The organism is Siminovitchia acidinfaciens (assembly GCF_003605385.1).
GTDB lineage: Bacteria > Bacillota > Bacilli > Bacillales > Bacillaceae_C > Siminovitchia > Siminovitchia acidinfaciens.
This window is the reverse complement of the sequence record NZ_QYTV02000003.1, coordinates 461,045-518,715: the sequence shown is the minus strand read 5'-3', so window position 1 is coordinate 518,715 and position 57,671 is coordinate 461,045. Positions and strand designations below refer to the sequence as shown.

57 protein-coding genes (2 of these 57 running past the window's edge) are annotated in these 57,671 nt (G+C 43.0%); all 57 read right to left on the bottom strand.

The features are described from left to right. Positions 1-1,472: the 5' portion of a polyribonucleotide nucleotidyltransferase gene (pnp, locus tag D4T97_RS09820; RefSeq protein WP_126050124.1), read on the bottom strand. The gene continues 658 nt to the left of window position 1, outside the view; only the first 1,472 of its 2,130 coding nucleotides appear in the window; it begins with the start codon at positions 1,470-1,472; its stop codon lies beyond the left edge, outside the window. Positions 1,473-1,730: 258 nt separating this feature from the next. After that, positions 1,731-2,000 carry a 30S ribosomal protein S15 gene (gene rpsO, locus D4T97_RS09815; RefSeq protein WP_126050122.1) on the bottom strand — a complete coding sequence of 90 codons (270 nt, stop codon included), beginning with the start codon at positions 1,998-2,000 and terminating at the stop codon, positions 1,731-1,733. Between the two features lie 493 nt (positions 2,001-2,493). Further along, positions 2,494-3,423, bottom strand: a complete 930-nt coding sequence (gene ribF, locus D4T97_RS09810; protein ID WP_206435554.1) for a riboflavin biosynthesis protein RibF — start codon at positions 3,421-3,423, stop codon at positions 2,494-2,496. A gap of 27 nt (positions 3,424-3,450) precedes the next feature. Continuing rightward, positions 3,451-4,356 (bottom strand): tRNA pseudouridine(55) synthase TruB, encoded by a 906-nt coding sequence (gene truB, locus D4T97_RS09805; RefSeq protein WP_126050118.1) that lies wholly within the window; start codon positions 4,354-4,356, stop codon positions 3,451-3,453. 43 nt (positions 4,357-4,399) lie between these two features. Then, complete coding sequence (gene rbfA, locus D4T97_RS09800; RefSeq protein WP_126050116.1) at positions 4,400-4,741, bottom strand: 30S ribosome-binding factor RbfA; 342 nt, start codon at positions 4,739-4,741, stop codon at positions 4,400-4,402. 15 nt (positions 4,742-4,756) lie between these two features. Next, entirely contained in the window at positions 4,757-5,038 is a 282-nt protein-coding gene (locus tag D4T97_RS09795) for a DUF503 domain-containing protein (protein ID WP_126050114.1), read from the bottom strand. Further along, on the bottom strand, positions 5,035-7,335 hold the full coding sequence (gene infB / locus D4T97_RS09790) for a translation initiation factor IF-2 (protein WP_126050112.1): 2,301 nt from the start codon (positions 7,333-7,335) through the stop codon (positions 5,035-5,037). Before infB ends, D4T97_RS09795 begins: the two co-directional genes overlap by 4 nt. Positions 7,336-7,351: 16 nt before the next feature. Then, a complete protein-coding gene (locus D4T97_RS09785) occupies positions 7,352-7,657 on the bottom strand; it encodes a YlxQ family RNA-binding protein (RefSeq protein ID WP_126050110.1) in 306 nt (101 codons plus the stop codon). Then, positions 7,654-7,929 (bottom strand): RNase P modulator RnpM, encoded by a 276-nt coding sequence (gene rnpM, locus D4T97_RS09780; RefSeq protein ID WP_126050108.1) that lies wholly within the window; start codon positions 7,927-7,929, stop codon positions 7,654-7,656. Before rnpM ends, D4T97_RS09785 begins: the two co-directional genes overlap by 4 nt. A gap of 11 nt (positions 7,930-7,940) precedes the next feature. Next, on the bottom strand, positions 7,941-9,062 hold the full coding sequence (nusA, locus tag D4T97_RS09775) for a transcription termination factor NusA (RefSeq protein ID WP_126050106.1): 1,122 nt from the start codon (positions 9,060-9,062) through the stop codon (positions 7,941-7,943). Positions 9,063-9,099: 37 nt separating this feature from the next. Continuing rightward, positions 9,100-9,567, bottom strand: a complete 468-nt coding sequence (rimP, locus tag D4T97_RS09770; RefSeq protein ID WP_126050104.1) for a ribosome maturation factor RimP — start codon at positions 9,565-9,567, stop codon at positions 9,100-9,102. Positions 9,568-9,959: 392 nt separating this feature from the next. After that, positions 9,960-14,294 carry a PolC-type DNA polymerase III gene (locus tag D4T97_RS09765; RefSeq protein WP_126050102.1) on the bottom strand — a complete coding sequence of 1,445 codons (4,335 nt, stop codon included), beginning with the start codon at positions 14,292-14,294 and terminating at the stop codon, positions 9,960-9,962. 642 nt (positions 14,295-14,936) lie between these two features. Continuing rightward, positions 14,937-16,643, bottom strand: a complete 1,707-nt coding sequence (locus D4T97_RS09760) for a proline--tRNA ligase (RefSeq protein WP_126050101.1) — start codon at positions 16,641-16,643, stop codon at positions 14,937-14,939. A gap of 20 nt (positions 16,644-16,663) precedes the next feature. Then, positions 16,664-17,929: an RIP metalloprotease RseP gene (rseP, locus tag D4T97_RS09755; RefSeq protein ID WP_126050099.1), complete on the bottom strand. Its 1,266-nt coding sequence runs from the start codon at positions 17,927-17,929 to the stop codon at positions 16,664-16,666. Between the two features lie 15 nt (positions 17,930-17,944). After that, complete coding sequence (locus D4T97_RS09750) at positions 17,945-19,090, bottom strand: 1-deoxy-D-xylulose-5-phosphate reductoisomerase (RefSeq protein ID WP_126050097.1); 1,146 nt, start codon at positions 19,088-19,090, stop codon at positions 17,945-17,947. A gap of 24 nt (positions 19,091-19,114) precedes the next feature. Then, positions 19,115-19,900 carry a phosphatidate cytidylyltransferase gene (locus D4T97_RS09745; RefSeq protein WP_126050095.1) on the bottom strand — a complete coding sequence of 262 codons (786 nt, stop codon included), beginning with the start codon at positions 19,898-19,900 and terminating at the stop codon, positions 19,115-19,117. After that, entirely contained in the window at positions 19,900-20,694 is a 795-nt protein-coding gene (locus tag D4T97_RS09740; protein ID WP_126050093.1) for an isoprenyl transferase, read from the bottom strand. Before D4T97_RS09740 ends, D4T97_RS09745 begins: the two co-directional genes overlap by 1 nt. 265 nt (positions 20,695-20,959) lie before the next feature. Further along, positions 20,960-21,517: a ribosome recycling factor gene (gene frr / locus D4T97_RS09735; RefSeq protein ID WP_126050091.1), complete on the bottom strand. Its 558-nt coding sequence runs from the start codon at positions 21,515-21,517 to the stop codon at positions 20,960-20,962. Further along, positions 21,517-22,242 carry a UMP kinase gene (gene pyrH, locus D4T97_RS09730; protein ID WP_126050089.1) on the bottom strand — a complete coding sequence of 242 codons (726 nt, stop codon included), beginning with the start codon at positions 22,240-22,242 and terminating at the stop codon, positions 21,517-21,519. Before pyrH ends, frr begins: the two co-directional genes overlap by 1 nt. A 98-nt stretch (positions 22,243-22,340) precedes the next feature. Next, positions 22,341-23,222, bottom strand: coding sequence for a translation elongation factor Ts (gene tsf, locus D4T97_RS09725; RefSeq protein ID WP_126050087.1), 882 nt, complete (start codon positions 23,220-23,222; stop codon positions 22,341-22,343). 117 nt (positions 23,223-23,339) lie between these two features. Further along, positions 23,340-24,068 carry a 30S ribosomal protein S2 gene (gene rpsB, locus D4T97_RS09720; protein WP_126050085.1) on the bottom strand — a complete coding sequence of 243 codons (729 nt, stop codon included), beginning with the start codon at positions 24,066-24,068 and terminating at the stop codon, positions 23,340-23,342. A gap of 166 nt (positions 24,069-24,234) precedes the next feature. Continuing rightward, positions 24,235-24,729, bottom strand: coding sequence for a hypothetical protein (locus tag D4T97_RS09715; RefSeq protein WP_164525520.1), 495 nt, complete (start codon positions 24,727-24,729; stop codon positions 24,235-24,237). Between the two features lie 4 nt (positions 24,730-24,733). Further along, positions 24,734-25,516 (bottom strand): FliA/WhiG family RNA polymerase sigma factor, encoded by a 783-nt coding sequence (locus D4T97_RS09710; RefSeq protein WP_126050081.1) that lies wholly within the window; start codon positions 25,514-25,516, stop codon positions 24,734-24,736. 61 nt (positions 25,517-25,577) lie between these two features. After that, positions 25,578-26,444 carry a MinD/ParA family protein gene (locus tag D4T97_RS09705; protein WP_126050079.1) on the bottom strand — a complete coding sequence of 289 codons (867 nt, stop codon included), beginning with the start codon at positions 26,442-26,444 and terminating at the stop codon, positions 25,578-25,580. Then, positions 26,441-27,565, bottom strand: a complete 1,125-nt coding sequence (gene flhF, locus D4T97_RS09700; protein WP_126050077.1) for a flagellar biosynthesis protein FlhF — start codon at positions 27,563-27,565, stop codon at positions 26,441-26,443. Before flhF ends, D4T97_RS09705 begins: the two co-directional genes overlap by 4 nt. Then, positions 27,562-29,595: a flagellar biosynthesis protein FlhA gene (gene flhA, locus D4T97_RS09695; protein ID WP_126050282.1), complete on the bottom strand. Its 2,034-nt coding sequence runs from the start codon at positions 29,593-29,595 to the stop codon at positions 27,562-27,564. Before flhA ends, flhF begins: the two co-directional genes overlap by 4 nt. Positions 29,596-29,627: 32 nt before the next feature. Continuing rightward, entirely contained in the window at positions 29,628-30,710 is a 1,083-nt protein-coding gene (gene flhB, locus D4T97_RS09690) for a flagellar biosynthesis protein FlhB (RefSeq protein WP_126050075.1), read from the bottom strand. Further along, positions 30,707-31,486, bottom strand: a complete 780-nt coding sequence (gene fliR / locus D4T97_RS09685) for a flagellar biosynthetic protein FliR (RefSeq protein WP_126050073.1) — start codon at positions 31,484-31,486, stop codon at positions 30,707-30,709. Before fliR ends, flhB begins: the two co-directional genes overlap by 4 nt. A 4-nt stretch (positions 31,487-31,490) precedes the next feature. Next, positions 31,491-31,760, bottom strand: coding sequence for a flagellar biosynthesis protein FliQ (fliQ, locus tag D4T97_RS09680; RefSeq protein ID WP_126050071.1), 270 nt, complete (start codon positions 31,758-31,760; stop codon positions 31,491-31,493). Positions 31,761-31,802: 42 nt separating this feature from the next. Beyond that, positions 31,803-32,465: a flagellar type III secretion system pore protein FliP gene (gene fliP / locus D4T97_RS09675; RefSeq protein WP_126050069.1), complete on the bottom strand. Its 663-nt coding sequence runs from the start codon at positions 32,463-32,465 to the stop codon at positions 31,803-31,805. After that, positions 32,462-33,121: a flagellar biosynthetic protein FliO gene (locus D4T97_RS09670; RefSeq protein WP_126050067.1), complete on the bottom strand. Its 660-nt coding sequence runs from the start codon at positions 33,119-33,121 to the stop codon at positions 32,462-32,464. The genes fliP and D4T97_RS09670 overlap by 4 nt, the downstream gene beginning before the upstream one ends. 104 nt (positions 33,122-33,225) lie before the next feature. Next, entirely contained in the window at positions 33,226-34,362 is a 1,137-nt protein-coding gene (fliY, locus tag D4T97_RS09665) for a flagellar motor switch phosphatase FliY (protein WP_126050065.1), read from the bottom strand. Then, positions 34,352-35,377, bottom strand: a complete 1,026-nt coding sequence (fliM, locus tag D4T97_RS09660) for a flagellar motor switch protein FliM (RefSeq protein ID WP_126050063.1) — start codon at positions 35,375-35,377, stop codon at positions 34,352-34,354. The genes fliY and fliM overlap by 11 nt, the downstream gene beginning before the upstream one ends. Before the next feature lie 33 nt (positions 35,378-35,410). Next, on the bottom strand, positions 35,411-35,836 hold the full coding sequence (gene fliL / locus D4T97_RS09655) for a flagellar basal body-associated protein FliL (protein ID WP_126050061.1): 426 nt from the start codon (positions 35,834-35,836) through the stop codon (positions 35,411-35,413). Further along, complete coding sequence (locus D4T97_RS09650; protein WP_126050059.1) at positions 35,826-36,044, bottom strand: flagellar FlbD family protein; 219 nt, start codon at positions 36,042-36,044, stop codon at positions 35,826-35,828. Before D4T97_RS09650 ends, fliL begins: the two co-directional genes overlap by 11 nt. Before the next feature lie 46 nt (positions 36,045-36,090). Beyond that, complete coding sequence (gene flgG, locus D4T97_RS09645) at positions 36,091-36,948, bottom strand: flagellar basal body rod protein FlgG (protein WP_126050057.1); 858 nt, start codon at positions 36,946-36,948, stop codon at positions 36,091-36,093. A gap of 83 nt (positions 36,949-37,031) precedes the next feature. Next, a complete protein-coding gene (locus D4T97_RS09640) occupies positions 37,032-37,412 on the bottom strand; it encodes a TIGR02530 family flagellar biosynthesis protein (RefSeq protein ID WP_126050055.1) in 381 nt (126 codons plus the stop codon). A 13-nt stretch (positions 37,413-37,425) separates the two neighbouring features. Beyond that, positions 37,426-38,058, bottom strand: a complete 633-nt coding sequence (gene flgD / locus D4T97_RS09635) for a flagellar hook assembly protein FlgD (protein ID WP_126050053.1) — start codon at positions 38,056-38,058, stop codon at positions 37,426-37,428. Between the two features lie 9 nt (positions 38,059-38,067). Next, the gene (locus D4T97_RS09630; protein WP_164525519.1) at positions 38,068-39,324 is read right to left on the bottom strand and encodes a flagellar hook-length control protein FliK; all 1,257 of its coding nucleotides are present in this window, start codon (positions 39,322-39,324) and stop codon (positions 38,068-38,070) included. A gap of 4 nt (positions 39,325-39,328) precedes the next feature. Next, entirely contained in the window at positions 39,329-39,937 is a 609-nt protein-coding gene (locus D4T97_RS09625; protein ID WP_126050049.1) for a MotE family protein, read from the bottom strand. Between the two features lie 6 nt (positions 39,938-39,943). After that, the gene (gene fliJ / locus D4T97_RS09620; RefSeq protein ID WP_126050047.1) at positions 39,944-40,390 is read right to left on the bottom strand and encodes a flagellar export protein FliJ; all 447 of its coding nucleotides are present in this window, start codon (positions 40,388-40,390) and stop codon (positions 39,944-39,946) included. After that, entirely contained in the window at positions 40,387-41,715 is a 1,329-nt protein-coding gene (fliI, locus tag D4T97_RS09615; protein WP_126050045.1) for a flagellar protein export ATPase FliI, read from the bottom strand. Before fliI ends, fliJ begins: the two co-directional genes overlap by 4 nt. Beyond that, positions 41,712-42,476: a flagellar assembly protein FliH gene (fliH, locus tag D4T97_RS09610; protein WP_164525518.1), complete on the bottom strand. Its 765-nt coding sequence runs from the start codon at positions 42,474-42,476 to the stop codon at positions 41,712-41,714. Before fliH ends, fliI begins: the two co-directional genes overlap by 4 nt. Beyond that, the gene (fliG, locus tag D4T97_RS09605; RefSeq protein WP_126050041.1) at positions 42,469-43,476 is read right to left on the bottom strand and encodes a flagellar motor switch protein FliG; all 1,008 of its coding nucleotides are present in this window, start codon (positions 43,474-43,476) and stop codon (positions 42,469-42,471) included. The genes fliH and fliG overlap by 8 nt, the downstream gene beginning before the upstream one ends. Positions 43,477-43,480: 4 nt before the next feature. Next, entirely contained in the window at positions 43,481-45,094 is a 1,614-nt protein-coding gene (gene fliF / locus D4T97_RS09600) for a flagellar basal-body MS-ring/collar protein FliF (RefSeq protein WP_126050039.1), read from the bottom strand. A 24-nt stretch (positions 45,095-45,118) separates the two neighbouring features. Then, positions 45,119-45,430: a flagellar hook-basal body complex protein FliE gene (gene fliE, locus D4T97_RS09595; protein WP_126050037.1), complete on the bottom strand. Its 312-nt coding sequence runs from the start codon at positions 45,428-45,430 to the stop codon at positions 45,119-45,121. 21 nt (positions 45,431-45,451) lie between these two features. Next, positions 45,452-45,904, bottom strand: a complete 453-nt coding sequence (gene flgC, locus D4T97_RS09590) for a flagellar basal body rod protein FlgC (RefSeq protein ID WP_126050280.1) — start codon at positions 45,902-45,904, stop codon at positions 45,452-45,454. An 8-nt stretch (positions 45,905-45,912) separates the two neighbouring features. Next, positions 45,913-46,302 (bottom strand): flagellar basal body rod protein FlgB, encoded by a 390-nt coding sequence (gene flgB, locus D4T97_RS09585; protein WP_126050278.1) that lies wholly within the window; start codon positions 46,300-46,302, stop codon positions 45,913-45,915. A gap of 201 nt (positions 46,303-46,503) precedes the next feature. Continuing rightward, on the bottom strand, positions 46,504-47,283 hold the full coding sequence (codY, locus tag D4T97_RS09580) for a GTP-sensing pleiotropic transcriptional regulator CodY (RefSeq protein ID WP_126050035.1): 780 nt from the start codon (positions 47,281-47,283) through the stop codon (positions 46,504-46,506). 49 nt (positions 47,284-47,332) lie between these two features. Next, the gene (gene hslU / locus D4T97_RS09575) at positions 47,333-48,721 is read right to left on the bottom strand and encodes an HslU--HslV peptidase ATPase subunit (protein ID WP_126050277.1); all 1,389 of its coding nucleotides are present in this window, start codon (positions 48,719-48,721) and stop codon (positions 47,333-47,335) included. A gap of 71 nt (positions 48,722-48,792) precedes the next feature. Continuing rightward, positions 48,793-49,335 carry an ATP-dependent protease subunit HslV gene (hslV, locus tag D4T97_RS09570; RefSeq protein WP_126050033.1) on the bottom strand — a complete coding sequence of 181 codons (543 nt, stop codon included), beginning with the start codon at positions 49,333-49,335 and terminating at the stop codon, positions 48,793-48,795. Positions 49,336-49,355: 20 nt separating this feature from the next. Further along, on the bottom strand, positions 49,356-50,255 hold the full coding sequence (gene xerC, locus D4T97_RS09565) for a tyrosine recombinase XerC (RefSeq protein WP_126050031.1): 900 nt from the start codon (positions 50,253-50,255) through the stop codon (positions 49,356-49,358). Positions 50,256-50,318: 63 nt separating this feature from the next. Continuing rightward, positions 50,319-51,620: an FADH(2)-oxidizing methylenetetrahydrofolate--tRNA-(uracil(54)-C(5))-methyltransferase TrmFO gene (trmFO, locus tag D4T97_RS09560; RefSeq protein ID WP_126050029.1), complete on the bottom strand. Its 1,302-nt coding sequence runs from the start codon at positions 51,618-51,620 to the stop codon at positions 50,319-50,321. A 527-nt stretch (positions 51,621-52,147) separates the two neighbouring features. Further along, positions 52,148-54,223, bottom strand: a complete 2,076-nt coding sequence (topA, locus tag D4T97_RS09555; RefSeq protein WP_126050027.1) for a type I DNA topoisomerase — start codon at positions 54,221-54,223, stop codon at positions 52,148-52,150. A 1,009-nt stretch (positions 54,224-55,232) separates the two neighbouring features. Further along, complete coding sequence (gene dprA, locus D4T97_RS09550) at positions 55,233-55,949, bottom strand: DNA-processing protein DprA (RefSeq protein ID WP_126050025.1); 717 nt, start codon at positions 55,947-55,949, stop codon at positions 55,233-55,235. A 222-nt stretch (positions 55,950-56,171) separates the two neighbouring features. After that, positions 56,172-57,074 carry a succinate--CoA ligase subunit alpha gene (gene sucD, locus D4T97_RS09545; protein ID WP_126050023.1) on the bottom strand — a complete coding sequence of 301 codons (903 nt, stop codon included), beginning with the start codon at positions 57,072-57,074 and terminating at the stop codon, positions 56,172-56,174. 53 nt (positions 57,075-57,127) lie between these two features. After that, positions 57,128-57,671, bottom strand: the 3' end of a protein-coding gene (sucC, locus tag D4T97_RS09540) for an ADP-forming succinate--CoA ligase subunit beta (RefSeq protein WP_126050021.1). The gene runs 617 nt beyond the window's last position; the window shows 544 of its 1,161 coding nt (coding positions 618-1,161); the start codon falls outside the window, past its right edge; it ends in the stop codon at positions 57,128-57,130.

Here is a 57,671-nt window from a genome sequence, read left to right as displayed (position 1 = left end):
CCCAAGTGGTCTTCCATGCCTTGGATATCGGTCAAAATCGTATAATGCTCACCCGATTTTACCAATCCCATGGCAATTCCTGCTACCGGTGCCTTAATTGGTACACCTGCGTCCATCATGGCCAGTGAGCTTGCGCAAATACTCGCCTGTGAACTTGACCCGTTAGATTCCAGCACTTCTGATACGAGACGAATAGTATATGGAAAATCAGCTTCGCTAGGAATGACAGGTTCCAACGCCCGCTCACCAAGTGCGCCGTGTCCTATTTCCCTGCGGCCTGGACCACGGATCGGACCTGTTTCACCTACACTGAAGTGAGGGAAATTATAATGGTGCATGAACCTTTTTGACTCTTCAATTCCAAGTCCATCCAAAATCTGAACATCACCTAGAGCACCGAGGGTACAGATGCTTAGCGCCTGGGTTTGACCTCTGGTAAATAATCCTGAACCATGGGTTCTGGCCAATAAATGTACTTCGGTCTGGATAGGCCTGATTTCTTCCGGTTTCCGCCCATCCGGACGAATCTTTTCAACAGTGATCAAGCGACGGACCTCTTCTTTTACAAGGCTATCCAAAACTTGCTTCACTTGTTTTATCAATTCATCATCGGCGTCTTCACGCTCCGAAAAACTGTCAAGAACTTCCTTCTTGACTTCCTGGATTGCATCTTCCCTTGCGTGTTTTTCCTCAACTTGAATAGCTGCAACAAGGGACTGTTCGCACATTGAACGAACTTCCTGTTCAAGCTCGGAATCAACCTCATACAGTTCAATTTCTCTATTTTCTTTTCCAACTTGTTCAGCAATCTCTTCCTGGAAGGCAATCAGGCGTTTAATTTCATCGTGGCCGAACATGATTGCCTCAAGCATCGTTTCTTCGGGCACTTCTTCTGCGCCGGCCTCAACCATATTGACTGCGTCTTTTGTGCCTGCGACAATTAAATCGATATCGCTTTGCTCCATTTGTTCAACAGTTGGATTAATAATAAGCTTCCCATCCACTCGACCGACAACTACCCCGGCGATAGGACCTTCGAACGGAATGTCAGAAATCGTCAACGCCAGAGACGAGCCGAACATGGCCGCCATCTCTGATGAGCAGTTCTGATCTACACTCATAACTATACTTACAACTTGCACTTCATTACGGAAACCGTCCGCGAAAAGCGGGCGGATTGGGCGGTCAATTAAGCGGCTTGCCAATATTGCTTTCTCACTTGGACGCCCTTCCCGTTTAATGAAGCCCCCAGGTATTTTACCCACTGCATATAACCTTTCTTCATAATTGACAGTCAGTGGAAAAAAATCAACGGATTTTGCTTCCTTCGAAGCAGTAGCTGTTGATAAAACAGCTGTATCTCCATAGCGGATAAGTACCGCCCCATTGGCCTGTTTCGCGAGCTGTCCAATTTCAACAGTTAATTCCCGTCCGGCCCATTCTATGGAAAATATTTTCTTCTCATGGTCCATTTTTACAACGCCTCTCTTTCGTAACCTGTATAATTAAAGTACTCAGGCAAAAAATCAAGATGAAACAAGCTTACCTGTCCGCAACTGAACATTAGACATAGATATGAGCTTGTCCTATCCATGTCCAATGTTCAGTTCGAATATGCATGGCTTTTTAGCCAGAATTCATATGAACTTGACGTACAGGCTGCCTGACTTATTTCATCCTAACAAAAAAGCGGGAGTTTATCCCGCTTTTAGTTACATCCCTATCACATCTTATCGACGAAGGCCAAGGCTGTCGATCAATGCGCGATAACGTTTTACATCTTTGCCGCGCAAGTAAGTAAGCAAGTTTCTGCGGCGTCCGACCATTTTCATAAGTCCGCGTCTGGAATGATGATCCTTTTTGTGAACGCGAAGATGGCTGTTCAAATTGTTGATTTCTTCAGTTAATACAGCAATTTGAACTTCAGGTGACCCTGTATCGCTCTCATGAATCTTGTACTGGTTGATGATCTCGTTTTTACGTTCTTGTGAAATGGACATTTGTCCAACACCTCCTGTTTTTTCATCCCCTGTTACCGAGCAGGCGTCGGTGAGTCGCACTGCCAAGCAAAGGTTCTTGATACTGTTATAGAATACAACTTTACCCTGGAAAAATCAAGTTATTTTGCATCCTCTTTAAGAAAAGCGCTAGGCGAAAAGCCTGAGGCGAATTTTGATGAGGGAGTTCCTCAGCCACCAAAGTAAAGCAGCTAAAATTGATCACCTTGTAAGAAACATCCCGAATTAGCTTCATGCAGCTTTGTATTATGATGTTCCCTAGCTTCCTCTAATACACTGCGCAAAAGCACAATCATACTTAAAAAGCCGACGTTTTTCCTTCATGTAAAGTAACACTTCCAAAGCTTTACTGGTCCTGTCACTTCCCTTGCACTTCCTGTGCGTCGGCGGGACTAGGACGTCCAGGCCTTCCCTTCGGAGCTAGACATAACGCCTATTTTTCCAAAAGAAAACTTAGTCTGATTTTATACCTTCTTTACTCCTCAAAAAATCTCTCAGCAGTTTGCTTATCTTTTAAAATTTGTTCTTTCAGTTGATCCAGACCATCAAACTTTTGCTCGTCTCTGATTCTTAACCTCCATTCAATTGTCACTTCTTCGCCGTAGATAGAGCGGTCAAAATGAAGCAAATGAATTTCAATTGAAAGCTCAATTTGTCCTGGAGCATGAAATGTCGGTTTATGTCCGATATTGCAAACGCCATTCTCCCATTGGCCGTTCACCTGCATTCGAACAGCATAAACCCCTTCTTTAGGTACTATATAATCATCATTCAAACGAATATTGGCAGTTGGAAAGCCAAGCAGCCTCCCCCGCTTCTCACCATGGATCACTGTTCCTTTTGTCGTATAATATCTTCCCATTAACTTGTGGACATCTTCTGTCCTGCCTGCCCGTAAAAGTTTCCTGATTAATGTGGAACTGACTTTTTCTTGATTTTTTTCAAGTTTTGGAACAGTTATCACCTGCAGCTTCCCTTGCCCATCGGTTGAAAGTGTATCCATCGTACCTTTTCCGTATTTTCCATAGGTAAAATCAAACCCTGCCGTTACATATTTCACATTCAAATCAATGAGATATTTTTGAACAAATTCAGAAGGCTCTAGGCCGGCAAAAGCAGATGTAAATCTGACAATCAAAAGATAATCTATTCCCAATCCTTCAATATAGTCTATTTTATCCTCTAATGGTGTAATATACTCAACGGATCCGCCTTTTTGGGAAAGTACAACGGAAGGATGGGGATCAAATGTCATAACCGCACTTTTGACTCCGTGTCTTTCGGCAGTTTTCTTAGCTGTCCTAATGACGTTTTTATGTCCTTCATGTACGCCGTCAAAAAAACCCAAGGCAACGGCCAGGGGTGGAAAATCATTTTTCTGGAGAGTATGCGGGTGCTGAATCATTATTACTTTCAATACACGTCACCTGTTTCATTCGTTTCTTAATACCTTCACGGGTTTGATCAACCAGTCTTTTTCCGGATGTGACTGATAGATAGCCATAGCCCTTCCTTTATATAAGAGTACAGTCTCTTCGTCTGCCCATTGTTCGGGCTTTTCCAAAACGGCGCCATTTTGCACTTTTACCGCTAATTTATCACTGATTTCCATGGAGGGCAAATGTGATATTCCCTTTTCCAGGGGATAAATTGCATCGGAGACTTTTCCTTGGTCAAGGAGGGTGTGCAGTTGATCAAAAGTGACACAATTTTCTTCCTGAAAAGAAGCTGAGGATGTCCTGATTAGGTCAGACATATGCGCTGGATAGCCGAATCTTTCTCCTATCATGACAGCAAGTGTCCTGATATATGTACCTTTGCTGCATTTTACCGAGAAACGGAAAGAAAGTAGATTATCTTGCAATGAAACTGTTTCCTCAATCAATTGCAATTGATATATTCGCACAGTCCGGACCGGACGCTCGACCGTAATGCCTGCACGTGCATATTCATAAAGACGTTTTCCTTTCACTTTAACCGCAGAATACATGGGAGGGGTCTGTTCGATTTCACCGGTCAAAGATTTTAGCACCTTCTTGATATCTTCAACGGATATATTCTGCATAACAGGTTTTTCTTCAACTATTTCACCTGATGCATCTTCTGTTGTCGTCGAAAACCCCATTGTGATTTCGCCCTCATACTCCTTACCTGCATCCGTAATATACTCGGCTATTTTAGTGGCCTTCCCTAGACAGATCGGCAAAACACCTGTCACATCTGGATCAAGTGTACCAGTATGTCCCACCTTTTTCATTCCCAGGAGTTTCCTCACCTTAAATACGCAATCATGTGATGTCAGCCCTTTGGGCTTCCATAACGGCAATATCCCTTCCATCAGGGCTCCTCCTCTTAAAAAAAGGATAGACGAATTGTCTATCCTAGTCCTCATTAATATCTTTTAAAAGCTTTTCAATCTTGTTTCCATACTCAATTGACTCATCAAACTCAAAGCTGATTTCAGGTGTTTTTCTCAGACGGATCCTATGACCGATCTCAGACCGGATGAATCCTGTTGCTTTAGTCAAGCCTTTCAATGTATCTTCCTTTTCTTGATCACTGCCAAGAACTGAAATATATACTGTGGCCTGCTGAAGATCTCCTGTCACTTCTACATCGGTTACAGTGACAAATCCGACTCTTGGGTCCTTGATCTTCCGGGTGATGATCTCACCCAGTTCTTTTTTCATTTGCTCTCCGACACGGTTGGCTCGTAAACTCATTTATGACACCTCACATTACAGCCACTCATAATGGGTTACCCCGATTCTTTCCCACTCAGGAAAGGAATCGAGGAATTCAATTGACTGCTCAAGTTCACGCTCGGCTCTACGCCGGGCCGAAGCAACAGTTACGATGGCTATCCTAGCCCGCTGCCACATATCCTGATGATCGACTTCGGCAATAGAGACGTTATATTTCTGCTTTGTTCTTGTCAAGATGCGCTTTACAACCGAGCGTTTATCTTTTAAAGATTGTGCGTTATAAATCCGAAATTCACATTCAGCGAATCCGATCAAGCACGCTCAACCTCTTCCATTAAAAATGCTTCGATGACGTCGCCTTCTTTTACGTCATTGAAATTTCTTATTGTGATACCACATTCGTATCCCTGGTTTACTACTTTCACATCATCTTTGAAACGTTTTAAATCATCGATTTCCCCTTCATAGATGACAATTCCGTCTCTTATCAGGCGAACGCCACTATCACGGGTAATTTTTCCATCGGTTACATAGGAACCTGCAATCGTTCCTATTCTGGATACTTTAAATGTTTGCCTTACTTCTGCCTGGCCAATGACTTTTTCTTCATATTCAGGGTCAAGCATCCCTTTCATAGCCGCTTCAATCTCTTCAATCGCCTTATAAATGATCCGGTGCAGGCGGATATCGACGCCCTCCGAGTCCGCCGCACGCTTTGCATTCACATCCGGGCGGACATTAAATCCTATGACAACGGCATTGGAAGCTGCCGCCAACGTGATATCCGATTCATTAATGGCTCCAACACCGGAATGGATAATCTTAATGTTAACGCCGTCCACTTCAATCTTTCTCAAGGACGCCGCCAATGCTTCAGCTGAACCTTGAACGTCCGCTTTGATGATTACGTTGAGCTCTTTCATTTCGCCTTGTTTCATCTGTTCAAACAATGTATCAAGGCTTACACGGGAACTCTCGCCTCGTAAAACCTGCAAAGCCTGTTGTGCACGGGCTTCACCAACCTGGCGGGCAGTCTTTTCATCGGAGAAAACAACAAAACGATCTCCTGCCTGCGGCACATCACTTAATCCGGTAATTTCAACCGGAGTGGAAGGAGCCGCTTCTTTGACACGACGTCCGATATCATTCACCATGGCACGAACCCGGCCAAATGTGTTCCCGGCAACAATCGGATCCCCAACCTTCAATGTACCATCTTGTACAAGTAATGTGGCGACTGATCCGCGGCCTTTATCAAGCTGTGCTTCGATGACAGTTCCAAGAGCAGGCCTTTTGGGATTTGCTTTAAGTTCTTCAACTTCACTTACAAGGAGGACCATTTCAAGCAAGCTGTCAATGCCTTCTCCTTGAAGAGCGGAAATCGGAACAAAAATTGTGTCTCCGCCCCAATCTTCAGGTACGAGTCCGTGTTCAGTCAATTCCTGCATCACCCGGTCAGGGTTTGCAGTCGGCTTGTCAATTTTGTTAACTGCAACGATGATCGGCACTTCTGCAGCTTTAGCATGGTTGATTGCTTCGACGGTTTGAGGCATGACGCCATCATCCGCTGCTACAACTAAAATTGTGATGTCCGTAACTTTCGCTCCTCTTGCACGCATTGTCGTAAATGCAGCGTGTCCCGGAGTATCCAAGAAAGTGATCTTTTTATCGTTTGCTTCAATTTGATAGGCACCGATATGTTGAGTGATTCCACCGGCTTCACCGGCTGTCACTTTAGTGTTTCTCAACGAATCAAGGAGTGTCGTTTTACCATGGTCAACGTGGCCCATAATGGTAACCACAGCAGGTCTTTCCGTCAATTCTTGATCATTGTCTTCTTCCTCAAAGTAGATTTCAAGGTCCGTCTTATCAATTTGAATCTCTTCTTCAACCTCGACGCCATATTCGGCACAAATCAGTTCGATTGCGTCTTTATCCAGCTCCTGGTTGATTGTCGCGATGACTCCTAGCATAAAGAGCTTTTTAATAATTTCGGATGGCTCTCTATGAATTTTCTTAGCAAGCTCAGCTACTGTCAAAGATTCAATAAATGTAATTTTTTCCGGAAGTTCTTTTTGCTTAGGCGGTGCAGGCTGATGATGTTGCTGCTTTTGGCGCTGGCGGTTTTGGTTCTGCCTGCGGTTGCGGTTAGGCCCTTTATTACCTCCGCGCTGATTGCCCTTTGCACCCGGTTTATTATTTCCAGCAGTATTATTAGCATGGCCCGGCTTATTGTTTCGGCCGCTTCTTTGACCTTGGTTGCCGCTTTGACTTCCTTGCTGCGGCCTGTTTTGCTGTTCCGTTCCACCTCTGCGCTGTTCAGGACGCTGCTCCCCACTTTGTCCTGATTTTCCTTGAGGGCGAACCTGCTGTTGGCCTTGCCTCTGCTGCCCTTGCCCCTGTTGGCTCTGCCTTTGTTGCCCTCTTCTTTGAGAATTTCCTTTATCACCGCTGTTCCTGCTGAAAACAGAATCCAACTTTCCAATCGCCTGTCCGTCAATTGCTGACATATGATTAGTCACTTCTATATTCATGCTTTTCAGCTTTTCTATTACTTCCTTACTTGAAGTATTATGTTTTTTTGCATATTCATATACTCGCATTTTACTCATATGTTCACCCCCGAGTTTATTCATCAAACAATGTTGCCAACTTTTTCGCAAATCCGGCCTCCACTACAGCAACAACTACTCTTGCATCTTTGCCGATTGCTTGGCCGAGCAATTCCCTCGTTTCTGAAAAAACTACAGGAACATCGTAATATCGGCATTTATCCAGTACTTTTTTGGATGTGTTTTTGGAAGCATCTTTCGCAAGTACGACCAATTTTGCCGTGCCTCTTCTAACTTCCTTAATGACCAATTCTTCACCGGAAACCACTTTCCGTGCACGATTGGCCAGGCCGAGCAATGACATCCATTTTTCACTTTTCATTTGTCGACTCCGTCTACAAGTGAAAGAAGTTCGTCATATATTTCATCTTTTATTTCTGCTTGCAGATGGCCGGCAAGCACTCTTTTACTCTTCGCTGCTAATATGATCTCTTTATCTTTGGAAAGGTAAGCACCGCGTCCGGACTTTTTGCCAGTCAAATCTACGGAAACTTCTCCTTCCTTGGAACGGACGATACGGATCATTTCTTTCTTCGGCTTCATTTCGCCGGTAGCAACACACTTTCTCATCGGCATTTTTCTTTGTTTTGCCATCTTCCTCACCCCTATTCGATTTCTTCGTCCACTAAATCGAATGATTCATCCAATTCGGTATCTTCCAGATCAAAGAAATCTCTCGGATAAATCCCAGCTTCCCGGGCATCCGTTTCACTCTTGATATCTATTTTCCAGCCTGTCAATTTCGCAGCAAGACGTGCATTTTGACCTCGTTTTCCAATAGCCAATGACAGCTGATAGTCCGGAACAACCACTGTTGTGGCTTTATCATCTTCATTAACGATAACATCTAGAACCTTGGACGGACTTAAAGCATTCGCAACAAACTCAACCGGATCCGATGACCATTCAACAATATCAATCTTTTCACCTTTCAACTCATCCACGATGGCCTGAACTCTTGCACCCTTTTGTCCTACGCATGCCCCAACTGGATCAATGTCATCGTGTTCCGTCGCTACTGAGATTTTTGAACGATCGCCCGCTTCCCGCGCAACTGATTTAATTTCGACAGTTCCATCATATATTTCCGGCACTTCGATTTCAAACAGGCGTTTCAGGAGTCCCGGGTGAGTTCTAGAAACGAAAATTTGCGGACCTTTTGTGGTCTTTTCAACTTTTGTCAAGTAAACTTTAATCCGGTCATGCGGTTTATATGTCTCATTTGACATTTGCTCGCTTTGCGGTAGAAGTGCTTCGATTTTCCCCAAACTTACATAGATGAAACGGGGATCCTGGCGCTGGACAATACCAGTCATGATGTCATCTTCCCGATCCACAAATTCCGAATATATAATACCCCGTTCCGCTTCCCTTACACGTTGTGTGACGACTTGCTTTGCTGTCTGAGCCGCGATTCTTCCGAATTCTTTAGGGGTCACTTCAAGTTCCACCATGTCGCCGGTCTCATAGGATGGATTGATATTTCTGGCTTCTTCCATGGAAATCTCAAGCCTGGAATCAAACACCTCATCAACCACTTCTTTTCTGGCAAAAACCCGCATTGTACCGGTTTCCAAATTCATATCGACACGCACATTTTGCGCCTGGTTAAAGTTCCTTTTATACGCGGAAACCAATGCCGCTTCGATGGCCTCAATCAGGACTTCCCGGGAAATTCCTTTTTCTTTTTCCAAAATAATTAGAGCATCCATTAGTTCTGAGCTCATGAACATATTCTCCCCTTTTCTAAGTTCATTTCTGTTATTAAAAAACGACGGCTAAACGGGCTTTTGCCACTTTTTCGAATGGAATTTCAAATGTTTTCGTCCGGGTTTTTATCTTAACGTCGATTTTTAACGTCTCGCCATTGAATTCGGTCAACTTACCTTCAAACTCTTTTTCGCCATCAATCGGTTCGTAGGTTTTTACATTGACCTGTTTTCCAATAGCTTTTCTTATATCATCCGCTTTCTTCAAAGGCCGTTCGGCACCTGGAGAAGAAACCTCCAAAAAGTAGTTGTGCGGAATCGGGTCCAACTCATCAAGTTTCTCGCCAAGCTGTTCACTGACAATCCCGCATTCCTCAATGTCTACACCATTCTCCTTGTCAATGAAAAGGCGAAGAAACCAATTTTTTCCTTCCTTCACGTATTCGATATCAACAAGTTCCAACTGCATCTCTTCCAGGATCGGTGCCGCCAGTTCTTCCACTTTGTCTGTTACTTTACTCATAAAAACCTCCAAAAAGAGTTTCTATATTATTAAAAGTTCGGTCCAGCTTCAGCGCCCAGCGACTAGCAAACTTCACACTCCTACACTACGATAAGTCAACATCGGCTCCGACGGACTGGACGTCCTAGTGCCACCGAAGCCACAGGATGTGGCGTTTTGAGGCGGCCGAGTCGCCGTGTTTCCTTTATCTCATTGCGGAGTGCTCCAGTTTGTACGTCGCTAACCGGGTGCTTGCGCTTTTCTAAGTATATGTTTATCCGCAACAATACGAAAGAGTGGGGGGCACCCACTCTTTTTGCGCAGAGTTATTCATAGTATTTCCAATAAAAATATACCATAACCATGTATCGTTTGCAAATAATACACCAAAGATGGAGGCTGGTGTCAAGAAATTAGAAAAGGGATAGCTGATTTTGATCCGGTAGAGATTCAAGACAACCTTGCTGATCCAAATACTCTATTACTGTCTTGGAAACTTTTCCACGTTTTTGAAGGTCTTCCTTTGAAAGGAATTCACCTTCTTCACGCGCTTTTACGATGTTAATGGCTGCATTTGTTCCCAGTCCCGGAATTGCATTAAATGGCGGAATAAGCGTGTCCCCATCGATAATGAACTCAGACGCACTTGATCGATAAAGATCAACCCTCTGGAACTTGAATTTGCGTTCGCACATTTCAAGGGCAATCTCCAATACAGTCAGTAGATTCTTTTCTTTCGTAGTAGCGTCAAGACCCTTTGCATTGATTTCTTCTATTTTTGAACGGATTGCCTGCGAGCCGCGGCTCATCGCTTCTAGATCGAAATCTTCAGCTCTTACAGTGAAGTAAGCCGCATAATAGAGGAGCGGGTGGTGAACTTTAAAATAGGCGATTCTCACCGCCATCAATACGTAGGCAGTCGCATGCGCCTTCGGGAACATGTATTTGATCTTTTTACATGAATCAATATACCACTCTGGAACGTTGTTTTTCCGCATTTCCTCTTCCCACTCAGGTATGAGCCCTCTCCCTTTACGTACCGATTCCATAATTTTAAAGGACAGAGATGGTTCTATTCCCTGATAAATAAGGTACACCATGATGTCATCCCGGCATCCGATCACATCGGAGAGTGTACATGTACCAGAACGAATAAGCTCCTGCGCATTTCCAAGCCATACGTCTGTACCATGGGAAAGGCCTGAAATCTGGACTAGTTCCGAAAAGGTGGTCGGCATGGTGTCTTCGAGCATTTGCCTTACAAAGCGGGTTCCAAATTCGGGAATACCCAAAGTTCCGGTTTTACACATGATCTGCTCTGCAGTCACTCCGAGAGACTCAGTACCGCTGAAAATCTTCATCACTTCCGGATCATCAATGGGAATCGTCTTGGGATCTATTCCGCTAAGCTCTTGAAGCATACGTATAACCGTCGGATCATCATGTCCCAGAATATCCAGTTTCAATAGATTGGCGTCAATCGAATGGAAATCAAAATGGGTCGTTCTCCATTCTGAGCCTGTATCATCGGCTGGGAACTGGATTGGACAGAAATCGAATATTTCCTTATCAGACGGAACAACGATGATGCCTCCTGGATGCTGCCCAGTAGTTCTTTTTACTCCGGTGCACCCCTGGACAAGTCTATCGATTTCTGCATTTCGCAGCATTAAGTTATTATCCTGTTCAAATCCCTTTACATATCCATAGGCCGTTTTTTCCGCCACCGTTCCAATCGTACCTGCCCGATAAACGTAGTCTTCTCCAAACAGTTCCTTTGTATAGTTATGGGCATGCGGCTGATAGTCCCCCGAGAAGTTCAAATCAATATCCGGAACTTTATCTCCCTTGAATCCGAGGAACGTTTCAAACGGGATATCGTGGCCGTCTTTTTTAAATTCTGCTCCACATTTTTCGCAATTCTTATCCGGAAGGTCGAATCCAGAACCGACCGAACCGTCATCAAAGAACTCGGAATGCTTACACTCCGGGCAAACATAGTGAGGTGGCAGTGGGTTTACCTCGGTAATCTCAGTCATCGTTGCCACAAGAGAAGAGCCGACAGACCCCCTTGAGCCCACAAGATAACCGTCAATCAATGATTTTTTTACAAGTTTATGAGAAATCAAGTAGATAACAGCAAAGCCGTGGCCAATGATGCTTGCCAATTCCTTCTCAAGGCGGGCTTTCACAATTTCAGGTAGCTCGTCCCCATAGATTGACTTGGCCATTTCATAACTCATGGACCTGACTTCCTCTTCCGCACCCTCAATTTTCGGTGTATACAGGTCATCTTTGATTGGCTTGACTTCTCCAATTTTGTCTGCAATCAGATTGGTATTTGTTACAACAACTTCGTAGGCTTTTTCCTTGCCGAGGAAGGAAAATTCAGTGAGCATTTCGTCTGTCGTACGGAAATGCACTTCAGGCAGGTTATACCGGTTCATCGGATTTGCCCCGCCTTGGGACCTGATTAAAATTTCCCGGTAGACTTTGTCCTGCTTATTCATGTAATGGACATTTCCGGTAGCGACGACAGGCATATTTAGAGATTCTCCCAGATTAGCGATGTTTCTGATTATATCCTCAAGGTCTTTCTCATCCCTGACCAATTCCATTTCGATTAGCGGTGCATATACCGGTTTTGGATGTATTTCAAGATAATCGTAAAACCCAGCAGCCTTTTCCGCTTCTGCTCGCCCCTTTTGCATCATCGCTTCAAATACTTCGCCTTTATCGCATCCAGATCCTACAAGAATACCCTCTCTGTACTTTTCCAACAAAGATCGAGGGATTCGGGGTACCCGGTAAAAATAGTGCATATGAGAATATGAAACAAGTTTATAAAGATTTTTCAAACCCGCATCATTTTGGACAAGCAATGTGCAATGGGAAGGCCTGGCCCGTTTATACGAATCTCCCTGACCCATGTTGTCATTCAACTGGTCGTGGTAAAGTATATCCTTCTCGCGGGCATCTGCCAGCATCTTTAAAAATATCTTCCCTGTCGCCTCTGCGTCATATATTGCCCTGTGATGGTGAACGAGTTCGATATCAAACCGTTTGGCCAATGTATTCAAGCGGTGATTTTTAAATTCAGGATACAGGAATCTGCCCAGTTCCAATGTGTCGATGACGGGATTTTCCACTTTCTTTAATCCGGACCTTTGATTCCATGAATTCAAAAATCCGATATCAAACGAAGCATTATGGGCAACTAGGATCCCGTCTTCAATCCATTCGTTGAAATCGTTGAGAACCTCTTCTATTTCAGGTGCATTTTCGACCATGTCATCCGTAATGCCTGTCAAATTAATCGTAGTCGCGGACAATGGATGATGAGGGTTTGCAAAGCGTTCAAAACGGTCGATTTCTTCCCCGTTGCGGATTTTTACTGCAGCTAACTCGATGATTTTATCGTATATTGCTGAAAGGCCCGTCGTCTCTACGTCAAAGACGATATATGTTTCTTCCTCCAGCAGTCTGTGAGCACTGTTATAGGCAATCGGGACACCATCGTCAACAAGATTTGCCTCAAGCCCATAAAGAATTTTAATATCATTTTTCTTTCCTGCGCTGTACGCCTCGGGAAATGATTGAACGACGGCATGATCCGTCAGCGCGATGGCGGTATGACCCCATTTTTTTGCTTGAGAGATAAAACTGCTTATGGATGTGACTGCATCCATCTGGCTCATCGGCGAGTGCAGGTGGAGTTCGACACGCTTCTGGCCTTCGGTGAGATCTTTCCTTTCCTTCGCCTTTACTTCGTTGATATCCTGAGCCATGATGACAAGCTCTCTGGCAAAGGTGTCGTTTTGAACGCTCCCGCGTACTCTTGCCCACATGCCTTTTTTCAACATGTTCATAAGGGCGGCATCCTCATTATCTTTTGAGAACATTTTTACGGAGATTGAATCGGTATAATCCGTCATCTTGAAAGTCAACAGCGTCCTGCCACTCCGTAGCTCCCTAGTTTCAGCTGAAAAAATATACCCTTCAACTGTTATACGGCGTTCTTCATCATTGATATGTTCAAGCCGTCGAATCTCTTCGTCACTTTTTATCGTGTATCCGATTGTCAACGGACCGCTTAATTCAACGCCGCTTCCGCTTTCTCTCTCAGCTTCCATCCGCTTCATTTCCGCCAATGCCTGCCGTGCACGTTCTTCGTCTTCTTTCCGCTTATCTTCCATAAACTTTTCATACTCTTCATCAGATTGTGCGCCGTTACTTACTTCCGCCGCAAACATCATCGTTGGAAAGCCGAATTTTTTATAGATCTCTGAAAGAAGCTGTCCATATTTTTCCTGTAGCGTCCTTGCTTCCATATCGTTTCTGACTTTGACAATGATTTTATTTCCGTGAACTTCTGGCAATTGTCCTTCCAAAAGTTTGAGAAGCATGGGGGACATCCCTTCAATTTCTTTCAGGCAGTCACGCCAATAATCAATGACCAAATCTTTGCTGAAAGTTGAATCATTGAATGTTAATGTGAAACCAACCTGTGCAATCTGCTGAAAGGATTGTTGGAGTTTTTGGGAAAATGCTGTGTATATGCGGCATGGGAGCAGTTTGTCTAATGAAAAATGAAAATGCCATCTTTTATTCGATTTATCTACAACCAGCTTTTCAATTTGCCCGGAGTTCAGATGTTCAATATAATGATCCTCCGTCAAACCAAGCTGCTGGAGAAGCAGCAAAAAACGCTCTTTTTTTTCGGCAGGATTATGCGTCCTGGACGTCATTTGATCCTCTCCTCTTTTCTAAAGCGCAAGCACCTTGATTAGCCCCACAAGCACAAGCTGGTTCCTGACTAGGCAGTTTTTCAGCCACCACAGGGAAGCCATTTTAATTACATCATGTGCAACTCCTCTGAGTATGCTTTGTATAGCTTTGCAACAATAATTCCCCGAAAAAAACTATGACGCAGGAGCACATTTTTCCCCAATCTGCTTCATTGCAGTCTTGTGACCTCGAGGGGCTAGGCGCTGAAGCTGGCCATCATATCCAGCCCTAAACACTTTTTTTATTAGATAAAGGAAGGCACCTTTGACAAGGTACCTTTTTCTTGTGGTTTAAGAAATGATAAAATTCTACAACTGTGGATAATATTTCCTTGTCTAGCTCCGACGCACAGGATACGCTAGTGCCGCCGACGTACAGGAAGTACTAGTGCAAGCGAAGCGACAGGATGTCGCGCCCTTAGCCTGCCGAGTACCATCGGCTCGAAGTCATAAGCCAAGCGCTTCTGAAGGCAAAGTGCGCCTGCGCCAGCGCTCGTCTAATGCTTGTCGCCGATAAGCAGGCACTCTCGCATTTCCTTATCCTTTATCTCATCGGAGGCACTCCAGTTGTACGTCGCTAAACGAGCGCTTCCGCTTTTCTTGTTACAATTCTTTAAAAATATTTGTCAGGACATCAAGCAGCTGTTCTACTTTCACTTCCTGCATTTCACCGGTTTTTCTTATCTTGACTTCCACAATACCTTCAGCCGCTTTTTTACCGACTGTCACTCTGACAGGCATGCCTATGAGGTCGGAATCTTTGAATTTAACGCCCGGCCGTTCATTTCGGTCGTCAAGCAAGACATTAAAACGGTGACCCTTTAATTCATTATATAATCGCTCTGCAAGTTCTTCCTGGGCTGCATCCTTCATGTTTACTGGAATCAGGTGTATATCGTAAGGTGCGATATTCGTTGGCCAGATCAACCCGTTTTCATCATTGAACTGTTCGGCCACAGCAGCCAAGGTCCGTGATACGCCAATGCCATAGCATCCCATGATATAGGGGTGGGATTTTCCATTCTCATCAAGGTATTTCGCCGACATTGCTTCGCTATATGTCGTCCCCAATTTAAAAATATGCCCGACTTCTATACCTCTTGCAAATCGGATGGTTCCTTTACCATCAGGTGAAGGATCTCCTTCTTGGATGAACCTGATGTCCGCATATGTTTCCACCTGGAAGTCCCGGCCTGGTACCACATTGACATAATGGCAATCATCGTCATTTGCGCCGCAAACAGCGTTCATCATCGACTCAACTGCTTTGTCGGCAATTATCTTCAAAGATGACGGCAGATTTACCGGACCAATGGAACCAAATGAACAATTTAGCAGCTCTTTTGTATGGTCTTCATCGGCAAATTCGACGGAGTCTGCATCCAAGGCATTTTTCACCTTTATATCGTTAAGTTCATGATCTCCCCTTACAAGAACCATCACCGGCTCCTCATCAACAATCATAACAAGAGATTTAATGATGTTAGATGCTTGTACATCCAAGAAATCAGATACCTCGGCAATCGTTTTCTGTCCTGGGGTATCTACTTTCGTAAGTTCTTTTTCTAGTTCAGCCGACTTTTCGTAATCACAGTTAACTTCCGCCATCTCTATGTTTGCTGCATAGGAAGAGGAGTCTGAATAAGCAATTGTATCCTCACCGATTTCGGATAAAACCATGAATTCCTGCGTATCTTTTCCCCCAATTGCACCGGAGTCGGCTAATACTGCCCTAAAATCCAAACCGCATCTTGTAAAAATGTTTGTATAAGCCTGATACATCTTCAGATAAACATCGTCAAGACTTTCTTCGGAAGTGTGGAATGAATAGGCATCTTTCATAATGAATTCCCGCCCGCGAAGCAAGCCGAAACGAGGACGTTTCTCATCCCTGAACTTTGTCTGGATTTGATACAAGGTAATCGGAAGCCGTTTATATGAAGGCACCCCATCACTTACGATGCTTGTTATTACTTCTTCATGGGTAGGTCCCAATGCAAAACTGCGATCATGGCGATCGTGCATTCTCATCAACTCATCGCCGTATGTATACCAGCGCCCGGAATCTTGCCATAGTTCGGCTGGCTGGAGTGCAGGCAAGAGCAGCTCAGCTGCTCCAGCCTTTTCCATTTCTTCCCGGACAATCTGTTCAATATTGTCAAGCGCTTTTTTGGCAAGGGGTAAATATGAATACACGCCGCTTGCAATTTGTTTTATGAATCCCGCTCGGAGCAGCAGCTGATGGCTTTTGATTTCAGCATCTGAAGGCAGCTCACGGAGCGTTGGAATTAATGTCATGCTTTGCCTCATCACTTGCACCTCAATTTACATTATTTAATAATAAAAAATCTCTGTATATCGTTCCATGTAACAACTATCATCAGAACCATCAATAGGGCAAAACCGATAAAGTGAACCATACCTTCCTTTTGGCGATCAATGGGCTTGCCACGCAAAGCCTCGACACCAAAAAACAAGAGGCGCCCCCCATCAAGTGCCGGAACCGGAAGCAAGTTCATAATGCCCAGATTGATGCTCAAAAGTCCTGCCCACTTCATCAGCAGAAGAATACCTGACTTCGCCACTGTTTCCGTTGTCTTATAAATTCCAACTGGACCAGCAAGCATATCGATAGAGAACTGACCCGTAACAAGCTTCCCAAGAAGCCTGAAAATCTCTACAGTCCAATGGTACGTTTCGGTAAAACCGTTTACCGCAACGCTCATAAAAGACTTATCAACGGGAGCCTGCACTCCAATAAGTCCAAACTCTTCTCCTTCAACGACTTCCCTTTTAGGGGTTACCGGAATATCAAGAGTTTCGCCATTTCGTTCAACTGTGAAAACAAGCTCTTCCGCCGGATGACTGCGGACAATTTCGGTAATATCCTCGAAGTTTGAGATTTCGGCGCCGTCAACACTTAAAACGACATCGCCTTCTTTAAACCCAGCTTCGGTTGCCGAGCCGTCAGGGAGCAACTTTCCGATAAGCGGCTCATTTACCTGCACACCTTGGATGAACCCTAATATCGTAAATATAACGACAGCTAGCACAAAGTTCATTAATGGTCCGGCAAAAATCGTCATCGCTCTTGCGCTCAGCTTCTTTGAACCGAATTGTCGGTCCCATGGTGCTATTAGGGTTTCAGTCTGATCTTCGACAATCATTGCTTCACGAGACAAGCGGAAAGTTTTTAATATCTCGTCTTCTCCGTCTTCATAACCTTTTATGAAAAGTTTATGCTCAATGTCAGCCGACTCCACTTCAATCGTCCTGGCATTTGAAAAACGATCTCTTCCCCGAATGATGACTTTTTCAACAAGCTCTTCATCATTTAAGATGAGCGCCACCCGATGACCCGGCTTGATTTCCGTCATATCAGGATCTTCGCCCGCCATTCTCACATAACCGCCAAGTGGAAGCAGTCGAATTGTATATAATGTTTCTTTTGTTTTATGGGAAAACACTTTTGGTCCCATTCCAATCGCAAATTCTCTTACTAATATTCCTGCACGCTTTGCAAAAATAAAGTGTCCAAACTCATGGAAAAATACCAAAGCGCCAAAAATAATGATAAAAGCGATGACTGTATTCAAAAAAATAACCACCTTTTAAAGGAGTGTATGAACATACCGTCTTGTTTCAAGGTCAACATCCTGAATGGTTGAAAGATCAGGATTGTCAATAACATCATGGCCTTCTAATGTTCTTTCAATCAACTCTTCAATCCGGATAAATGGTATTTTCCGTTCTAGAAAGGCATTTACAGCGGCTTCATTCGCAGCATTTAATACAGTGGGCATGGTGCCGCCACGCTTTCCCGCTTCATAGGAATAATAGAGACAACGATATCGATCCATGTCCATTTTTTCAAAGTGAAGCCGGCCGACTTCCACGAGATTCAGCCTTTTTGCCGAATCAAGCGGCAAACGCTCCGGATACGTAAGGGCATATTGGATAGGGACTCTCATATCAGGTGTGCCGAGCTGCGCAATCACACTGCTGTCATGAAACTCGACTAGCGAGTGTATGATGCTTTCCCTATGTAAAAGAACGTCGATTTTATCATAGGGCAGATCGAACAGCCAATGGGCTTCTATCACCTCAAGCCCTTTGTTCATCATTGTAGCAGAGTCAATTGTGATTTTGGAGCCCATCGACCAATTCGGATGATTTAAGGCCTGTTCAAGAGTAACGAACTCCAATTCTTTCCGGGTCAGATCCCGAAAGCTGCCTCCTGATGCTGTAATTAGCAGTTTGGAAACTTCCTTCATATCCTCACCTTGAAGACATTGGAATATGGCCGAATGCTCGCTATCGACCGGAAGAATATCAACCTTATTTTCTTTCGCAGCTGCCATGACAAGGTGCCCTGCAGTAACCAAAGTCTCCTTATTGGCGATTGCAATCTTTTTACCTGCTTCAATCGCTTTTAGCGTGGGGTAGAGTCCAACGCTCCCAATAACCGAGTTAAGTACAATGTTTGCCTGTTCATGAACCGCAGCCTCAACCAATCCCTCGTCTCCATGAACAAAAGTAATATCAGACGGAAATTCCGTCCGTAGCGTTTCACAATCCTCTTTTGTCTGTACCGACACCAACTTAGGATGAAATTCTGAAACAATTTTCCTAACGAGAGCGATATTTCTACCGGCTGATATGGCAACCAATTGAAATTGCTCCGGATGCTCCCTTATCAAATCAAGGGTTTGGGTGCCGATTGAACCCGTGGCTCCCAATAAACTAATATATTTCAAACTCTTCACTCCCGATGACAACAATTAAATAATTTGCAGCAGATGGACAAGCGGAAGCACAAACAGCCAGCTGTCACACCTATCCAAAATTCCTCCATGCCCCGGCATAATATTTCCTGAATCTTTTACACCATAATGGCGCTTGAAAGCCGATTGGGCCAAATCGCCAATTTGTCCAAAAACAGAAAGTATGACGGTAACAATAAGTAACTTAATCAAAGGTATTTCTAGATTAGTAAATGTGAAAAAGGCCAGCGCGATTAGTAATGCAATCACAATGCCCCCCACAGAGCCTCCGATTGTTTTGTTGGGGCTGATTTCCGGCCAAAGCTTCCGTTTACCCAAAGACCTGCCGACAAAGTAGGCTCCGGAGTCTGTCCCCCAAACGACAAACAGGACATAAAACAAATAAACGATTCCTGCTTCACGTGTTTCCATCAAAAAGTGGAAACCAATTCCTACATAAAGAACTGAAAGTATAACAAATCCTGCATCATCAAAATCGAATTTATTTTTACTTATAACAGTATATGATAAAAAAAGCAGGACAGCCAAGATTGCAGCTTTTATTTTGATATCCGCTCCATGCCCGGACTCAAATGTTTGTCCAGGTAAAAGAATGATCCATAACAGGACCACTGACAAGACTCCATGCATAGAAAAAAGAGAGAGTTTACGCATTTTCAATAATTCGTATAAGCCAATCGTTGCCATAGCGTAAACCAGAAGCATGAATGGAATACCGCCGATATAAAGAAGCGGTAAAAAAATGGCTATTGCCACTATTGCTGAAATGATTCTTACCTTCATTATTGTATCTCCTCGCCAAGTAATCCGCCGTATCTCCTGGAACGCCTTTGAAACGATTCGATCGCTTCAAGCAAATGCTCCTCCGAGAAATCGGGCCAGAGGACATCCATGAAATAAAGCTCTGTATAGGCCAACTGCCAGAGCATGAAATTACTCAGCCTTAGCTCTCCGCTTGTCCTAATGAGCAAGTCTGGGTCGTTCAGGCTCTTCGTCATCAAGTAACTTGAAAAGCACTCATCATCAATATCCTCTTCATTTATGATGCCCTGCTTTACATCCGAGGATAAATCCTTGATGGCATCGATAATTTCCGAACGGCTTCCATAGTTTAATGCAAAATTCAAGATCAGTCCGTCGTTATCTTTTGTTTCTTCTATAGCATGATCGACAGCCCTTCTTGTACTGGCCGGGAGCCTGTTCATATCACCCATTGTAGAAACTTTGACATTCTCCTCGATCAACTCCGGCAAAAAGCTGCTTAGAAATTGTTCGGGTAGTTTCATTAAATAGTCGACCTCGTTTTTAGGCCGCTTCCAGTTTTCAGTTGAAAAGGCATATAAAGTCAAAGTTTTGATGCCTAGTCTATTAGCAGATTTCGTTATTTTTTTTACTGTTTTCATTCCCTCATGATGACCTGCAATGCGGGGCAGTGTCCTTTTTTTCGCCCAGCGTCCGTTGCCGTCCATAATGATGGCAACATGTTCAGGAATGGGATGAGCAAGGATTTGGCTAATACGGTCATCCTGCACATCTTGGTCTTTTGAAGTTTTCCATAACTTCATTTTATTGAACATAATAAGTCCTCCGTCAGAAAATCTTCTGTGCGTCAAACATATTTTAGCATATAGATATGATATAGCGATATGATTCTCCATCGATTTTTTGCTTCAATTTGCTGTAAAAGGAAAAATCCCTCCAAAGGAGGGATTCTACTCGTTCAATATCCTTCTTATTCGACCAGCTCCAGCCTTTATTTGGAGGACAGGCGCTTGCCTTTTTGTATTTGTCCAGCTTCAGCGTTTAGCAAATTTCACTAAACGAGCACTTCTGCTTTTCTGTTTATACTTCTAATACTTCTTGCTCTTTCTCTTTTGTAATATCATCAATTTGCTTGATGTGGTCATCAGTCAGCTTCTGAATGTCGTCAGCATAACTGCGTAAGTCATCTTCTGAAATCTCGCCATTTTTCTCGAGCTTTTTCAAATCTTCATTACCATCCCGGCGAATATTTCTTATCACAACTTTAGCATCTTCAGCTTCTTTACGAACTTGTCGAACAAGATCCTTACGTCGTTCCTCTGTTAGTTGCGGTATGGAAATCCTGAGCAGGGATCCGTCGTTTGTCGGTGTTAAACCAAGATCTGATTTCAAAATGGCTTTTTCCATATCGCCTAAAGTTGTTTTGTCATATGGCTGAATCACAAGGAGACGGGCTTCAGGTACTGAAATGTTTGCCATTTGGTTGATTGGTGTCGGGGCACCATAGTAATCAACAGAAATTCTATCCAAAAGCGCAGCATTTGCGCGACCGGCGCGAATGCTTGCCAATTCACGGCTATACACCTGAATGGCTTTCCCCATTTTGTCTTTCGCATTTGAAATTACCTTATTCGGCATTATTCTTTCCCCCTCACTATCGTTCCAATCTGGTGGCCAAAGACGGCACGTTTGATATTCCCTTTTTCAGTAAAAGAAAAGACAATCAGTGGAATGTCATTATCCATGCAGAGTGATGAAGCCGTAGAATCCATGACAGCAAGACCTTCTTTTAAAACATCTAAATATGACAACTGATCATATTTGACTGCATCCTTGTCAATCTTCGGATCTGCATTGTAAACACCATCTACATTGTTCTTGGCCATTAATATGACGTCTGCTTCAATTTCAGCAGCTCTTAATGCAGCAGTTGTGTCTGTCGAGAAGTACGGATTACCAGTACCCGCTGCAAAGATGACAACACGCTTCTTTTCAAGGTGCCTGATAGCCCGGCGACGAATGTATGGCTCAGCCACTTGCAGCATGTCAATAGATGTTTGAACACGGGTTTCAATACCTAAATGCTCCAAGCTGTCCTGAAGTGCCAATGAGTTCATTACTGTTGCAAGCATTCCCATATAATCTGCAGTGGCACGATCCATTCCCATTTCACTGCCAACTTTTCCACGCCAGATGTTTCCGCCGCCAACAACCACAGCAACTTCCACATCAAGCTCCGCTACTTCTTTGACCTGCTCTGCAATGGATTTGATCACAGCTGGGTTGATGCCGAATCCTTCTTTACCAGCCAGTGCCTCACCACTTAATTTTAGTACAACTCTTTTATATTTTGGGGTATCCATCTGAACCTCCAATAATCCCTAATGGTATGTATTGATATTTTATAACTTTTGTAAAAGGGGAACACGATGTGTTCCCCAAAAAACGTCGTATAATTAAATTACTTCTTCGTTTGGCTCATTACTTCTTCAGCAAAGTTTTCTTGGCGTTTCTCCATGCCTTCGCCTACTTCATAACGAACGAAGTCAACAACTTCTGCACCTTTGGCCTTAACAAATTTACCCACTTTTTCATCAGGGTTTTTAACAAACGACTGATCAAGAAGGCAGATTTGCTCAAAGAACTTGCCAAGACGACCTTCTACCATTTTAGCTACGATATTTTCAGGCTTGCCTTCGTTCAATGCCTGTTGTGTAAGTACTTGGCGCTCACGATCAATTTCTTCTTCGGAAACCTGGTCGCGTGAAATGTATTTTGGATTGATGGCGGCAATGTGCATAGCAACATCTTTTGCAACTTCCTCTTCAGTAGTTCCTTCAAGAACTGTCAGAACACCGATGCGTCCACCCATGTGCAAATACTCGCCGAATACGCCGTTATCAGTTTTTGTTTTAATTTCAAAGCGGCGGAGAGTGATTTTCTCGCCGATTTTAGCAATTGCGCTGTTAATATACTCAGTTACTGTTTCACCGTTGCTCATTTTTTGCTCCACTGCTTCTTCAAGAGATGCAGGTTTGTTGGCAAGAAGATGCTCCGCCAACTCTTTTACAAGCTGTTGGAAGTTTTCGTTTTTAGCAACAAAGTCAGTTTCTGCGTTCACTTCCAAAAGAACAGCCGTATTGCCTTCGCTTAAAATATACGTAGTACCTTCAGCTGCAATTCTGTCAGCTTTCTTGGCTGCGGAAGCCATACCTTTCTTCCTTAGAAAGTCGATCGCTTCCTCCATGTTGCCGTTTGTTTCAGTCAATGCTTTTTTACAGTCAAGCATGCCGGCACCTGTTTTGGTACGTAATTCTTTAACCATTTGTGCAGTAATTGCCATAATAAAATTCCTCCTTGTGTGAGTAACAGACATTATTGTTTGAAAAAAGGTGACAAAGTGGAGTCACTCTTATCACCTTTCAAATTGCCTGAAACCAGGCAGCTTCTCATATGACGATTATGCGTTAGCAGCTTCTGAAGATGCTTCTTCTTCTTCAGTCTCTTCGCTGTACTTTGCTTCCAATAAAGCATCCGCCATTTTTGAAGTAAGCAATTTGACAGCACGGATTGCATCATCGTTTGCTGGAATAACATAATCTATTTCATCCGGGTCACAGTTTGTATCAACAATACCGACGATTGGAATATTCAACTTACGCGCTTCCGCCACCGCGATGCGCTCTTTTCGTGGGTCAATGATGAACATTGCATCCGGAAGAGTCTTCATATCTTTAATTCCGCCCAAGAACTTAACAAGACGATCGCGCTCTCTGTTAAGCATAACAACTTCTTTTTTCGGAAGTACTTCAAATGTACCGTCTTCTTCCATTTTTTCAATCGCTTTTAAGCGCTCAATTCTTTTTTGAATTGTTTCAAAGTTTGTCAAAGTTCCACCGAGCCAGCGATGGTTCACATAAAATTGACCCGCACGTTCAGCTTCATCCTTAACAGATTCCTGAGCTTGTTTTTTAGTTCCTACAAAAAGGACTTTACCATTGTTTTCAGCAAGCTCTCTCATGAAATTATAAGCTTCCTCGACTTTTTTAACAGTTTTTTGCAAGTCGATAATATAGATGCCGTTTCTTTCCGTAAAGATATACTTTTTCATCTTAGGATTCCAGCGGCGTGTTTGGTGTCCGAAATGTACACCTGCTTCAAGCAATTGCTTCATTGAAATGATTGACATAATTTTTTCCTCCTCGGTTTTTTCCTCCGTTTCAATCATCTTCCGGAAAGACTGTTCTTATCGTAAAAAACAGCACCCTGTCGCAAAATCATGAAACGTGTGTATTAATACCATCAAATAATATAGCATACCTGTAATTGTTAATCAAGCACTGATAAACATTCGTTCACTGGAATTTCATCAATAGTTCTATTTCCGTTTTCCCTTTATGGAGCTTTTTGGCGATTTGTGTGACCGAAAGCCCTTGGGAGGCCAATAGATCCACCTGCTCCCTTAGCGGTAATGATTCCAAAGCAGATTCCGATCCTTTAAGCTCTTCAGCAACAGAATCTCCAGACGGATCTGCTTGATCCATATTTTTAAGAATATTTAAAGGCTCGCCAATCTGTTCGTGTTCCAATTCTTCCATTAATGCTTCCGGAACCACTTTCCCTTTCGTTATTGCTTCTTCCCGACTTTCATTCAATGTACGCAAAAGCCTTTCATTTTCCTCTTTGATTTCTTCAAGCAGCGCAGACATAACCTGCTCCGATTCCTCTAGCAGCAGCTTCTGTCTCTTTTCGATCTCCAACAACCGGTTTTGGCGCATATAGAGGAGAAGCAAAGAAAAAGCAAATAAAACATTCATCAAAAATAATACTGATATGAGACTTCCTGCCATAATTTTATCCCTGCCAGTCGTTCTGGCCAGTTTTCATTAACTGCCTTCTTAATTTGAATAGGGCTTTTGAATGAATTTGTGAAATTCTTGATGTAGACAGCTGCATGACATGCCCGATTTCAGTCAAAGTCAATTCCTCTTCATAAAAGAGACTTAAAACAAGCTGTTCGTTTTCCGTAAGGGTAGTAATCACTTCTGCCATTTCTTCAAGCCATTCATTTTTAATAAGCTGCTCTTCTGGACTAGGTGTGTGATCGTCTTTGATTGTAAAAGAATGATTTTCATCGTCGTCTTCCCCGGCCATGTATTCATTTATTGAAAAAACTTGGGCAAAAAAGTATTCGTTCATTGTTTTGACAATTTCAGTGTCAGACACACCCATAGTTTGGGCGATTTCCTCCGCGCTAACATGGCGCATTAGCTCCTGTTCCAAGCTGTTTTGGACACTCTCTATCTCTTTCGCTTTTTCTCGGGTGCTTCTTGGCAACCAATCTTCCTTTCTTAAACCGTCAATAATAGCTCCTCTTATTCTAAAAGATGCGTATGTATCAAACTTAAGCTTCCGTGATAGATCGAACTTGTCCAATGCATCTAGCAATCCCATGATTCCCAGGCTTTTTAGTTCTTCCCTGGATACATTTTTCGGTAAATTAACGGAAACCCGCTGGACATGATAAGTCACAAGAGGCATATATTTCTTCACCAAATGGTCTCCCGACTCCGAATCCCGCTTCTCTCTCCAGCGTTCCCAGTGTTTATATTCATCAAGGGGCAGTGTAACCGACATATATATATCCCCTCCTCTAACGAATTAGAATGCCTTGGAAAAATTCATCCTGCAAAGTCACCTATCTGTTGTAAAAAAGTTTCTGCAACCTCGTAACAAATGACTCTTTCATATAGACTGGATTCTTTTGAGCACTTCCATTTATCAATGAAAGTACAATATTTTTCATACTGACTGAAACTGGGGCCTTGGGAAATTCCATGTATACCGGCCTGTTTGCCAATACTGCTTTTCTCATATGCTTGTCTTCAGGAAGGACACCCAATAACTTAATTTCTTTTTGAAGGAATGTCTCCATCGCTTTTTTGAGACGCCCAAATGTCTCTTTCCCTTGCTGAACATTGTCTGAACGGTTGCATATGACATAAATCCGGGCATCATCCCGGATGCGATGAATCAACTTCATCATGGAGTAGGCATCCATGATTGCTGTAGCCTCGGGTGTCGTTATAACAATGACTTCATCAGCCGCGAGTGATAGACGAAGCATCCACTGGCCGGCGCCTGCTCCCATATCAAAGATGATATAATCATAGATTTCCTGCATTCGCTTAAAGCCGTAAAAAAGCCGATCAACGGTCGTTTCATCGAGCTCAACCGCCTCCTGAAATCCATTTCCGCCAGCAATAAAAGAAACGCCTCCCGGACCCAGTTCAACAATTTCAGATAATGGTTCTCTATTATAAATGAAATCACCCATCGTTTTGCTCGCCGATCCGCCCAACAGCAAATTGACATTCCCCATGCCAATATCAAGGTCGACAACAAGCACGTTAAATCCTTGCTCGGCAAGTATTACTGCCATATTGCTCGATATATTCGATTTACCCACTCCGCCTTTTCCGCTTACAACCGCCAGGGTCTTGGCTTTCATACGGGTTTGCCTATTGATTTTCCGTCGCAGGTTCTCTGCTTGATCCCTTTTCATTCACTGCCCACTCCAAATATATACTCCGAAAACAAATCAGGCCTTGCATGGATAATGTCATCCGGCACATCCTGTCCGGTAGTGATATATGCCGCCGGTAAATTGTGTTTGAGCATGATATTCACCATCGACCCATGGAGCTTTGTTTCATCTGCTTTTGTAAAGATTAACTGGTCAATCGGCAGCATCTTGAAGTTTTCCATAATCGGATCAATGTCTTTTTCTTTCATTGTCACGGCCAATGCGAGTAAGATTTCAAGCTCATCTTTTTGCGATAACATCTTGTTCAATGCATGCACAAATTCAGCATCCCGATAGTTTCTTCCCGCAGTATCAATAAAGATATGGTCGCAGTCCGCAAAAACTTCTGCAGCCTTGATGAAATCTTCTGGCTCATAGGCAACTTCTACAGGAACATCCAGCAGCCCAGCATATGTTTTTAATTGTTCAATCGCTGCTATGCGGTATGTATCCATAGTAATGAATGCCACTTTCTTTTTCTCTTCCAATACGGCATGGGCAGCCAACTTTGCCAAGGTGGTTGTCTTGCCGACACCGGTCGGTCCCACAAGGGCTACAAACTTTTTATGCAACGGTTTGGAAAAGTGGAGGATATCCAATTCCGAAACAAGGATTTCTTTTGCCTCTTGTACCAATTCTTTTTCTGATGGTTCCTGCTGTGCATGACGCCATTTCTGGAGCAGTTGTTCTCCAATGTTCATCGCCCGGCTATTTTCCACTTCCTGATCCAACAGCCTTCCGACTACTTTTTGAACAGCCTCGGGAAAGATGGATATTTTCTGATCAGAAGGTGTCCGTTCTGTTGCAACCATTTTTTTCAGCTCGGTCAACTCAGAAAGAATGGTATTTTCATAATCATCTTTTTTAGTCTCTTCAATTCTATTAATCTCAGATAAATTTGGTCCAGCGGCAATACCTGTCATTTGAATGTCATCATCCATGACAGCAATCACTTCAAATTGCTTTCTTTTAAAAAATCCTAGAATGCCGCCAGTCCATACTACCCTGGAGCTTAAAATTACCGCTTCTTCCCCGACCTCTTCTTTCACCCTTTGAAAGGCTTCAGGCATTGAAGGCGCCGTGATTTTTTTTATACTCATTGAACGTTCACCACCCCGATACTTTGGACTTCCACATCAGCTTCCAATTCATTGTATGAAAGAATAGGCACTTGTGGAAAATATCTCTCAGTCAACTGGCGCAAATACATACGGACAGCCGGAGAACATAAGAAAATCGGTGATTGTTGAATTTGCGTAAGCTCTTCGATTTGAGCAGCTGCCGCTTCCAGTATTTTTTGGGAATCGCCCGGATCCATCGCCAAATAGTTTCCATTTTCGGTCTGTTGAATGCTGTCAGCGATCATTTTCTCTACCTTACCCGAAACCGTGACCACTTTTAATACCGGATCTTCGTCTGCATACTGTTTAGTAATTTGCCTTGCCAATGCCTGGCGCACGTATTCAGCGAGGATATCTGTATCCAACGTCACTTTTCCATAATCAGCCAAAGTTTCAAAGATCAATGGCAGGTTTCTAATGGAAACATTCTCCTTCAACAGTTTGGCCAGCACTTTCTGCACCTCGCCGACTGTCAGCGGATTAGGCGTGACTTCCTCAACAAGAATAGGATAAGACTCCTGCAGATGATCAATCAGTTCCTTCGTTTCCTGCCTTCCAATCAGCAGATGAGCATTAGCCTTTAAAATTTCAGTCAAATGTGTCGATACGACAGACGGCGGATCAACGACAGTGTATCCTTCCATCTCAGCCTGTTCCTTCACCTCTTCCGAAATCCATTTTGCCGGAAGGCCGAATGATGGTTCAATCGTGTCAATTCCTTGAATAGTATCTTCGGTTCCAGGACTCATTGCCAAGTAATGGTCCAAAAGAAGAGTCCCTCTGGCGACTTCGTCGCCTTTTATTTTGATTTGGTATTCATTTGGCTCCAATTGGATATTGTCTCGGATTCTGACAACAGGGATGACGATACCAAGTTCCAAAGCAAGCTGCCTCCTGATCATAACAACACGGTCAAGCAAGTCTCCTCCCTGATTGACATCCGCCAGCGGAATCAGCCCGTAGCCGAATTCAAATTCAATTGGATCCATTTGAAGCAGGTCGAGAACACTCTCGGGTGATTTCATCTCATCTGCCTCCACTTCTTCCGCAGAAAGAGCTAAAGGATCTTCAGGACTCTCAGGGATTCGACTCAATGCATACCCTCCCGCTCCCAATGCCGCTGCAATGGGAATAGTTAACATATTATTAATCGGAGTAGTCAATCCAAGTAAAAAAATCGTTGCTCCTGCTATATATAAAATTTTCGGATAAGCAAAAAGCTGGCCAGCAATATCCGATCCGAGATTGCCTTCTGAAGCAGCTCGTGTGACCACGATACCGGTCGCAGTTGAAATCAATAGCGCCGGAATTTGGCTCACAATCCCGTCTCCGACAGTCAGCATGGAATATCTTGTAGCGGCTTCAGCTATTGGCAGCCCCTGCTGAACCATACCGATCAAAATACCAAAAAGCAGGTTAATCACTACAATTACAATACCTGCAATAGCGTCACCTTTAACGAACTTACTGGCACCGTCCATCGCTCCGTAGAAGTCCGATTCACGAGAAACCTTTTCCCTGCGATCCCTCGCTTCATGTTCAGAAATAATTCCAGCATTCAAATCGGCATCTATACTCATCTGCTTCCCAGGCATCGCGTCAAGCGTAAACCTTGCCGCCACTTCCGACACACGCTCTGCGCCCTTCGTAATAACAATAAATTGGATGACGATCAAAATAAAAAACACAACCAGACCGACAAGAATATTACCGCCGACTACAAACGTACCGAAGGTTTCAACAACACCGCCAGCATCGCCTTTTGAGAGGATTGACCTTGTAGTGGAAACATTTAGTCCCAGTCTGAACAAAGTAAGCAGTAATAATAATGAAGGAAATATTGAAAACTGAAGTGGCTCACTAACATTCATTGATGTCAGCAGAACTAGCAGTGCCAGCGATATATTTGTTATGATCAAAAAGCTCAGCATCCATGGCGGAAACGGAATGACCAGCATGGCCACAATTAAGATCACACTTATTAAAACTGCTATATCCTTCGTTTTCATCATGGCCGGTCCCTCCTTCCATATTCTGAACTTTAGATTTTATGTTTGATCCGATATACGTACGCAAGTATCTCGGCAACAACCTTGAAGAATTCGTCAGGTATGGCATCACCTATATCTGTCTGCTTGTAAAGCGTCTGTGCCAATGGACGGTTTTCTACAAGAACAATCTGATGCTCCTCCGCAACCCGTTTGATTTTCTGGGCCATGAAGTCGATCCCTTTGGCAACAACAATCGGGGCATCCGCTTTTTCCTCATCATACTTGAGTGCAATGGCATAATGGGTCGGATTGGTGATGACCACATCAGCCTTAGGAACTTCCTCCATCATCCTAGCCATCGCCATCTCTCTTTGCTTCTGCTTAATTTTTGATTTGATCAGCGGGTCGCCTTCCATATTTTTAAATTCATCTTTCACATCTTGTTTGGACATCCGGATATTTTTTTCAAAATCATATCGCTGATATAAATAATCGAATAATGACAGGAATAATAAAGCGATGGACGCGCTAATCCCCATTTGCAGGGTCAGGCTGCCTATCGTTTTTAAGGCAGACGGAACAGATTTATGTGCTAAAATCAACACCTCGTCAATCCGAAGCCACAAAACAAGAAATGTGATAAAACCTACAAACCCGATTTTCAAGATGGATTTTAAAAGCTCGACGATTGCGCGTATGGAAAAAATTCGTTTGAATCCTTTGATTGGATCAATTTTTTCAAGCTTGGGCTTCATAGGCTCAGCTGTAAACATAAATCCTACTTGCAATAGATTTGCTCCAAGACCTGCCACCAGAGCAACAAGCATGATGGGTCCCAGTAAAATAGCCACAGCAAGAATGATATCCAACCCGATTTGGCGTAAATTTTCGGAAGTCAAATCCATCAGCACATATTCGCTTAACGTCCGACGGAAAATATCTTTTACTATGTGGCCGATATGGGAGGAAAAAAACATTAAAAACCCAAAGACAGACAATAAAATGATAGCTGTATTAACATCCTGGCTTTTCGCCGTCTGCCCTTTTTTCCTTGTATCCTGCCTTTTCTTAGGTGTCGCTTTTTCTGTTTTTTCACCTGCAAAAAACTGCAGATCAAGCTGAAGAAGCTTCATTCCAGACCACCAAGCATTTCCATGACATCCTTCATCACATGAGCCATCGTTTCAAATAAGTTTTGTACAATGCCCAAAATTACGCCAACGACGATAAAAATAACGATAAAACTAACTGCGATTTTAATTGGAAAACCGACAACAAATACATTCATCTGCGGCACCGTCCTTGCGATTATCCCTAGGGCTACATCAACAAGAAAAAGTACGGCAACAACAGGGACCGCCATTTGAAAGGCTATGACAAACATCATGGCGAAAGCTTTAATCACGTATTCCACCAGGGTGGCATTACCAAATCCGAAGGCGACCTGGTCTAATGGAATGAATTGATAACTGTAAAAAATACCGTCAAGCAACATATGATGGCCATCGACAGCAAGGAGCAACAACAGAGAAAATGTATACAAATACTGCCCGATTAAAGGCGATTGTGCTCCAGTCTGGGGATCAATGACATTAGCGATTGCAAATCCCATCTGAAAATCTATGAAACTGCCGGCTGCCTGGATTGCTGACAGGATCATGTATCCCATGAACCCGATGAACAATCCGACAAGCACCTCTCTGATAATCAATAAAAAGTATTCCAGATTGATTTCCAGTGGTGCAGCGTCCACCGAATAATACATAAGCACTGATATGAAAAAAGCAAATCCGATCCGAAACATGGCTGGAAGTGTCCGGTAGGAAAAGAGAGGCATCGTTACAAAAAAGGCCGATACCCTCATAAAAATAAGCAAAAAAACTGAAAATGTCGGTACGATATCTATCATTCTCTCAACCTACAAACCGGGTTAGGTTCTGAAAAATATCTGTAGTATACGACAGCATTCTGCTCAGCATCCACGGACCAAAAAAGACAATGCCCAATAGGACTGCAATGATTTTTGGTATGAAAGCCAATGTCTGTTCCTGGATTTGGGTTGTAGCTTGAAAGATGCTCACAATCAATCCAACCGCCAAAGCAAGCAGCAACAGCGGCCCGGCTACGATCAATATGGTAAATACTCCTTTTCCAGCCAGAGAAATAACTGATTCGGCGCTCATAACATCACCTTCCTTGGGATTGTAATCAAATGGAAATGTTCACTAAAAGCTCTGCAGCAATGATTTGACAACCAAATACCACCCATCCACCAATACGAACAGCAGTATTTTGAACGGCAGCGAAATCATTACCGGTGGAAGCATCATCATCCCCATTGACATCAATACACTCGCTACAACCATATCAATCACAAGGAACGGGATGAAAATCATGAATCCAATTTGAAATGCCGTCTTCAATTCACTTAGAGCAAATGCAGGGACCAGGGCTGTCAACGGTATATCTTCAATCGTATTGGGACGCTCGGCACCCGAATAACTCAAAAATAATTCCAGGTCTTTTTGTCTTGTGTAGGAGCTCATAAATTCCTTGAACGGTACGGCGGCACGTTCATATGATTCCTCCAAAGTTATTTCATCATTGAACAAAGGCGTAAGAGCTTCCTTGTTCACCTGATTCAAGGTAGGCGCCATCACAAAAAATGTCAGGAAAAGTGCCAGTCCGATGATTACCTGATTCGGCGGCATCTGCTGGGTGGCAAGCGATGTCCGTACAAAAGAAAGGACGATCACAATCCTGGTAAATGATGTCATGACAATGAGGATGCCGGGCGCAATGGAAAGGACTGTCAGTAACAGAAAGAGTTTAACTGATGTTGATACAGTTTCGGGCGAGCTGTTAAAAAACGACATAACTTCGTTCATTTTTCATCATGCCCCTTCCCCTGAAACTCTTTTAAAATACTTTTCCGCTGCGTTTTAATTAAATCCACTTCATTTTTGAAATGTTTTTGGAATGTCCCATTATTGTCCTTACTTTTCCGAGGATCCACCATTTCTTTTATAGTTCCGGTAAGCTTAGTTACAATATCAGCTGGCTGAATGCTTCCTTCCAGCTGTTCATTATATTGGTTTAAGATTTCTATTTGCTCCTGCTCGTCCGTAATTTCTTTTAGCAGGCGGACATCTTCCCCAACCCCTAGTACAAGCAGTCGTTTTCCGGCTTTGACAACCTGGATTGAACGATTGCCTCCAAGTGCCGTTCCTCCTAAATTTTGAACAAGGCGGTTCTGTTGGTAGGACTGACTTTTTTTATTGATGAATTTCAATAAGAAATACAGCAATCCAATGACGAACGCCAGTGCTGCAACCATTTTGACCATCTCAAAAAAGCCGATGGAAAATGATTCATTTCCACTATTCTCCTGATGTAATTTATTCAAGCCACCCTGCTCTTCACATTTGTCAGGATTTTTTATGCATTCTTCCACAGACCCTTTCGGGCTCGCGTGAACGATAAACGGTTTGGTATTTGTGAGAACGACCAAAAGCAATAAAAGAACCATAAATTTATTTTTCATAACGCATACCTGAAATTATCATTATTTTGTTTTTGCTTATCTCCCTAGGGGGTGAAATACTGCTCCTTAACACGATCGTTCCCTCACAATCCAATATCAAAAACTTATTTCAAATATTGCAGGCGATTTTTCCTGCTCAAAATATCTGTCACCCGGACCCCAAAGCTTTCATCGATGACAACGACCTCTCCTTTGGCGATCAAACGGTTATTTATCAGGATATCCACCGGTTCACCAGCCAATTTATCCAGCTCGATGATCGATCCCGATCCCATTTCTAAAATATCTTTTACGGATTTTTGTGTTCTGCCTAGTTCAACTGTCACTTGAAGTGGAATATCCAGTAAGACGTCCAGATTTTTTGTATCCGCCTGTTCTTCAAAGCCTTCGTCAAACTGTGCAAAGCTCGCGCGCTGGACATTGACGTCTTGGTTGTTGCTCCGCGAGTTTTCGTCGGAGTTATGTGTTGGCCGTAAAGGTATTGGTTCCTCGATGTCCTTTGTCTGCTCTAAAGCCAAATCTATGGCTGATGCAGTTTCCATCTCAACTTTTTCCGCTACATTTGATTCATCGGCCTGTGACCAAAGTTCCTCCACTAAACTTTTTGCAAAGTTTACAGGAATGAACATGGTTAACTTTGAATCAACTATATCTTCTATTTTCAAGTCGAACGATACTTGGGCAAATGGGGCCTGGTCCGAAAGTTGCTGTAACACTTCTCCCAATGTTTCATTGGATACATGGAATGTAGGTGTAGAAATGTCCACCCTTTTGTTAAAAAACGAGGACATTGAAGTCGCAGAGGAACCAATCATTTGGTTCATTACTTCCTGCACAGCACTTTGCTGAATCTCGTCCATTTCCTCTGAAGGAGAGGTTCCGTCCCCACCCATCAAAACATCGGCAATGACTGACACATCCCTCTTCTTCAGAAATAATACATTCACTCCAGAAAAACCCGATGTATAGGTGACCTGTACCGCCATTCCCGGATCTTTTGATGCCGAGAGGGTCTGCCAATCGATGATTGAAACTGTCGGCGTATTTATTTCAACCTTTTTATTCATCATGGTTGAAAGAGCTGTGGCAGCATTTCCGAATGAAATATTACCTACTTCTCCCAGCGCATCTTTTTCTAATTCACTTAGCTCATCCGTTACCTTCGTTGATTCGTCTTCAGATTGATTCATTTCAGCGAATAACATTTCAATCTCTTCTTGAGAGAGCTTCTCACCATTCATCGTCCTCATCTCCCTCGTTTATCATAGTTAATATTTGCACAGCCAAATTATTATACTTCATGCCTGGCTGCCCCAGGAATTTAGGAATCCCCGCTACTTTTACAAAAAGGGGCTCGTCAATCCTTTTTTGTAGCTGGAACACATCTCCCTTGCTTAATGCGAGAAAGTCTCTTATTGTTAATTCAGTTTTTCCCAGTTCTACATCTACTTCAACATTGGTTTCCTTAATGCTGCTTTTGAGCGCGTCGACCGCTTCCGGCTTTCTTTCTTTTGTTCCGGACTCCATCCAGTATTGGGCGGTCAGTTTCGAAATAATCGGTTCAAGAACAACATGTGGGATGGCGATGTTGATCGTTCCATTTGTATCTCCGATCACAGCATGCATGGAGACTACGACTACCGTTTCATTTGGAGAGACCGCCTGTAAAAACTGGGGATTTACTTCTATTTCAGAAAGCTTCGGTTCTATATGTGAAATTCCCGCCCACGCTTCCTGCAAGGGATCCAGTGTCTTTTTGAATAAATTTGTCAGGAGCTTCATTTCAATATCAGTCAGGAGAGAAATTTTATTCATACCCGATCCTTTTCCACCTAAAATGCGATCCATCATCGCATAGGCAATATCAGGCTGGACCTCCATGATCATCCTGCCCTTAAGCGGGGGTATTTCAATTACATTTAAAAAAGTCATACTATCAATTGAGCGAATATATTCTCCGTAGGGCACCTGCCCTGACGAAACAACCGATACATGGGCGTATGTCCTTAAGTGCGCCGAAAACAAGGTTGTTAAAAGACGGGCAAAGTTTTCATAAATTCTTGTTAAACTCCGGATTTGGTCTTTTGAAAATCTTAAAGCTCTCTTAAAATCATATACTTTTACAACTTTTTCAAGTTCATTTGATGCCACAGTCTTCTTCGGCTTATCACTATCCTCACCTGCTGCAAGGGATGAAATAAGATCATCAATTTCAGTTTGTGACAATACCCCTTGGGATAAGACATCATCTGCCATTGGCGTCACCTCCTAACGTTGAGTGCCAGTAAACTACGAAATGATATAAGAGGTAATATAAACCTTAACTACTTGTCCCTCATTCAAAATTTCATTGATTTTCGATTTCAAAGTTTCTTCAAAACCTTGTTTACCCTCTTTTCCCTGCAAATCTGGCGCTTTCATATCGGACAGTTCAGTGATGATGATATTCTGCACTTGAAACTTCCTCTTCTCCAATTCCTCTTTTGAATTCTTGCCGTCAGTTTCAATCATGAAAGAAATTTTCACATACCTGTTATCAAGGAGGTTTGTCGCAATTTCTCCAATATCCACTGTAACCTTAAGGACATCGTCAATTGATTGTTCACCGCTCGTTTCTTCCTTTTTTCCAAAATCAAGTTTGTCATAGGCGAGCAATCCGGCAGCTCCAACAAGTAAAATAATTGTAATAAAAATAAGTACCTTATTATTTTTCATCTGTATCCTCCTGCTGCCCGCGTCCTATTAATTGAATAGATTGGTAGAATTTAAGAATTTTCTCCGTGACAAGCTGCTCGGATTCGGCCACCACATATTTGCGTCCATTTGTTAAAGTGATCGTTGTATCGGGAAAAGATTCAATCGTTTCTATATATATCGCATTCAAATGGAAAGTCTTCCCGTTCAATTTAGTTATATGTATCAACGAACCATCCAGGACCGGACTTAGCCCGGTCCTGTCCCTCCCTTACCTACCGTTTTAAGTTGACAAGCTCCTGCAAGATCTCATCAGAAGTTGTAATGATCCTTGTATTCGCTTGGAATCCACGCTGTGCTACGATCATCTCCGTGAACTCTTCGGAAAGATCCACATTGGACATTTCGAGAGTACCCGAGACAAGTTTGCCGGCTCCTCCATTAGTCGGTGTGCCTGCATTCGGCACTCCTGTGGCAGCTGTAGCAACATAATAATTTTCCCCTACTTTTTCTAAGCCTCCATTATTAGAGAAACGCGTAATTGCAATGGGTATTGTAGGAAGATTATTACCACCAAGTGAGTAATTGATTGTACCATTTTCTTCAATGCTTAAATTTGAAACCTGTTGGATGTTCTCTATTTGAATGGGCTTTAACCTCGCAATAATATTGCCAGCAGCATTCCTTACCGGGTGCCCAGGTGCATTATCACCAACTTCGTAACCAAGAACATGCTCACCTGAAGATGTCACAAGAAATCCATTATTATCAAAAAATAAATTTCCAGCTCTGGTATACATAATCCCGCCATTACCATCATCTACCGCTAAATAACCATCACCTTGAATGGCAACATCAAGCACCCGACCAGTAGTCTGCAAGCTTCCTTGCGTGTCAATTGTATCAATTGACGCAAGCTGTGAACCAAGTCCCACCTGCTTAGGATTGACACCCCCACGAGCCCCGTCTCCAGCACTTGCCCCGGAGATTGTCTGGCTCACCATGTCCTTAAAGGTAACGCGTCCCTTTTTAAATCCAAATGTGTTGACGTTAGCAATATTGTTTCCGATGACGTCGAGTTTGGTTTGGAAGTTTTTCATTCCGCTGATTCCTGAGTACATTGAGCGTAGCATGTTCCCATTTCCCCTTTCGTAGTAACCGCGTCTGTCAATCGGCGGCTTTTGGCTTCCTTAAAAAGGTCCAGCCTTCTATTTTTCTAGTTCACTATGATTGTGCCGTCGATATTATTGAATATTTGTCCGTTTGCTTCATCTCTGGACATCATTGTTATTACGGTGCTGTTTTTAGCACTTACGAGCAAAGCCGCATTTTCCAGAAGAACGAGAGGTTCTTTGACGCCCTTCACCTTAGCTTCGGTAATTTTTTCCCCAATCTGCTGCCATTTTTTCGGGCTGATATCAATATTCCTTTGTTCCATCCTTGCCTTGGCATGTTTGCTGATTTTCAAATGACCTGGGTTTTCAATCGCCATCTGTAGCTCATTAGAGAACGACTGGCCATCGTCTTTTTGCAGGTCGGCATTTCTGATTGCATTCACATGGAGATGTGCATTAAGAGGATGGATATAATTTTTCATTCAACCATCTCCCTTATTCGATTTTTGTAAGGCTTTTGGATTCGATCACTGTTCCGTCTTCAAGAATCACTGAAATGATTCCGCCTTTTGACGTCACTGACTTTACAAGACCTGATTTCTCCTGTTCATCATCCATCCAGGAGACTTTCTTCCCTATCAGATGACTTGCAGTGACAAGTGAATGATCACCACCATTTTGATGGATTTCCGAAATATTTGCCGGCGCCAATTCCTGGCCGTCTTCAAGGATTATCTTTACCGAATCTCCTAAAAACTGCACCGAACGAACAACACCTTTTCCTTCAAGTATTTCAGGAGCTTTCAGCGGATCATTGCTTTCGATGATCTGATGCCACGTCACTTCTTTTCCGACAAACTCGCTGAAGGAAATCAGATTCGCCTGCGAGGCACTTTCAACAAACTTTTCCAATGTCTGGTTCATATTGGTCAATTGTTCAAGGGAAGAAAAAGTCGCCATCTGACCAATGAATTCTTTATCGTCCATTGGGCTTAGCGGATCCTGATTTTGCAGCTGCGTGAACAGAATCTTTAAAAAGGCATCCTTTCCCAACGAATCGTTATTTCCCGTCTGCCGCTTCACCGTTTCTGTCGGCAGAAAATAATCACTACCAATCGTGTTTGGCATTCCCGTCACCTACACTTCCGTTTCAAATAAAACTTTATGTAAAAATTGGGAGAAATCTTCTTCATCATTTTCTCCATTAAAAACATCCGATCCTTTACCTTCGTTAGGATCTTGCTGCTCCTGACCATGGTTTCTTTGATCTTGGCTTGTATATTTATTCATATTTTCCTGAAAAGTGATGTCCACCTTATCCACCTGGATGTTCTGCTGGACAAATGCCTGCCTTAACTGATGGATTTGCGAATCAAGTAAATCTTTCGCCATATTCGTCGCTGCCAAAATACGCGCAATCATCACGCCATCCCTTTGCAACAGTTCAATGCGAAGCGAACCAAGATGTTCAGGATACAGGCGGATTGTTAAACTTTTTGTTTGAAGGGCTTGGCTGAAATTGGACCTTTGTAGAATGTTTGTAAATTGCCTGACCAACTCTCTCGCCTTTCTTTCATTGGAACCTGTTTCGACGAGCCTGACAATTACTTGGTCTATTTCACTTGTAGCCTTCATGGTTGATGCCTGGCCGATATTTGTGTCGGACTTCGATTGAACTCCTGCTTGTGTACCTTCTGGCTCAGGTGCCAACAAGCTCCTGTCCGCTTCCGATTCATTTGAAGAACGTATAGGCTGCAATCGTAGGGCTAATGGAAATGTCTCATCACCATCTACACTTATCGGCTGTCTGATCAGACTTTCCGACTCGATTCCTGGGTTGCTCTTGTTGCCGTTCTCCAAAATTAATTGTTCTGCGCTTGTTTGCAACAATCGTTGTTGGGATTGTTGTGAATTTAGATGTGCAAGAGAAGGAGGACCATTTTTCAAAAGATCGTATTGCTGAAGTGACACTTTTGAATAGCCCAAAACATCTTTCAGCGCTTCAGAACCTAATTCACCTTCAAATTTACTCTTGCCGGCAGAGGCTACGAAATAATCCAGAGCTTCTAAAAGTGCTGCTGTTCCTTCTGACTCAGTGTCTATTCGGCCCAGCAAATCAATTGCCTTTTGCAAAAGCTCCTGTTCATCCGCATCTAGATCGTATCCTGTTGTCTCCTTAAGTTCCTCCAGTATCTTTAATGCATTCGCCAGCACTTGGTTCAAAGTACTGTCTTGTTCTGTAGTTTCCGTCGTCTCATTCCCGGATTCTGCCTGAAAGCTTTGCATCTTCAGATTGAGAATATCCCCAAACAAGCCATTGCCTTGCCTAGTTTCATTCCTCGATTGTTTCGTCATAATAAAATTTGGAGCAGCATCAAATATTGGGATCTTCACTTTTTCACCTCTCTTCACTTGTGTTGACAGCCAACATCTGAGTATATGTTGCTGCTTTATCCGGAGGCATTTTTTCCATAATTCTTGCGAGCGGTTCGGAACCCAATTTCGAAAGGATGTTGACAGCTTCATTGTCTTTCATTTCTATAATGATAGAAGCAGCCCGCTTGGGCATCATTGTTTCATAGACTGCAACTATATCTTTAATTTCACGTTTCCCATCGTTATCCACCTGGTTTTTTTCCTCGATGGTCGTTTCTAATCTTTTCTTATCTTGGTTTAGAAGATCAATTTCAGACTCTTTTTCTTCCACTTTTCTTTCTAAACGGTTGATTTTCGCATTCTTTTCTTCAATTTGGGCTTCCAATTTAACAATTGCTTCATTATGATCCTTAATATTTACAGTTTCTTTGTTTCCAAGAATGGAGGATACCATTGGGATATTTCCTCCGATTTCCCTAGCCTTTTCATATACGTTCACACCCATAACCGTAGCAGCCAGCAAGGTGAGAAACAGTAAAATCAGGAGAGGGATAACAACCCATGAAAAAAGCTTTTGAAAAGGGCTGGATTTCTTATACTCTGTTTGAGTTTCTTCGGTACTAGCCACCATTGTCACCTAATTTCCTTTTCGATGTTGGAATTGTATGGCTGCTATTTCATCCATTTGATTATTTTCATTTGTATTGATCCACTGTTGAAAATACTCATAACTTTTATCTTTCATTTTTTCATACTTTTTCACTTCGATATTGCTCTCAAGAAGTTTTCCTTCCCAATAGCGCATTTCATTGCGTGTTGCCAGAACTTTCTTTTGCCAAAAATCTATTGTCTCTTCAAGGTTATTTATGAAAAGTTGGTTATGCCTGATTTTTTGGATGGAGTAGCCTGTCTCCAATTTATCTGATTGAAATTGTTCCAATACTTCTTTTTTCTTCAACAAATCGTATAGTTTCTTGGCAGCATTCTCAAATTGACGGACTGACTCATCATAGAGTGTGAGAGTCTCTTCTTTCTCTCTTTCTTTCAGCGTCAAAATATGCTGGAATTTGTAGTTAAACCTCAACGAAACTCACCCGTTTCTGCCAAATTGATCAAAGCCTGGATACTTACTTCCTTAGACGGATGCTCATGTGTGTCTTGCTGTAAAAACTTGATGATTTCGGGTTGATAATCGATTGCCTCATCAATTTCCTTTGAGGCACCTTTTTTATAAGCACCTATATTGATTAAGTCTTCCGAATTCACATACGTACTCAACAGATTCCGAATCGTATTGGCCGCCATTTTATGTTCTGGTGCAGCAAGCTGGTTCATGAGCCTGCTTACACTCTTTAACACATTGATTGCCGGATAATGGCCTTTATTTGCCAAAGAGCGATCCAGGACAATATGTCCATCCAATATCCCCCTAACAGTGTCTGCGATCGGTTCATTCATATCATCACCATCGACGAGAACTGTATAAAAGGCGGTAATCGAGCCGAGTGTACTTGTGCCGGTTCTTTCAAGCAGTCGAGGAAGGAGAGCGAAAACCGAGGGTGTATATCCCCTTGTAGCAGGCGGCTCACCAACAGCAAGTCCAACTTCTCGTTGACTCATGGCTACCCTTGTGACTGAATCCATCAATAGGTTTACATTACAACCCATATCCCTAAAATATTCGGCAATGGCTGTTGCTGTAAAAGCGCCTTTAATTCTCATAAGAGCCGGCTGGTCAGAAGTGGATGCGACAATAATCGACTTTTTTAATCCTTCAGGCCCCAGATCGTTTTCCAGGAATTCTTTTACTTCTCTTCCACGCTCCCCAATCAGTGCAATCACATTGATATCCGCAGTCGTATTGCGTGCTATCATACCCAGCAATGTACTTTTTCCAACACCGCTACCCGCAAAAATCCCCATCCGCTGTCCATTTCCGACTGGTAGCATACTATCGATTGCCCTTACTCCAACTTCAAGTTGCTCTGAGATGGGTGGCCTGGTTAATGGATTAGGCGGATCGCAGTCTATTTGGACGGCAGCCATGCCACGGGGAATGGCCGATTCATCCAAAGGATTGCCCAGCGAATCAACAACCTTACCAATCATTTCGGGCCCCACATTGACTTCTAACGGTTTTCCAGTAGACTCGACAAGGTTACCAGGAGCAACGTCAAGTAAATTTGTGTATGGCATTAAAATTAGATGTTTTCCCTTAAAACCGACGACCTCTGCTAAAACCGTCCGGCTGTCAGCTTGATCATTCCCTGTATGGATGATGCAAACATCTCCAATGGAACTTTCTGGCCCGCATGATTCAATCATCAAGCCCACCACTTTGACCACTTTTCCATACTTCTTCAGAGGGTTGATTTTTCTAATTTGTGGAAGAAGGTCCCTTGCTCTCATTTCATTTGTTCGACGGCCAGGAGTTCCGCCAGCCTTCCTTTCAATTCCGTCAACTGGCTGTCAATGCCGGCATCAATCCTGGTCGTTTCACATTCAATCACGCAATCATGAACATTTAGTTCCTCACTTGGATATATATAGAAAAGCACCTCTCGCGGGAAGATTGATTCTAAAACTTTTCTAGATGTAACTAACAGTTGAAAGTTTGAAGGATGAACATATATCTCAATTTCTTTTTCATTCTTTAATTCATTCAGAGCCTTCGTTACAACTCCGATGAATTTCTCAGGTTCTTCGGACAGGACTGACCCCAAGATCGTTTTCGTGCTTGCGATTGAAAGGTCCAGTATTGTCTGTTCAGCCTGTAAGATATATGTTTTGAAATCTGACTTTGCATGTTGAATTGTATCCCGTGCTGTTACAATCAGGCTTTTATACTCGCTTTTTCCTTCTGTACGTCCTTCTAGCAAACCGTTTTGGTAGCCTTCGTTCCATGCTTCCTCAGATAATTTCATTTTTTCCGTATCCCAGAGATCTTTCTCCTCTTGAACGGCAACCTTCATTTGTTCTGTCTCGCGGACAGCTCTATCAATTAATTGCCGGGCTCTTTCTTCCGCTTGTTTAATAATTTTTTGTGCTTTTTCTTCGATCAGAGGATCTATTGCAGCCTCTTGACTTTCCACTGTTTCGACAATCCGCGGCTTGATAATCTTTGAGCCAGTTAAAATCCTGTCCGAATGAAGCTTGATTATGTTAGACAATAATTTCATCCCCTCCACGGGCGAGAATGATTTCGCCAGCATCTTCCAGACGGCGAATAATCGCAACAATATTGGACTGGGCTTCCTCAATTTCACGCAAACGCACAGGTCCCATCAATTCAATTTCTTCTTGAAGTGTCACAGCCATACGTGTAGACATATTTTTAAAGATGGTTTCCTTAACTTCATCACTGGCGACTCTAAGTGCGAGCATCAAGTCATCACTATCACATTCCCTGATTACACGCTGAATCGAAAGATTGTCCAAAATAACGATGTCCTCAAAGACAAACATTCTTTCCCTAATGTCCTCCGCAAGGCCGGGATCCTGTATCCCAAGCGTATCAAGAATAGTTTTCTCCGTGGCCCGGTCAACTCCTTGGAGCACCTGGACAATAGATTCGATACCGCCGCTTTGAGAATAATCATCTGTGACAGTCGCAGACAGCTTTCTCTTAAGTATCTCCTCAACCTCACGGATGACATCTGGAGATGTACCATCCATTACGGCAATCCTTCTTGCAATATCCGCCTGCGTATCAGTCGGAAGCTCAGAGAGGATTTGGCCCGCTTTTTCCGGATCCAAATATGATAAGACAAGGGCAATTGTCTGCGGATGCTCGTTTTGAATAAAATGTAAAATTTGTCCGGCATCAGCCCTTTTGGCAAAATCAAACGGGCGGACCTGCAAGGAGGCATTCAGCCTCTTCAGCATCTTCGTAGCTTCTTCATAACCGAAAGCTTTTTCCAATACTACTTTTGCATAGTCCAACCCGCCCTGTGTTATATATTTCTGTGCAAGAGCAATTTGATGAAACTCACCGACTACCTTATCTTTTTTTTCGGCCGTTACGTTTCTCAAGCTCGAAATTTCCATCGTAAGCTTTTCAACTTCTTTTTCCGTCAGTTGTTTATAAATTTTTGAAGCAGTATCGGGACCGAGAGAAATTAGAAGTACTGCGGCCTTTTGAATTGCTGACATTTTTTGTTTTTTATCCATTCCTCTAAATTTCCTCCTCTTCTTCAGCAAGCCATGTGCGCAGCAGGTTGGCAAATTGTTCCGGGTTCTCTTTTGCTAATTCTTCAAGTTGCTCGCGATTTTCCGCTGCTTTCTTAGCCGCTAATTCCTCAAGGGTTGGTTGTACAGGTGCCGCAGGTGCCTCTTCAGCAATTAAAGCTATTTCTTCCAACTCTTCAGCTTTTCTAGCTCTTGCTCTTGTCCAAAGGATTATTAGAACAGCAATGCCGGCAAGAACAATTGCTCCGAGGATATATCCCCACCAAGGCAGGCCAGTTTGTGATGAGGATTCCGTACGATCCATATTTCCATTGAATGGTTGTACAGATACAACAACTTTTTCATCGATTGCAGCATCAGATATGTCGGTGCCACTTTCCTTGTCAATGGACGTCCTTACAATAGTGGAAAGAAGCTGCCGTATATCTTCCCTTCTCTCTTCCGGAAAAGAGGCCGGCTCCTCAGGCTCTGGAGGTTCAACCATTACCTGAATACCTAAATCACGAATTTTATAGGGACTCTCCACTATTTCCTTGCGCACTTTGTTTACTTCGTAATTCAGTGTTTCTTCGGACCGTTCGTAATCACCAGAATTTCCGCTTCCTTCGAGATACTGGCTGGCTCCACTGTCTGCCGGATCGCCGCCTTGTGGAATGCCGCCTGCTTGGGCCTCATCTCCGGAAAATGTTTCCGTGATTCTTTGTGCACTAATGGCAATTCCACGCATGTTTTCTTCATCTACCGGAGTAACAAGATTCTCTTCCCTGTTTTCCTGGGTGAAATCAATATCTGCTGTAACGGAGGTCAACACTTTATCGTGGCCCATCAATGTTCCTAGCATTTGCTGAACCTGACGCTGGATATCCCTTTCCAGCCGCTCCTTAATTTTCATTTGCTGGTCAATTCCACTGTCGGCATAAGAACCATCGTTCAAATCAAAGTATTCCAGGAACTGATTCCGAATGACAATGTTGTCCGTTGGTAAATTTGGCACGCTTTTGGAGACCAGATGGTACAGGGATTTAATTTGCTTCTCGTTGAAATCATGCCCCGGCTTTGTATGTAAAATAATTGATGCCGATGCTTCTTCATTATTCTCTTTTACAAAGACACTTTTTTCCGGCATGGTGATCATTACATTTGCATCGTCTATTCCGTCGATGCTTTTTATGAGATTTGCAAGCTCATTTTGAGTCGCATCAAGTTTCAATACATTGAATTCATTGTCTGTCATCCCAAAACCGGCGTTTTCGCTAAAGAAAGAGTAATCAATATTTCCTGATTTAGGGATTCCTTCGGCTGCAAGCTCGACCATCAAAGTCTCTGCACTTCCATCTGGCACCCGTATCGTTGAACCATTTTCCGTAATCTCAGATTTGATTCCTCTTGTGTCTAATTCCTCTTTAATAGCACCTGTTTCAGAAGGAGACAAGTTTGTATAAAGCGGAACCATGGTGGTACGCGTTGACAAAACTGTTAGAAATATGATTAATAAAAGCAAAATAAGGGCCGAGGAAATATAAATAATCTTTTGTTTTTTTGTCCTTTGTATCCAATACTCTTTTAAATATGAAAAACGCTTAATCAGTAAATCTTTCATTGGTAGTCCCCTTAAACATTCCGGTTACACTTGCATTCGCATGATTTCCTGGTATGCTTCAACAGCCTTATTGCGAATTTCCAGTGCCGCCTGCATGGATATGGAAGCTTTTTGGCCGGCGATCATCACTTCGTGCAAATCAATTTTCTTTCCCTCTGCCAGCATATTTGTTGCCTTATCTGATTGTAATTGCAGTTGGTTTACTTCCTGGATTGCATTTTTCAAGTAATTCCCGAAATTATTTTCTTTATTAAAATTTTCAATCTCAGTTTTCTTTGAATTTCCATTTATTGAAATTGTATTGGGCAAATGAGAGACTAGTTGATTTATCTGCATTGTCTATTGCCTCCTGATCAATTATTTTCCTATATCAAGCGACTTCATCAGCATTGCTTTTGTTGCATTGAAGACTGTGACATTTGCTTCGTATGACCTTGTAGCACTGATCATATCCACCATCTCGCGCAGTGGGTCGACGTTGGTTTGATATACATAACCATTTTCATCGGCATCAGGATGTTCGGGATCATAGATCATTTTAAATGGTGTTTGATCTTCGACAATTCTCGTCACTTTCACTCCTGAAGAAGTATTATTAGCGGAACGAGCGCCAATCGCTTTATTAAGGACCGAAGAAAATGAATTCTCATTTGGCTGCATAACAACCATTTTCCGCCTATATGGCTGCCATTCGCCGTTAACCAGCTTCTCCCTCGTCGTATCGACATTTGCCATGTTGGAGGAAATAACATCCAATCTGAGACGCTGTGCTGTTAACGCAGAGGAAGAAATTCCCATTGAGTGGAACATTGTCACTATTACTTTCCTCCCTTAATCACATTTTGTAATGAATTGAACTTGCCGCTTAATCTTTCTGTTAAAATGCTGTAATAAATTTGATTAGACGCAAGATTCGACATTTCTTTATCAATATCGACATTATTGCCGTTATGACTGTATTGGACCCGCCTGTCGGATAGGGTGATGGCTGGATTAATCTGCCTGGAACCCTTTATATGACGCGGGTCGGTAATACGAATTTTTGCGGCAGAAATCGTATCATTAAAGACTTTTTCAAAGCTGACTTTCTTCCCCTTATAGTTCGGGGTATCTGCATTGGCGATGTTTTGGGCTGTTATCTCATGCTTCAATGCAGAATAGTTCAAAGAACGTTCTATCGTATGAAAACTGCCGGAGAAGAGTTTCAAATTACACACCTGCCAAATTTTTCTTTTTCCTAAACTATCCACTATTGTAATCTTTTTGTCATATCCCGTCTATACATGCATGAGGTTTCTTGATGAACTTTTGTTGAAAATGCCGAATTTTGATACTTAAGACCTATTAAAACGAAGAAAAAAACGCCCGAAAGATCAAAGATCTTCGAGCGTTTTTATTATCTATGACAGTTAGTTGGATTTCAATTTCTCCAATTCGACCAGGAACTTGGAGTTTAAAACTTTTATATAAGTTCCCTTCATTCCTAGTGAACGAGACTCAATGACTCCGGCACTTTCCAATTTTCTAAGTGCGTTTACGATAACAGACCTTGTAATTCCGACTCTGTCAGCAATTTTAGATGCAACAAGCAGTCCTTCTGTTCCATTAAGCTCTTCAAAGATATGCTCGATTGCTTCCAGTTCGCTGTATGAAAGGGAACTGATCGCCATTTGGACAACAGCTTTACTGCGAGCTTCTTCTTCGATCTCTTCCGCTTTCTCGCGAAGAATTTCCATTCCGACGACTGTAGCTCCGTATTCGGCAAGAATTAGATCATCATTGACGAACTCCTGCTCAAGTTTTGCTAATATCAATGTTCCAAGCCTTTCTCCTCCGCCAATGATCGGAACAATTGTTGTCAGTCCTGTAGTAAATAAATCTTTGCTTTCCACAGGGAAAGCTGAGTATTCACTGTTGACATCAATGTTTGAAGAAGTTTCGGAAATGTTGAACAAACTTTTCGTGTAGTCTTCAGGAAATTGGCGTTCCTCAAGCATACTTTTCATTCTGTCGTTTTCGATCTGCTGACGAACAGCATATCCCAGAACCTTACCACGTCTGCTTAAAACATATACATTGGCTTCAATTACATCAGATAATGTTTCAGCCATTTCCTTAAAGTTTACTGGTTTACCTGCAGCTCTTTGCAGCATTGCATTAATTGTCCTAGTCCTTGTTAATAATTCCATTATTTCTCCTCCTAGATTTCCATAGTTCCAACGAAAATTAATTCATTTATTATAAAATAAACTGGCTCAAATCTTTGTCTTTTGAAATTGCTGAAAGTTTTTGGTTTACATATTGAGCGGTAATTTCAATCTTTTCCATAGTAACATCCGGGGCTTCGAACGACAAATCTTCAAGCAGTTTCTCCATAATTGTGTGCAGGCGCCGCGCTCCGATATTATCCGTGTTCTGGTTCACATCAAAGGCGATTTCTGCAAGTCTGTTAATAGCATCGTCAGAAAATTCGATTTGTATACCTTCGGTTTCTAATAATGCCGAATATTGTTTAATTAGGGCGTTATCCGGTTCTGTTAATATTTTATAAAAATCTTCAACGGTCAACTTCTCAAGCTCAACCCGAATAGGGAAGCGCCCTTGAAGCTCAGGGATCAAATCAGAGGGCTTTGCCATATGAAAAGCCCCAGCTGCGATAAATAAGATGTAGTCAGTTTTGACAGGGCCGTATTTTGTTACTACAGTGGACCCTTCGACAATTGGAAGGATATCCCTTTGAACACCTTCTCTTGATACATCTGCAGATGAAGATTGCCCTTTGCTGGCAATTTTATCAATCTCATCAATAAAGATGATACCAGTCTGCTCGGCCCTAAACAAAGCCATTTGGGTCACTTCATCCATATCTATTAGTTTTTGAGCTTCATCATTTGTCAAGACTACCCGTGCATCTTTTACCGGGAGTTTCCGCTTCTTCAGCTTTTTGGGCATCAGGCTGCTTAAAGCATCCTGCATATTCATTCCCATCTGTTCCATCCCGGAGCCTTGAAACAAATCGAACATGGAAGGCTGCTGCTCTTCAACCTCCACTGTCACAATCTCGTTTTCAAGTTCTCCTTGCTCAAGCTTTTCTTGAATAATTCTTCTTTTTTCGCGGATGCCCAATTCTTCCTGTTCATCCTGGGATGATGCGCTCTCGGTCTGCTGGGCCCCTCCAAAGATCATTTCAAACGGGTTTTTAAAGTTTTCCGCCTTTTTTTTCTTAGGAACGAGCAGCTCTACAAGGCGGCGGTTCGCCTGTTTCTCCGCACGTCCCTTTACTTCCTGCATTTTTTCCTCTTTTACAATCCTGATGGATGTTTCTGCCAGGTCACGCACCATTGATTCAACATCCCGGCCAACATATCCCACTTCGGTAAATTTGGTTGCTTCCACTTTTACGAACGGTGCTCCAACCATTTTTGCCAATCGTCGTGCAATTTCAGTCTTTCCAACACCGGTAGGGCCCATCATCAAAATATTCTTCGGAATGATTTCATCTCTTAATTCCTCGCTCAATAGTCCTCGGCGATAACGGTTCCGCAGTGCTACCGCCACAGCTCTTTTTGCTTCATTCTGACCGATGATATATTGATCAAGCTTTTCAACAATTTGTCTCGGAGTCATGCCTGCTCCATTAGTAGCAACTGTCAAAATTGTCCCTCCTCTACAGTAACGCATTGCGGCTTCGACATGTGTTACAATTCTTCGACAATTATTTGTCGATTTGTGTAGACGCATATATCCGCAGCTATTTCTAAAGCTGCTTTTGCCATTTCCTTTGCAGTCAAGTGTTCTGCTGCATATGTTTTCAATGCCCTGCCAGCTGAAAGAGCATAATTGCCCCCTGAACCTATCGCCAAAATACCATCATCCGGTTCAATCACTTCACCCGTACCAGAAATTAGCAGCAAATGTTCTTCATCCATAACAATGAGCATAGCTTCCAGCTTTCTTAACACTTTATCGCTGCGCCATTCCTTAGCAAGCTCAACTGCTGCCCTGGGCAAATTGCCATTAAACTCTTCAAGCTTCCCTTCAAACTTTTCAAATAAGGTAAAAGCATCGGCAACAGAACCGGCAAAGCCAGCCAACACTTTACCGTTGAATAATTTACGGACCTTTCGCGCAGTATGTTTCATTACAACTGCATTTCCAAATGTCACTTGCCCATCGCCGGCCATAGCACTTTTGCCTTTATGATGTACGGCAAATATTGTTGTTGCATGGAACTCATTCATTATAAAACCTCCTTGCACCTTCAAGCCCGTGGGTGGCTGTTCATATATGTTTTTCTTAAGTGTTCCTTTGTAACGTGTGTATAAACCTGGGTGGATGATAAATGAGCGTGCCCCAATAATTCCTGGACTGTCCTCATATCGGCACCGTTGTTTAGCAAATGTGTTGCAAAGCTGTGCCTGAACATATGGGGATGAATTTTACCTGATATGGATGCCTTTTTCATTACATCATTGAGGATAAAGCGGATTCCCCTTGCTGTTAATGGTCCTCCCTTGGAATTCACAAAAAGACTCCGATGGCCCGCGCGGTCTACAAGCAGGCCTCTTGCGTCTTTCAGATAGCGTTCCAGAGCCTCCGAAGCAAAAAATCCGAAAGGGACGTAACGTTCCTTTTTGCCTTTCCCCTTTACAAGGATTGTCGAAAAGTCAAAATCCACGTCGTCTATTTGGATATTTGCACATTCGCTAACTCGGATACCAGTTGCATACAACAACTCCATGAGGGCAAGATTACGCTTGCCCAAAGGGGTCGAATCATCGCATGCAGCGAATAATTGTTCCATCTCCTCTTCATACAGAAAGCTGGGGAGCCTTATTCCCTTTTTTGGTTGAATGACTAGCATAAATGGATTTTCAGTAACAAATTTTTCTCTTAATAAAAATTTGAAAAAACTGCGCAGGCTTGATATTTTCCTTGCTGCACTAGTCCTCGCATATTGCTGTTCGTATAATGACGACACATACAGTCTGGCATCAAAATATTCAACTTTATTAAGTGATTCAATAGCTTGCTCGTTCATAAACACGGTGAAATGCTCAATGTCTTTTTTATAAAATTCGATTGTGTAAGATGAATAATTTTTCTCAATCTGCAGGTATTCCAAAAATTGTTTGATGGCATCTACAATATCTTTCTTCATCTTTCCACCTCAATTTAAAGACTTCTAAATATTATCACAATTCACTTTTCCACGCAAAGAATACTATATATTTTCGGAAAAGTGTCGGATGCCACTTAATGCACGTTCTGCATATTGCTCATATTTTAATTTTTTGTTCTTTATTCTTTGAGGGAGTTCCGGAAGCAGACCGAAATTGACATTCATCGGCTGGAATGTTTTTGCGCTCGTGGACGTAATATAGTGGGCAAGACTTCCAATCATTGTTTCTTTCGGAAAAACAGCCGGTTCTTTTCCTTCTGCCAACAATGCTGCATTCAACCCTGCAGCTAAGCCGCTGGCTGCCGATTCCACATACCCTTCGACTCCTGTCATCTGTCCTGCAAAAAACAGATTAGGACTTTCTTTAAATTGGTACGTCCGTTCCAATACTTTTGGAGAGTTGATAAAAGTATTACGGTGCATGACTCCGTAGCGGACTATCTCAACTTCCTCCAAACCTGGAATCAGGCGTAATACCTCTTTTTGCGGTCCCCATTTTAAGTGGGTTTGAAACCCTACTATATTATAAAGGGTTCCCGCTGCATCATCCTGCCTTAGCTGGACAACTGCATAGGGAATTTTTCCAGTTTTGGGATCTTCCAGCCCCACTGGCTTCATAGGTCCAAAAAGCATTGTTTTTTTTCCTCTTTGGGCCATTACTTCTATCGGCATACAGCCCTCAAAAAATATTTCTTTCTCGAATTCTTTTAACGGGACTGTTTCGGCTTCAATTAATGCCTCATAAAACCTGTTGAACTCTTCTTCGTTCATCGGACAATTCAGGTAAGCCGCTTCGCCTTTATCGTAACGGGATTTCAAATAAACTTTATCCATATCTATGCTGTCTTTTTCAATAATAGGCGCCGCCGCATCGTAAAAATATAAATGATTCTCTCCCGTTAACTCCTGCAGCTTTTTAGATAGGCTGTCACTCGTCAACGGACCTGTAGCAATGATCGTTATACCGGGAGGAATATCAGTTATTTCTTCGTTATGTACTGTTATAAGAGGGTGGCTGCGAATCTGCTCGGTAATGTATCCGGCAAAATCATGCCTGTCAACAGCAAGTGCTCCACCCGCCGGAACTGATGATTGGTCGGCTGCTTTAATAATGAGCGAATCCATGATTCTCATTTCCTCTTTCAGTACACCAACTGCATTTGTAAGGGAATTGGCCCTTAATGAGTTCGAGCAGACCAGCTCTGCAAACTTATCTGTATGATGCGCAGGAGTTTGCTTAACAGGCCTCATTTCATACAGATTGACTTCGATTCCTTTTTTGGCTATCTGCCAGGCTGCTTCACTGCCTGCCAAACCCGCTCCTATAATATTTACAGATTGCATTTTTACGTTAACCTCCAGTGTATGATCACTCTTTCACAAACTGCGCACTATAATTCCTATAGCATTTTACCCTAAATGGGAGATAAATAAAAACAATGCGCACTTTAGTAAAGGGGTTGTGTTATCTAATACTTTTGATTTCCTCTACAGGGTAAAAAAGAGCCCAGCGAATAAATCTTTTTATCCTCAAGAAAAGGTGAGTGCTTGTTTGCACTCACCTGATTCTAAGAGACAAAAGGCGATTAGGACTATTGACTAGATTCAAGGCTCCAGCAACTGATACTGGCAGACTTCCTTCAGTGCTCCAGCGGCTTCGTGGAAGCTCTGCTCACCTTGTTTAAAAGCTGCACGACTAGGTTATCCAAGTAAGCTGCTTTCCTACGATAAGTCAACATCGGTTCCGACGTACAGGAAGTACTAGTGTAAGCGAAGCGACAGGATGTCGCGTTCTGAGCCTGCCGAAGCCACAGGATGTGGCGATTTGAGGCGGCCTGCGTCGCCCCTAAGCAGCCGTCTTACGCTTTTCGTTATTGCTGTGGTTCCTCTTTGTAGTCACATTTGACGCATTGGACCTGCTTTCCTTTTTTGAGCTTTTTCTCAACCAGAAGCTCATCACACTTAGGACAAGGGCGATTGATCGGCTTATCCCAGGATAGGAAGTCACATTCAGGGTATCGGTCGCAACCATAAAATATCCGCTTTTTCTTGCTTTTTCGCTCGATGACATTGCCTTCTTTACATTTTGGGCACTTTACACCGATTTCTTTTACAATCGGTTTTGTATTTCTGCAATCAGGGAAATTGCTGCATGCCATGAACTTGCCGAAACGGCCCATTTTGATGACCATTGGGTTACCGCATTGCTCGCAGTCTTCCCCGGCATATTCATCCTTGATTTCAACTTCTTTCATTTCAATTTCCGCTTTTTTTAAATTCACTTCAAATTTTTTATAAAATTCATCTATAATATTGACCCAAGCGACATGGCCTTCTTCAATTTCGTCCAGATTGCTTTCCATATTAGCTGTAAACTCTACATCAAGTACTTCCGGGAAAAACTCCATCATTAGTTCAGTAACAATCTCACCGAGTTCCGTTGGCACAAAACGTTTGTTATCCAATGCGACATATCCCCGTCTTTGAATCGTATCAAGCGTAGGGGCGAATGTCGAAGGTCTTCCTATACCAAGTTCCTCTAAAGTTTTGACCAGCCTCGCTTCTGTATATCTTGGAGGTGGCTGGGTAAAGTGTTGTTTTGGAGTCAGTTTTTCAGATGCAACTTTTTCACCTTCGACAAAAGAAGGCAACACATTTTCTTTTTCCTCCGACTGATCATCGGTGCCTTCTACATAAACCTTCATGAAACCGGGAAACTTTATTTGAGATCCATTTGCACGGAATATGACATCGCCGTTTGTCAGGTCGACAGTCATCGTGTCCATGACTGCAGGCGCCATTTGACTTGCAACGAAACGTTCCCATATTAACCTGTAAAGTCTCAACTGATCACGGCTAAGATAGGCTTTGACATCATTTGGCCCTCTCATGGTGCTTGTAGGACGGATGGCTTCATGCGCATCTTGGGTATTTGCCTGTTTTTTTTCCTTACGTGTTCCGGTTGCTAAATATTCCTTCCCATACTGCTTTGTAATATATTCGGCTGCTTCCTTTACAGCGATATCGGAAACCCTTGTGGAATCCGTACGCATATATGTGATGAGACCTACCGTACCTTCTTTTCCCAAGTCGATCCCTTCATATAATTGTTGCGCGAGCATCATCGTTTTTTTGGCTCTAAAGTTCAGCTTTCTCGCAGCTTCCTGTTGAAGTGAAGACGTTGTAAACGGACGGGCAGGGTTTCTTCTTCTTTCTTTCTTTGTCACGGACTTGACTAGGAAACTGCTTCCGTCTATTTTTCCAAGGACTTCTTTTACATCACTTTCAGATTGCAGCTTGTGCCTTTTTCCATTAACGCCATAAAAGTTGGCTTGGAATTGATCTTTTCCTTTTTTAAACAACCCTTCAATTGACCAGTATTCTTCAGGGACAAATTTCTTAATCTCATTTTCCCTATCTATGATAAGCCGGACTGCCACTGACTGCACCCTGCCGGCACTCAACCCTCTTTTCACTTTCTTCCAGAGCAGCGGGCTGATATTATACCCTACAAGTCTGTCCAATATCCTTCTTGCCTGCTGTGCATCAACAAGATCCATATTAATTGGACGGGGGTGTTTAAAAGATTCTTTGATTGCATCTTTTGTAATTTCATTGAAAATGACACGGCAGTCTGACTTAATGTCAACATCAAGACTGTGCGCCAAATGCCAGGCAATAGCTTCTCCTTCTCTATCGGGGTCAGCTGCCAGATACACTTTTTTAGCTTTTTTGGCTGCAGTCCTTAATTCTTTTAAAACAGGGCCTTTTCCCCTGATAGTAATATATTTTGGTTCATAATTATTTTCAACATCTACACCCGTTTGACTTTTCGGCAAATCCCTAACATGTCCCATGGATGCTTTCACTTTATATTTTTTCCCTAAATATCTTTCAATGGTCTTCGCCTTAGCCGGCGATTCCACTATTACCAAGTAATCCGACATGCAAAAATCCTCCCCAGAGGTAATTTCAATAAATCAGAATAAATCTTATACGTGTATGTTATGTTTGTCAATGAAAGAAATAGAACAGGCGTATAGAAAAGCGAAGACGGACGCTTAGGGGCGACAAGCGCTGGAGGTCTAGCCAGTGAAGTCGTTCTTTGACTTCATTGGCTAGACCGAAGCGACCTCGAGCCCCTGCCGTCTGCAGCTAGACATTAAGAAAAGCGAAGACGCCTCGTTCAGCCCCGACAAGCATAAGACAATTCCCGAGGAGGCAGATCTTCAGCCACCACAGGGAAGCAACTGACTTCAATCACGTCATGTGATTGCATCATCGAATATGCTTCGTGCAGCTTTGCGACGAGCTGAACAAGGCTTCCTCGAATAAGCTATGGCACAGGAGCACATTCTTCCATGAGTAGTCTTCTTTGCGGGCTTATGACCTCGAGGGGCTAGGCGCCGTAGCTAGACATTAAGAAAAGCGGAAGACGGCTGTATAGGGGCGACAAGCGCTGGCCGCCTTAAATCGCCACGTCCTGTGGCTTCGGCGGCACTAGGACGTTCTGTCCGTCGAAGGGCCAGACAGTGAAGTCGTTCTATGACTTCATTGGCTGGACCGAAGCGGCCTAGAGCCCCTGCCGTCTGCAGCTAGACATTAAGAAAAGCGCAAGCGCCCTTTTAGCGACATACAAACTGAGCTCTCCGCAATGAGAAAAAGGAAACACGGCGACGAAGGCCGCCTCAGAACGCCACATCCTGTGGCTTCGGCGGCACTAGGACGTCCTGTCCGTCGGAGCCGATGTTGACTCATCAAAGTGCAGAAGGGCGAAGTTTGCTAGTCGCTGGGCGCTGAGGCTGGACAAAGAGAGTATATTTTCAAACAAATATCTATAAAAAACAGCATCTCTATTTTTGCAAAAGGAGAGCGCCTGTTCCAAGCTTCTTTTGATGAATCTATCCCACTTTCCGCAAAATTGCAAGTTTTTTTGATTTTAAGCCAAGAAAAAACTCAATCCATATATAGTTCCTCCAGGATATCGTTTCCTGAAGTGACAAGCTTGGCGCCTTGTTGTATTAGCTTGTTTGTCCCTTCTGAAAGAGGAGCCCCTATGGGTCCAGGCACAGCAAAAACCTCCCGGCCTTCTTCAAGTGCATAGTCCGCTGTAATTAGGGATCCACTTCTCACTTTAGCCTGGACAATCACCGTGCCTTTGGCTAGGCCGCTAATAATCCGATTTCTCATCGGGAAATACCATTTCTGCGGTCGCCATATCGGTGGATATTCCGAAACTAGTAAATGGCCCTTCTTTATCTGCTCCGCCAGCTGCTTATTTTCAGGCGGATATAAATGAAAGAAGCCCCCGCCTAATACGGCAATTGTCTTCCCACCCAGTTGGATTGTCAGTCTATGAGCAAAAGTATCTGTACCCTTGGCCAGACCGCTGACAATAACCATGTCTCTTTCCAAAAGGGGACCCAAAAGTGACTCAATTGCTTGCTTAGCATACACATCGGCCGTTCTCGCTCCGACTATCGCAATAGAGTTCCTTTTTAGGAGCGACTTTTCCCCCAAGGTGAACAGAGCAAGAGGCGGATCATAAATCTCTTTAAGCATCTCCGGATATTCATTGTCGTAGATAGTCACAATGGATATGTCATTGGCACGGTACTTTTCTAGAATCCTTTTTACATCAACTTTCTGAAAGTCATTGGAAAATATTTTCATGGAGGAATTTTTCAATTGAAGAAGTTGTTGAAGTTTTGAGGATGAAAAAGAATAAAGGTTTGACAAATTGGGATCATGGTGGAGTAAGTTCCTTATAGCTGCATTCCCTAATTGCGGACAATGGATCAAATGGAGCAGCCTTTCTGTAAAGATTCAGATCACTTCCTTATTATTTTTTTATTTATAATGCAGCCCCTCTATAAGAGGGGCCTTAAAAATCAATTAATGTGTTTTACATTTTTCATAGAGACCTTTATCTTTCAAGACCTTGATCAAAGTCTCACCGATCACTGAAGGAGTTTCAGCTACTTCGATTCCACATTCATTCATTACGCGGATTTTTTCATCTGCCGTTCCTTTTCCTCCTGAAATAATGGCTCCAGCATGTCCCATCCTCTTTCCTGGAGGCGCAGTACGTCCACCGATGAATCCTACAACCGGCTTTGTCATATTCGCTTTTACCCACTCTGCTGCCTCTTCTTCGGCTGTTCCGCCAATTTCACCGATCATGATGACAGCTTCTGTTTCAGGGTCTTCATTGAACGCCTTCAATACATCGATGAAATCCGTTCCGTTAACAGGGTCTCCGCCGATTCCAACTGCTGTTGACTGGCCTACTCCTGCTTCTGAAAGCTGATGTACAGCTTCATATGTCAATGTACCGGATCTGGAGACAACTCCGACATGTCCCTTTTTATGAATATAACCGGGCATGATGCCAATTTTACATTCTTCTGGAGTGATGACCCCCGGGCAGTTCGGACCGACAAGCCTAGTTTTCTTGCCTTCCATATAACTGACCACTTTCACCATATCCAATACTGGAATATGTTCAGTGATGCAGATGGCCAAGTCCAATTCAGCGTCGACCGCTTCCATGATTGCATCGGCTGCAAATGGAGCCGGCACGTAGATGACGGATGCATTTGCTCCTGTTTCCTTTACCGCTTCTTCCACTGTATTGAAAACGGGAACTCCCGCCACTTCCTGACCGCCTTTACCAGGTGTCACACCCCCGACGATCTTTGTCCCGTATTCAAGCATTTGTTCTGTATGAAAAAGGGCTGTTGAGCCTGTAATTCCCTGTACAATTACTTTTGTGTCCTTATTGACAAAAACACTCATGATTTTCCCTGCCTTTCAAATGATCTATGATTGAACGACAACAATTACTTAGCTTATTTAACCAATTCGACGATTTTCTGTGCGCCATCTGCCATGGAATCTGCAGCAGTGATGTTCAAGCCGGATTGATTAAGGATTTCTTTTCCTTTATCGACATTTGTCCCCTCGAGTCTAACGACAAGCGGCACTTCTAATCCAACCTGTTGAACAGCTTCGACTACTCCGCTGGCAATAACGTCACACTTCATGATACCGCCGAAAATGTTGACAAAAATTCCTTTTACCGCTTCATCGGACAGAATGATTTTAAACGCTTCCGTTACCTTTTCAGCAGTGGCTCCGCCCCCAACATCAAGGAAGTTAGCGGGTTCTCCGCCGTAATGTTTAATGATGTCCATGGTTGACATGGCAAGACCTGCTCCATTAACCATGCATCCGATATTTCCATCGAGAGCAATGTAGCTTAGGTCGTATTTTGACGCTTCGATTTCCTTTGGATCTTCCTCATCCAGATCACGGTATTCTAAGATATCTTTGTGTCTGAATAAAGCGTTATCATCAAAATTTAATTTTGCATCAAGAGCAATTACATTTCCA

Coding starts and splice junctions, on each gene's coding strand:
- flgD (WP_126050053.1), bottom strand. CDS start 38,058: ATGCCAAACACGATTGGTAGTGATTATTTTCTGCCGACAGAAACGGTG.
- fliE (WP_126050037.1), bottom strand. CDS start 45,430: ATGCAGATAAATCAACTAGTCTCTCATTTGCCCAATACAATTTCAATA.
- frr (WP_126050091.1), bottom strand. CDS start 21,517: ATGCCGAATAAGGTAATTTCAAATGCGAAAGACAAAATGGGGAAAGCC.
- D4T97_RS09710 (WP_126050081.1), bottom strand. CDS start 25,516: ATGTCGGTTACACTGCCCCTTGATGAATATAAACACTGGGAACGCTGG.
- tsf (WP_126050087.1), bottom strand. CDS start 23,222: ATGGCAATTACTGCACAAATGGTTAAAGAATTACGTACCAAAACAGGT.
- xerC (WP_126050031.1), bottom strand. CDS start 50,255: ATGAAGAAAGATATTGTAGATGCCATCAAACAATTTTTGGAATACCTG.
- hslU (WP_126050277.1), bottom strand. CDS start 48,721: ATGACTCCGAGACAAATTGTTGAAAAGCTTGATCAATATATCATCGGT.
- D4T97_RS09740 (WP_126050093.1), bottom strand. CDS start 20,694: ATGTTCAATAAAATGAAGTTATGGAAAACTTCAAAAGACCAAGATGTG.
- rnpM (WP_126050108.1), bottom strand. CDS start 7,929: ATGGCAAAACAAAGAAAAATGCCGATGAGAAAGTGTGTTGCTACCGGC.
- D4T97_RS09760 (WP_126050101.1), bottom strand. CDS start 16,643: ATGAGGCAAAGCATGACATTAATTCCAACGCTCCGTGAGCTGCCTTCA.
- flhA (WP_126050282.1), bottom strand. CDS start 29,595: ATGAAAACGAAGGATATAGCAGTTTTAATAAGTGTGATCTTAATTGTG.
- fliL (WP_126050061.1), bottom strand. CDS start 35,836: ATGAAAAATAATAAGGTACTTATTTTTATTACAATTATTTTACTTGTT.
- D4T97_RS09785 (WP_126050110.1), bottom strand. CDS start 7,657: ATGAAAAGTGAAAAATGGATGTCATTGCTCGGCCTGGCCAATCGTGCA.
- rpsO (WP_126050122.1), bottom strand. CDS start 2,000: ATGTCCATTTCACAAGAACGTAAAAACGAGATCATCAACCAGTACAAG.
- codY (WP_126050035.1), bottom strand. CDS start 47,283: ATGGAATTATTAACAAGGACTAGGACAATTAATGCAATGCTGCAAAGA.
- fliY (WP_126050065.1), bottom strand. CDS start 34,362: ATGAATGGTGAGAAGCTCTCTCAAGAAGAGATTGAAATGTTATTCGCT.
- D4T97_RS09705 (WP_126050079.1), bottom strand. CDS start 26,444: ATGAAAAGGGATCAAGCAGAGAACCTGCGACGGAAAATCAATAGGCAA.
- hslV (WP_126050033.1), bottom strand. CDS start 49,335: ATGAATGAGTTCCATGCAACAACAATATTTGCCGTACATCATAAAGGC.
- D4T97_RS09625 (WP_126050049.1), bottom strand. CDS start 39,937: ATGGTGGCTAGTACCGAAGAAACTCAAACAGAGTATAAGAAATCCAGC.
- fliM (WP_126050063.1), bottom strand. CDS start 35,377: ATGGCAGATGATGTCTTATCCCAAGGGGTATTGTCACAAACTGAAATT.
- flhF (WP_126050077.1), bottom strand. CDS start 27,565: ATGAGTATAAAAAAAATCACGGCGCCTTCAATGCCTGAAGCCTTTCAA.
- infB (WP_126050112.1), bottom strand. CDS start 7,335: ATGAGTAAAATGCGAGTATATGAATATGCAAAAAAACATAATACTTCA.
- pyrH (WP_126050089.1), bottom strand. CDS start 22,242: ATGGATACCCCAAAATATAAAAGAGTTGTACTAAAATTAAGTGGTGAG.
- D4T97_RS09670 (WP_126050067.1), bottom strand. CDS start 33,121: ATGAAAAATAAATTTATGGTTCTTTTATTGCTTTTGGTCGTTCTCACA.
- dprA (WP_126050025.1), bottom strand. CDS start 55,949: ATGAAAATATTTTCCAATGACTTTCAGAAAGTTGATGTAAAAAGGATT.
- trmFO (WP_126050029.1), bottom strand. CDS start 51,620: ATGCAATCTGTAAATATTATAGGAGCGGGTTTGGCAGGCAGTGAAGCA.
- nusA (WP_126050106.1), bottom strand. CDS start 9,062: ATGAGCTCAGAACTAATGGATGCTCTAATTATTTTGGAAAAAGAAAAA.
- flgG (WP_126050057.1), bottom strand. CDS start 36,948: ATGCTACGCTCAATGTACTCAGGAATCAGCGGAATGAAAAACTTCCAA.
- flhB (WP_126050075.1), bottom strand. CDS start 30,710: ATGAAGCTTCTTCAGCTTGATCTGCAGTTTTTTGCAGGTGAAAAAACA.
- fliQ (WP_126050071.1), bottom strand. CDS start 31,760: ATGAGCGCCGAATCAGTTATTTCTCTGGCTGGAAAAGGAGTATTTACC.
- rimP (WP_126050104.1), bottom strand. CDS start 9,567: ATGAGTAAAGTAACAGACAAAGTGGAAGAACTGGCGGCACCGATCCTG.
- topA (WP_126050027.1), bottom strand. CDS start 54,223: ATGTCGGATTACTTGGTAATAGTGGAATCGCCGGCTAAGGCGAAGACC.
- D4T97_RS09765 (WP_126050102.1), bottom strand. CDS start 14,294: ATGACGTCCAGGACGCATAATCCTGCCGAAAAAAAAGAGCGTTTTTTG.
- D4T97_RS09745 (WP_126050095.1), bottom strand. CDS start 19,900: ATGAAGGTAAGAATCATTTCAGCAATAGTGGCAATAGCCATTTTTTTA.
- truB (WP_126050118.1), bottom strand. CDS start 4,356: ATGGAAGGGATATTGCCGTTATGGAAGCCCAAAGGGCTGACATCACAT.
- fliF (WP_126050039.1), bottom strand. CDS start 45,094: ATGAAAGATTTACTGATTAAGCGTTTTTCATATTTAAAAGAGTATTGG.
- fliI (WP_126050045.1), bottom strand. CDS start 41,715: ATGAGAGCAAGGGACCTTCTTCCACAAATTAGAAAAATCAACCCTCTG.
- D4T97_RS09715 (WP_164525520.1), bottom strand. CDS start 24,729: ATGGCAGGAAGTCTCATATCAGTATTATTTTTGATGAATGTTTTATTT.
- fliR (WP_126050073.1), bottom strand. CDS start 31,486: ATGATAGATATCGTACCGACATTTTCAGTTTTTTTGCTTATTTTTATG.
- ribF (WP_206435554.1), bottom strand. CDS start 3,423: ATGATTCAGCACCCGCATACTCTCCAGAAAAATGATTTTCCACCCCTG.
- fliP (WP_126050069.1), bottom strand. CDS start 32,465: ATGAACGAAGTTATGTCGTTTTTTAACAGCTCGCCCGAAACTGTATCA.
- sucD (WP_126050023.1), bottom strand. CDS start 57,074: ATGAGTGTTTTTGTCAATAAGGACACAAAAGTAATTGTACAGGGAATT.
- rbfA (WP_126050116.1), bottom strand. CDS start 4,741: ATGAGTTTACGAGCCAACCGTGTCGGAGAGCAAATGAAAAAAGAACTG.
- D4T97_RS09640 (WP_126050055.1), bottom strand. CDS start 37,412: ATGAAAAATTATATCCATCCTCTTAATGCACATCTCCATGTGAATGCA.
- flgC (WP_126050280.1), bottom strand. CDS start 45,904: ATGTTCCACTCAATGGGAATTTCTTCCTCTGCGTTAACAGCACAGCGT.
- fliG (WP_126050041.1), bottom strand. CDS start 43,476: ATGGATAAAAAACAAAAAATGTCAGCAATTCAAAAGGCCGCAGTACTT.
- rpsB (WP_126050085.1), bottom strand. CDS start 24,068: ATGTCAATCATTTCAATGAAGCAATTGCTTGAAGCAGGTGTACATTTC.